49 protein-coding genes, 1 tRNA gene and 3 pseudogenes (2 of these 53 running past the window's edge) are annotated in these 56,607 nt (G+C 69.6%); 33 read left to right on the top strand and 20 right to left on the bottom strand.

The annotated features are described in order from the left end of the window. The 6 genes from P2Q00_RS35450 to P2Q00_RS35425 all read left to right on the top strand — a co-directional run. Positions 1-1,324 carry the 3' portion of an ATP-binding protein gene (locus P2Q00_RS35450; RefSeq protein WP_425579559.1) on the top strand. 848 nt of this gene lie to the left of the window's left edge, so only the last 1,324 of its 2,172 coding nucleotides appear in the window; its start codon lies off the left edge, out of view; its stop codon occupies positions 1,322-1,324. A gap of 222 nt (positions 1,325-1,546) precedes the next feature. Beyond that, on the top strand, positions 1,547-1,852 hold the full coding sequence (locus tag P2Q00_RS35445; RefSeq protein WP_275777953.1) for a hypothetical protein: 306 nt from the start codon (positions 1,547-1,549) through the stop codon (positions 1,850-1,852). A 90-nt stretch (positions 1,853-1,942) separates the two neighbouring features. Next, positions 1,943-2,851, top strand: a complete 909-nt coding sequence (locus P2Q00_RS35440) for a bifunctional DNA primase/polymerase (protein WP_275777951.1) — start codon at positions 1,943-1,945, stop codon at positions 2,849-2,851. Continuing rightward, the gene (locus P2Q00_RS35435; protein ID WP_275777950.1) at positions 2,848-3,270 is read left to right on the top strand and encodes a hypothetical protein; all 423 of its coding nucleotides are present in this window, start codon (positions 2,848-2,850) and stop codon (positions 3,268-3,270) included. Before P2Q00_RS35440 ends, P2Q00_RS35435 begins: the two co-directional genes overlap by 4 nt. Beyond that, positions 3,267-4,514, top strand: coding sequence for a DUF3631 domain-containing protein (locus P2Q00_RS35430; RefSeq protein ID WP_275777948.1), 1,248 nt, complete (start codon positions 3,267-3,269; stop codon positions 4,512-4,514). Before P2Q00_RS35435 ends, P2Q00_RS35430 begins: the two co-directional genes overlap by 4 nt. A 534-nt stretch (positions 4,515-5,048) precedes the next feature. Beyond that, positions 5,049-6,560, top strand: a complete 1,512-nt coding sequence (locus P2Q00_RS35425; RefSeq protein WP_275777946.1) for a LacI family DNA-binding transcriptional regulator — start codon at positions 5,049-5,051, stop codon at positions 6,558-6,560. Between the two features lie 134 nt (positions 6,561-6,694). Here the strand turns inward: P2Q00_RS35425 and P2Q00_RS35420 are convergent, their stop codons facing one another. The 6 genes from P2Q00_RS35420 to P2Q00_RS35390 form a co-directional block, all read right to left on the bottom strand. Further along, complete coding sequence (locus tag P2Q00_RS35420) at positions 6,695-7,162, bottom strand: hypothetical protein (RefSeq protein WP_275777944.1); 468 nt, start codon at positions 7,160-7,162, stop codon at positions 6,695-6,697. 17 nt (positions 7,163-7,179) lie between these two features. Further along, positions 7,180-7,584, bottom strand: a complete 405-nt coding sequence (locus tag P2Q00_RS35415) for a hypothetical protein (RefSeq protein WP_275777942.1) — start codon at positions 7,582-7,584, stop codon at positions 7,180-7,182. Further along, positions 7,581-7,988 (bottom strand): hypothetical protein, encoded by a 408-nt coding sequence (locus P2Q00_RS35410; RefSeq protein WP_275777941.1) that lies wholly within the window; start codon positions 7,986-7,988, stop codon positions 7,581-7,583. Before P2Q00_RS35410 ends, P2Q00_RS35415 begins: the two co-directional genes overlap by 4 nt. A gap of 427 nt (positions 7,989-8,415) precedes the next feature. Further along, positions 8,416-8,489 (bottom strand) — tRNA-Pro (locus P2Q00_RS35400). Positions 8,490-8,531: 42 nt separating this feature from the next. After that, a complete protein-coding gene (locus P2Q00_RS35395; protein WP_275777940.1) occupies positions 8,532-9,347 on the bottom strand; it encodes a Pr6Pr family membrane protein in 816 nt (271 codons plus the stop codon). Positions 9,348-9,401: 54 nt separating this feature from the next. After that, on the bottom strand, positions 9,402-10,328 hold the full coding sequence (locus tag P2Q00_RS35390) for a metallophosphoesterase (protein ID WP_275777938.1): 927 nt from the start codon (positions 10,326-10,328) through the stop codon (positions 9,402-9,404). Between the two features lie 106 nt (positions 10,329-10,434). On the opposite strand from P2Q00_RS35390, the gene P2Q00_RS35385 reads away from it, so the two are divergent. After that, entirely contained in the window at positions 10,435-10,902 is a 468-nt protein-coding gene (locus P2Q00_RS35385; protein WP_275777936.1) for a GatB/YqeY domain-containing protein, read from the top strand. 81 nt (positions 10,903-10,983) lie between these two features. Here P2Q00_RS35385 and P2Q00_RS35380 read toward each other — a convergent pair whose 3' ends face one another. Further along, on the bottom strand, positions 10,984-13,254 hold the full coding sequence (locus P2Q00_RS35380; protein ID WP_275777934.1) for a transglycosylase domain-containing protein: 2,271 nt from the start codon (positions 13,252-13,254) through the stop codon (positions 10,984-10,986). Between the two features lie 408 nt (positions 13,255-13,662). On the opposite strand from P2Q00_RS35380, the gene wblA reads away from it, so the two are divergent. Beyond that, positions 13,663-14,001, top strand: a complete 339-nt coding sequence (gene wblA / locus P2Q00_RS35375; protein ID WP_185124443.1) for a transcriptional regulator WblA — start codon at positions 13,663-13,665, stop codon at positions 13,999-14,001. A 32-nt stretch (positions 14,002-14,033) separates the two neighbouring features. On the opposite strand, the gene bagB is transcribed toward wblA, so the two are convergent. Together bagB and bagA are read right to left on the bottom strand one after the other, a co-directional pair. After that, positions 14,034-15,386 carry an ATPase BagB gene (gene bagB / locus P2Q00_RS35370; protein ID WP_275777932.1) on the bottom strand — a complete coding sequence of 451 codons (1,353 nt, stop codon included), beginning with the start codon at positions 15,384-15,386 and terminating at the stop codon, positions 14,034-14,036. Between the two features lie 49 nt (positions 15,387-15,435). Then, positions 15,436-16,413, bottom strand: a complete 978-nt coding sequence (gene bagA, locus P2Q00_RS35365) for an ATPase BagA (RefSeq protein WP_275777930.1) — start codon at positions 16,411-16,413, stop codon at positions 15,436-15,438. A 95-nt stretch (positions 16,414-16,508) separates the two neighbouring features. Between bagA and sp36 the strand changes: the two genes are divergently transcribed. The 4 genes from sp36 to P2Q00_RS35345 all read left to right on the top strand — a co-directional run bounded on the left by sp36 (position 16,509) and on the right by P2Q00_RS35345 (position 19,068). After that, on the top strand, positions 16,509-16,667 hold the full coding sequence (gene sp36, locus P2Q00_RS35360) for a Sp36 family protein (protein WP_003967454.1): 159 nt from the start codon (positions 16,509-16,511) through the stop codon (positions 16,665-16,667). Beyond that, positions 16,664-17,128: a RidA family protein gene (locus P2Q00_RS35355; protein ID WP_275777927.1), complete on the top strand. Its 465-nt coding sequence runs from the start codon at positions 16,664-16,666 to the stop codon at positions 17,126-17,128. Before sp36 ends, P2Q00_RS35355 begins: the two co-directional genes overlap by 4 nt. A 70-nt stretch (positions 17,129-17,198) precedes the next feature. Beyond that, the gene (locus P2Q00_RS35350; RefSeq protein WP_275777924.1) at positions 17,199-18,116 is read left to right on the top strand and encodes an NUDIX hydrolase; all 918 of its coding nucleotides are present in this window, start codon (positions 17,199-17,201) and stop codon (positions 18,114-18,116) included. Positions 18,117-18,237: 121 nt separating this feature from the next. Continuing rightward, positions 18,238-19,068: an MBL fold metallo-hydrolase gene (locus tag P2Q00_RS35345; protein WP_275777922.1), complete on the top strand. Its 831-nt coding sequence runs from the start codon at positions 18,238-18,240 to the stop codon at positions 19,066-19,068. Here the strand turns inward: P2Q00_RS35345 and P2Q00_RS35340 are convergent. Beyond that, positions 19,065-19,895: a nucleotidyltransferase domain-containing protein gene (locus P2Q00_RS35340; protein ID WP_275777919.1), complete on the bottom strand. Its 831-nt coding sequence runs from the start codon at positions 19,893-19,895 to the stop codon at positions 19,065-19,067. The two genes, P2Q00_RS35345 and P2Q00_RS35340, sit on opposite strands and share 4 nt — an antisense overlap. Positions 19,896-19,984: 89 nt before the next feature. Then, on the bottom strand, positions 19,985-20,659 hold the full coding sequence (locus P2Q00_RS35335; RefSeq protein WP_115906767.1) for a Crp/Fnr family transcriptional regulator: 675 nt from the start codon (positions 20,657-20,659) through the stop codon (positions 19,985-19,987). A 276-nt stretch (positions 20,660-20,935) separates the two neighbouring features. Here P2Q00_RS35335 and nth point away from each other — a divergent pair, with 276 nt between their 5' ends. The 3 genes from nth to P2Q00_RS35320 all read left to right on the top strand — a co-directional run bounded on the left by nth (position 20,936) and on the right by P2Q00_RS35320 (position 24,069). After that, positions 20,936-21,940, top strand: a complete 1,005-nt coding sequence (nth, locus tag P2Q00_RS35330; RefSeq protein ID WP_425579560.1) for an endonuclease III — start codon at positions 20,936-20,938, stop codon at positions 21,938-21,940. Positions 21,941-22,045: 105 nt separating this feature from the next. Beyond that, positions 22,046-22,750 carry an NUDIX hydrolase gene (locus P2Q00_RS35325; RefSeq protein ID WP_275777912.1) on the top strand — a complete coding sequence of 235 codons (705 nt, stop codon included), beginning with the start codon at positions 22,046-22,048 and terminating at the stop codon, positions 22,748-22,750. A gap of 119 nt (positions 22,751-22,869) precedes the next feature. Beyond that, the gene (locus P2Q00_RS35320; protein WP_275777910.1) at positions 22,870-24,069 is read left to right on the top strand and encodes a MarP family serine protease; all 1,200 of its coding nucleotides are present in this window, start codon (positions 22,870-22,872) and stop codon (positions 24,067-24,069) included. A gap of 26 nt (positions 24,070-24,095) precedes the next feature. Here the strand turns inward: P2Q00_RS35320 and P2Q00_RS35315 are convergent, their stop codons facing one another. The 6 genes from P2Q00_RS35315 to P2Q00_RS35290 all read right to left on the bottom strand — a co-directional run bounded on the left by P2Q00_RS35315 (position 24,096) and on the right by P2Q00_RS35290 (position 32,321). Beyond that, on the bottom strand, positions 24,096-24,278 hold the full coding sequence (locus P2Q00_RS35315; RefSeq protein ID WP_232649421.1) for a hypothetical protein: 183 nt from the start codon (positions 24,276-24,278) through the stop codon (positions 24,096-24,098). A 198-nt stretch (positions 24,279-24,476) separates the two neighbouring features. Beyond that, positions 24,477-25,445: an alpha/beta fold hydrolase gene (locus P2Q00_RS35310; RefSeq protein WP_275777906.1), complete on the bottom strand. Its 969-nt coding sequence runs from the start codon at positions 25,443-25,445 to the stop codon at positions 24,477-24,479. After that, entirely contained in the window at positions 25,442-25,945 is a 504-nt protein-coding gene (locus P2Q00_RS35305; RefSeq protein ID WP_275777904.1) for a phage holin family protein, read from the bottom strand. Before P2Q00_RS35305 ends, P2Q00_RS35310 begins: the two co-directional genes overlap by 4 nt. A 57-nt stretch (positions 25,946-26,002) precedes the next feature. Continuing rightward, positions 26,003-27,439, bottom strand: a complete 1,437-nt coding sequence (gene nhaA / locus P2Q00_RS35300; RefSeq protein ID WP_275777902.1) for a Na+/H+ antiporter NhaA — start codon at positions 27,437-27,439, stop codon at positions 26,003-26,005. Positions 27,440-27,594: 155 nt separating this feature from the next. After that, on the bottom strand, positions 27,595-29,595 hold the full coding sequence (acs, locus tag P2Q00_RS35295) for an acetate--CoA ligase (protein WP_275777899.1): 2,001 nt from the start codon (positions 29,593-29,595) through the stop codon (positions 27,595-27,597). 278 nt (positions 29,596-29,873) lie between these two features. Further along, a complete protein-coding gene (locus P2Q00_RS35290) occupies positions 29,874-32,321 on the bottom strand; it encodes a SulP family inorganic anion transporter (protein ID WP_275777897.1) in 2,448 nt (815 codons plus the stop codon). Positions 32,322-32,607: 286 nt separating this feature from the next. On the opposite strand from P2Q00_RS35290, the gene P2Q00_RS35285 reads away from it, so the two are divergent. Beyond that, complete coding sequence (locus tag P2Q00_RS35285; RefSeq protein WP_275777894.1) at positions 32,608-33,888, top strand: polysaccharide deacetylase family protein; 1,281 nt, start codon at positions 32,608-32,610, stop codon at positions 33,886-33,888. 9 nt (positions 33,889-33,897) lie between these two features. Here the strand turns inward: P2Q00_RS35285 and P2Q00_RS35280 are convergent, their stop codons facing one another. Further along, positions 33,898-34,878 carry an ATP-binding protein gene (locus tag P2Q00_RS35280; protein ID WP_275777893.1) on the bottom strand — a complete coding sequence of 327 codons (981 nt, stop codon included), beginning with the start codon at positions 34,876-34,878 and terminating at the stop codon, positions 33,898-33,900. A gap of 100 nt (positions 34,879-34,978) precedes the next feature. On the opposite strand from P2Q00_RS35280, the gene P2Q00_RS35275 reads away from it, so the two are divergent. Next, on the top strand, positions 34,979-35,803 hold the full coding sequence (locus P2Q00_RS35275; protein ID WP_275777892.1) for a Fic family protein: 825 nt from the start codon (positions 34,979-34,981) through the stop codon (positions 35,801-35,803). 380 nt (positions 35,804-36,183) lie between these two features. Here the strand turns inward: P2Q00_RS35275 and P2Q00_RS35270 are convergent, their stop codons facing one another. Next, positions 36,184-37,029: an HAD family hydrolase gene (locus P2Q00_RS35270; protein ID WP_275777891.1), complete on the bottom strand. Its 846-nt coding sequence runs from the start codon at positions 37,027-37,029 to the stop codon at positions 36,184-36,186. A 582-nt stretch (positions 37,030-37,611) separates the two neighbouring features. Between P2Q00_RS35270 and ssd the strand changes: the two genes are divergently transcribed. From ssd to P2Q00_RS35215, 11 genes and pseudogenes are all read left to right on the top strand, one after another. Then, entirely contained in the window at positions 37,612-38,715 is a 1,104-nt protein-coding gene (gene ssd / locus P2Q00_RS35265) for a septum site-determining protein Ssd (RefSeq protein WP_275777889.1), read from the top strand. 47 nt (positions 38,716-38,762) lie between these two features. Next, a pseudogene (locus P2Q00_RS35260) lies at positions 38,763-39,695 on the top strand (TadA family conjugal transfer-associated ATPase); the annotation flags it as partial. A gap of 87 nt (positions 39,696-39,782) precedes the next feature. Beyond that, complete coding sequence (locus P2Q00_RS35255; RefSeq protein ID WP_275777887.1) at positions 39,783-41,039, top strand: tyrosine-type recombinase/integrase; 1,257 nt, start codon at positions 39,783-39,785, stop codon at positions 41,037-41,039. Continuing rightward, positions 41,039-43,507, top strand: a complete 2,469-nt coding sequence (locus P2Q00_RS35250; protein WP_067116580.1) for a tyrosine-type recombinase/integrase — start codon at positions 41,039-41,041, stop codon at positions 43,505-43,507. Before P2Q00_RS35255 ends, P2Q00_RS35250 begins: the two co-directional genes overlap by 1 nt. Before the next feature lie 533 nt (positions 43,508-44,040). Further along, positions 44,041-45,003, top strand: a complete 963-nt coding sequence (locus P2Q00_RS35245) for a terpene synthase family protein (protein WP_275777885.1) — start codon at positions 44,041-44,043, stop codon at positions 45,001-45,003. 125 nt (positions 45,004-45,128) lie between these two features. Continuing rightward, positions 45,129-45,449 (top strand): annotated as a pseudogene (locus P2Q00_RS35240) (TadA family conjugal transfer-associated ATPase); the annotation flags it as partial. Continuing rightward, positions 45,442-46,302, top strand: coding sequence for a type II secretion system F family protein (locus P2Q00_RS35235; protein ID WP_275777884.1), 861 nt, complete (start codon positions 45,442-45,444; stop codon positions 46,300-46,302). The pseudogene P2Q00_RS35240 and the gene P2Q00_RS35235, both read left to right, overlap by 8 nt. Continuing rightward, the gene (locus P2Q00_RS35230; protein WP_275777882.1) at positions 46,299-47,087 is read left to right on the top strand and encodes a type II secretion system F family protein; all 789 of its coding nucleotides are present in this window, start codon (positions 46,299-46,301) and stop codon (positions 47,085-47,087) included. The genes P2Q00_RS35235 and P2Q00_RS35230 overlap by 4 nt, the downstream gene beginning before the upstream one ends. Positions 47,088-47,183: 96 nt before the next feature. Continuing rightward, positions 47,184-47,393 (top strand): DUF4244 domain-containing protein, encoded by a 210-nt coding sequence (locus P2Q00_RS35225; RefSeq protein WP_275777881.1) that lies wholly within the window; start codon positions 47,184-47,186, stop codon positions 47,391-47,393. After that, positions 47,380-47,745 carry a TadE family type IV pilus minor pilin gene (locus P2Q00_RS35220; protein ID WP_275777879.1) on the top strand — a complete coding sequence of 122 codons (366 nt, stop codon included), beginning with the start codon at positions 47,380-47,382 and terminating at the stop codon, positions 47,743-47,745. The genes P2Q00_RS35225 and P2Q00_RS35220 overlap by 14 nt, the downstream gene beginning before the upstream one ends. After that, positions 47,742-48,128 (top strand): annotated as a pseudogene (locus P2Q00_RS35215) (Rv3654c family TadE-like protein); the annotation flags it as partial. The gene P2Q00_RS35220 and the pseudogene P2Q00_RS35215, both read left to right, overlap by 4 nt. Here the strand turns inward: P2Q00_RS35215 and P2Q00_RS35210 are convergent. Next, on the bottom strand, positions 48,082-50,559 hold the full coding sequence (locus P2Q00_RS35210; RefSeq protein WP_275777854.1) for a DEAD/DEAH box helicase: 2,478 nt from the start codon (positions 50,557-50,559) through the stop codon (positions 48,082-48,084). The pseudogene P2Q00_RS35215 and the gene P2Q00_RS35210 sit on opposite strands and share 47 nt — an antisense overlap. 161 nt (positions 50,560-50,720) lie before the next feature. Here P2Q00_RS35210 and bldG point away from each other — a divergent pair, with 161 nt between their 5' ends. From bldG to P2Q00_RS35185, 5 genes are all read left to right on the top strand, one after another. Beyond that, positions 50,721-51,062: an anti-sigma factor antagonist BldG gene (gene bldG, locus P2Q00_RS35205; protein ID WP_003975386.1), complete on the top strand. Its 342-nt coding sequence runs from the start codon at positions 50,721-50,723 to the stop codon at positions 51,060-51,062. A gap of 118 nt (positions 51,063-51,180) precedes the next feature. Beyond that, complete coding sequence (locus tag P2Q00_RS35200) at positions 51,181-51,612, top strand: ATP-binding protein (RefSeq protein WP_275777842.1); 432 nt, start codon at positions 51,181-51,183, stop codon at positions 51,610-51,612. 297 nt (positions 51,613-51,909) lie between these two features. After that, a complete protein-coding gene (locus P2Q00_RS35195) occupies positions 51,910-54,315 on the top strand; it encodes a sodium-translocating pyrophosphatase (protein ID WP_275777840.1) in 2,406 nt (801 codons plus the stop codon). Between the two features lie 192 nt (positions 54,316-54,507). Further along, the gene (locus P2Q00_RS35190) at positions 54,508-55,101 is read left to right on the top strand and encodes a small secreted protein (RefSeq protein ID WP_275777839.1); all 594 of its coding nucleotides are present in this window, start codon (positions 54,508-54,510) and stop codon (positions 55,099-55,101) included. A 45-nt stretch (positions 55,102-55,146) separates the two neighbouring features. Further along, positions 55,147-56,607: the 5' portion of a DUF7059 domain-containing protein gene (locus P2Q00_RS35185; RefSeq protein ID WP_275777838.1), read on the top strand. The gene runs 75 nt beyond the window's last position; 1,461 of the gene's 1,536 nt are visible here — the first part of the coding sequence; its start codon is at positions 55,147-55,149; its stop codon lies beyond the right edge, outside the window.

Genomic DNA, 56,607 nt, shown 5'->3' with positions numbered 1-56,607 from the left:
GCGCGAGCAGTGCGCGCTGGTCGTCGGCCCCACCGGGTCGGGCAAGACGAACATGGTTCACGTCATCCTCGCCGGGTTCGCCCGCGCCACCGACGTGCTCACCTTCGTCATCGACCTCAACGCCGGCTCCGCCGGCCTGTCCTGGGTCCTGCCCGCCCTGCAGCACCAGCCCGCCCCCGGCGAGCGCCCCCTCAGGCCCGGTATCGACTGGCTCGCCGGCACCGTCGAGGAGGCGCACACGATGCTGGATGCGGTGCTGCGGATCGGGCACCAGCGCAAGATCTCGTATCAGGCGTTGATGGCGCGGGAGGACACCGACCTGTTGCCGATCGGCCCGTCGATCCCGCAGATCATGCTGGTCATCGACGAGGGCGCGGAGATCCTCACCAGCATGGACAAGGCCATGAAGAAGCTCGCCGCGAAGATCCTGGAAGTCATCCGGATGCTCCGCGCCATGGGCGTCCGCACCGTGCTGACCGCGCTGGGGTCGACCGGCAGCGTGCTGGGGAACCTGATGATCCGGCGGGAGGCGAAGGTTCGCGTCGCGCTCACCGGCGGCGAGAAGGAAGGCATGGACCTGAGCAAGCTGTTCCCCGGCACTCGCGGCCTGAAGGTCGACCAAGCCCCGTACAAGGGGGCGGGGTTCATGGGAACACCGGAATCCGCGGCCGCGCTGTTCAAGTGCTGGCGGATCCTTCCCAGCCAGATCCGCGAGATCGTCGCCGCCACCTCCGAGCGCCATCCGGTCCTGGATGCCGTGTCCGCCACGGCCGCCGGCGACGCGTACGCGCGCCGGTGGGATGCCGACCGCATCGCGTGGATGCACCAGCCCCAACCCGCCGCGCCCGTAAGCGAGTTGGACGAGGGTGGGGAGGGGCGGCGCGGGCTGAACCTGTCCGCGCTCCGTGACGAGCGCGAGGACGGGCCCGAGCCGGAGCAGGGTCCCGTATCCGAGGTCGACCGGCTGGCCGATGCGTTCATGCGCGAGATCGACGAACACTTCGGCACCGCGCCCGAACCCACCCGCCGCCCCGAGCGTGAACGGCCGGAGCGTCCGGGGCTGAACCTGTCCGCGCTCCGCGACAACGACGGCGACGACTCGCCGGCGCCGCAGGGCGGGGCGGGGCCTGAGTGGCTGGCGGACGCAATCGCCGCGATCGCCGATGCCGGCAGCGCGGGCATGAAGCCGTCCGCCGTCGCCGACCACGTCGGGCGCAGCCGGCAGGCGGTGCGCGAGGCGCTCAAGGCGGCGGCCGAGCGGGGCGAGCTGGTCTACCGGGACAACGGACCGCACTCGGTCTACGTCCACCCCGACCACGCCTGAACGCTCACACACGGCTACCGACTACTGGCTACCGGAAACTTGCCACTAGCCACTAGAACACCCCGCTACCGCCCACCAGTGGCCACCAGCAGGCCTTTTCGGCTTGCCACTAGCCACTAGCCGGTAGCCACTACAACCACACACCGTCACCATCAGGCGCCCGCCGGAATCCCTCCGCGCGGGCGCCCACACGTTCCTCAACCTGCCGGAAGGGAGCACCACATGGACCACCGCGAACCGCCCGGACACCTCGCCCCGCACATCCCCGCCGACCTCTACCGCCGCGCCGAAGCCACCGGGCAGCCGGTCGTCTTCGTCATCCAGGACAACACCGCCGCCGCCTTCCCGTGGCGGCGCCTCCTGCTCCCCTTCGCCATCGCCGGAGCCGCCGCCCTCGGCACCTGGGGAGTCGTCGCCGCCCTGTGCTGGCTCATGGACGTCGCCTCGCACACCGCAACCGTCATAGCCGGCGCTGCTGGGCCGGTCGGCGCCGGCGGCATCACGATCAAGCTCTTCTCAAAGAAGTAACTACGCCAAGGGCGGCCCCCCACTCTCGCCAAAGAAGCGGGGCCGCCCTTGTCCAACCAGTCACCCATCAAGGAACTGGAGACATCCAGCATGACCCATAACGCCCGCTCCGCGCTGCTCTCCGCGGCGCTGGAAGCTGCACAACGCGGCTGGCCCGTCATCCTGCTGCACCCCCGCGACAAGCGGCCCGTCGGCCACGCGGAGAAGTACTGCCCCCACAACGGACGCTGCATCGAGGGACACAAGACCCCCGAACAGCGCGCCACCACCGACGCCGCGCTCCTCACCGCTGCATGGGCCCAACGGCCCTACAACGTCGGCGTCGCCACCGGCCCCTCCGGGCTGCTGGTGGTCGACCTGGACACGCTCAAGCCTGAAGAGCTGAAGGGAGCGCCTGACGGCGCAACTTCCTTTGCGGCGCTCTGCGAGCGCGCCGAACAGACCGTGCCCGCCACTTACCGGGTGCGGACCGCGCGCGGTGGAGAGCACCTGTACTTCACCCAGCCCCCCGGCGCCCGACTGCACAACACCGCTGGACGCCTCGCCAAGAAGATCGACACCCGTGGATGGGGTGGGTACGTGGTCGCCGCGGGCAGCATCACCCCGGACGGCGTCTACGAGATCCTCGACGACCGGCCCCCGGCCGTGCTGCCCGAGTGGCTCCACGAGTTGCTCAAGCCTCGCCCGCGGCCCGCGCACGGCAGCACGGTAGCCGTGACGACGCGCGCGAGCGGGTACGCCGCGGCGGCGCTGCGGGGCGAGGTGGACAACGTGGCCACGGCCGCGGACGGCACCCGTAACGCCACCCTGCTGCGGGCCGCACGGGCTCTGGGTCGGCTGATCGTGTCCGGCGACCTCGACCAGTCGGAGGTTGAGGAGGCTCTTAGTAGGGCGGCATCGGGCAACGCGACACAGTCCCAGCGCTACTACGACGACGTCATCACGCGTGGTCTGGACTGGTCGATCGCCCACAACACCCCTGGTGGGAGGGCGGCATGACCAGCCCCCCGCCTACTAAGAGCCTCCCCGGCCACGGCGGAGCGGTGGCCGCTCCGCAGCTTGTGGACACGGCGGCCGTAGGCGGGCCGAAGGTCGCCGCCCGAAAGGGCGTCCCTTCTGCTCTTCGCCCTGACCAGTTCCGCAGCGACCAGGCCCGCCACAGCACCCTCGACCCAACGTCGGAGCAGCCCGGTATCCGCATCTACGCCCCACCGGTCTACCGGCACCACTACGACGGCGCTCGCTGGTCGACTCGCCCCGGCGACACTCCCAACGCCGCTTACGCCTGCTCCTGCGGGCACAGGGGCACCGCCACCGGAGCGCCGAAGGTGGCCGCTCTGGCAGCCGAGTACGCCGCCCACCAATCCGCCTGCACGGGAGCTCCCGCAGCACTGCCCGAAAGGAGGGCCGCCGCATGACCGACACCATCGACGGGGCCGCTCTGCTGGACGAGGTGGAAGCCTTCCACCGCCGCTTCAACGTCTTCCCCACCGAACACGCCTACACCGCCGTCGCCCTGTGGGACGCGCACGCGCACCTGATGGACGCCCTCGACGGCACCGCCCGCATCGCCTTCCTCAGCCCCGAACCAGGATCGGGGAAGTCCCGAGCCCTGGAGATCATCGAGACCCTCACGCCGCGCGCGGCGACCACCGTCAACGCCTCCGCCAACGCCCTGTTCCGGCTCGTCTCCGCAGACGAGGGCACCCCCACGCTCCTCTTCGACGAGATCGACACCGTGTTCGGGCCCAAGGCCGGCGGGAACGAGGAAGTCCGCGGGTTCCTCAACTCCGGCTACCGGCGCGGCGCCAAGTCACTGCGCTGCGTCGGGGAAGGATCGGACCAGAAGGCAGGGTTCTTCCCGTCGTTCTGCGCGGTCGCCATGGCCGGACTCGGCTCCCTGCCGACCACCATCCTGACCCGCTCGGTCATCATCCGCATGCGCAAGAAGGCACCCAACGAGAAGTGCGAGCCCTACCGCCGGCGCATCCACGAAAGGCAGGGACACGCCCTGCGGGACCGGCTCGCAGAATGGACGGCCACCCTGCACGACCAGGTCGCCGAAGCCTGGCCGGAGATGCCCGAAGGCGTCACCGACCGGCCGGCCGACGTATGGGAGCCCCTGCTCGCGGTCGCAGACGCGGCCGGCGGGCACTGGCCTGAACGGGCCCGCGCGGCTTGCCTGGCGCTCATCAAGGCCGCATCCGAGGGCGATCAGGCATCCCTCGGGGTCCGCCTGCTGACCGACCTGCGCGACAAGGTGTTCTGCGGAGTAGACCGGATGCCCACCGCGGCCATCCTGGAAGTCCTCCTCAACCTGGACGACGCCCCGTGGGCCGACATGAGCGAGGACGGACAAGGCATCAAGCCCCTCACCGCACGCGCCCTGTCCAAGCTCCTCAGCCAGTACGTGCGCCCCGACAACAGCCCCATCAAGCCCCGCGGCATCCGGGTGGGCGCGGCGACCCCCAAGGGCTACTACGCGGAAGACCTCCAAGACGCCTGGAACCGCTACTGCCCCCCGGACCCCCAGAAGTCCGCAACATCCGCCACATCCGCAACATCGCAGGTCAGCGGGGATGAATCTGTGGCGGAAGACCCTTCCGCGAGCCGCCACATGTTCGCGGAAACCGACACACGCCCACTCCGCATCGCCGGCTGACGAGCCGCAACCCCCAGGTACCGCCGCGCGCCCTGTGTGGCGGCACCTATCCGCAACAGAAACGGCATCCGCCACAGATTCAGGCCGCTGACCAGCAATGTTGCGGTGTGGCGGATGTTGCGGATTCCCCAGAAGGCAGAGAGGAGTCACGAAGGTGCCGAAGGAGAGTGGACTTCCCCTGAGCTATTCGGCGGCGGAGGTAGCGGCGTCACTGGGGTGCTCGGAGTGGTGGGTGAAGGAGCAAGTTCGCCGACGGCGCATCCCTTTCCTGAGGAGCGGTGGCGGGTACCGCTTTACGAGCGATCACGTTCAAGAGATCTTCCACATTCTTGAAGAGCGGCCCAACCCGGCAAACGCCATCGAGAGCGAAGCCATACCCCGGCGCCGCACTACAGCGCAGCCGGTACGGCCGGTAGCGAGTCTCCGTGCGCGCCGTCCGCGTCGCGCACGGAATGCCGCCTGACAGAACAGCCGATCACGAGGGGTGGAGGCCTGCCATGGCCTCCACCCCTCGCTTTGTCGCGAGAGGTAACTATGGGCTACGGCGAGAAGCGCGCCGATTACTACCGAGGCCGGTACTGGATTGCACCAGGCGTGCTCCGCACCGTGGTGGACGCCAACGGAGCCACGATCCGATTTGCTACCAAGCGCGAGGCCGCGAAGGCAGCGAACGACGCGGAGGCCAAGGTCAGAGAGGTCGGCTATCGCGATCCGAACGCCGGTAAGGAAACCTTCGGCGAGTATGTGAACCGCTGGTACGCGGCACAGGAGTTGGCCGCATCCACCATGCAGAACTACAAGCGGCACATAGAGGAGCACCTCCTCCCCGCTTTCGAGGACAAGGCCATCGCCGACATCCAGCCCACTGACGTCGGCGCCTGGGAGAAGAAGGAGCGGAAGCCCTACGCCGCGTCCAGCGTGAAGACCTGGCACGGCACACTGCACCTCATCCTCGCCGACGCTGTGGATGAAGGACTTCGCGATTCCAACCCGGCAACCAAGCGGCGCGGTCGAGGAAAGCGTGCCGGACGCTCTCGGAACCGCGGCCCCGAGAAGGTGGTGACCGACGCTCTTGGGATCCTGCTGACAGCCGAGCGTAGTTCGCTGTTGTCTGGCCGTGACGACGAATTCGTAGCTGTGGTCCTGAAGGGCTACACCGGCATGCGATGGGGCGAAATCGTCGGCCTGGAGCGCAAGTTCGTCCGCCCCGCATCGGTGCGAGTGGAGTGGCAGCTTTACGAACTCGACTCGGGGGAGTTCGAGCGCTGCCCGCCCAAGGACGACTCCTACCGGACCATCGACACTCCGAAGTGGCTGTCTGGCCTGATCGCAAGTCATATCGCCCGGACCGAGTCGGCGCCCTGCCCGTGCCACGAGCACGCCTACGTGTTCCGTGGCCACGGTCCCGCCAACGGCGCTGCCCGGCACGTCGGCGCAAAGCTGGCCGACGTCGCCCGCCGCGCCGAGGTCTCTGCGGCAACGGTCTCGAACGTGTTGAACCGTCCGGACATGGTTGCGGAGCGAACGCGGATCAAGGTGGAGACAGCCATTGCGGAACTTGGCTACGTCCGTGCGGGCCAGACGGGCGAGACGGCCGCGCACTGGCGCCGTACCGGTTTCGCGACCTGGCTGTTCCATCCGGCCACGACGGGGTGGTACCCGAAGAAGGCCCCACAGGAGGCACGCCCTGTACCCGTGATGGCGCACCCCTGGCCAGGAGTGCCGGCGCGGGGCCGGAATGCCTCCGGTCGTGCCGACGCATGCTGGCTGCCGATCGCACGGGGTCTCACTCCGCACGGGCTCAGGCACTCCCATAAGACAGTCATGGAGGAGCTCGGGACCCCGCCCAAACTCATGGATGAACGGATGGGGCACGAGGACGGCTCGGTGCAAGCTCGCTATTCGCACATCACAGCGCGGATGAGGAACCGGCTCATGGACGAACTGACCGAGCAGTGGGAGGAGGCGTTGGCGGCACGGTCTGCCATGCACCCGCGGTCACCGGTGCACGCCCTCGATGCGCTGCTGAGAGCGAATCGGGAGTGACGTCGGGTAGTCGATTCCCTTGATCCACTCCCCAGGGACTCTGTGGAACGAGTTAGGGCCGGTTGCCCGTGAGGGGAAACCGGCCTTGACCTGGTGTTTCGGCTGTCAGGGCGGCGGGATTTGAACCCACGACCTTAGCCGACCTGGCCTTCCCTATTCTGCTGAGCTGCTGCCCTTCGCGCGTCAAGCAGCGCTTGGTCTACGACCCGAAGAGATGCCTGCGCTGTGAGTTCTGGGGAGTCGTCCCCGACAACCGTGACTGTGGCGTGGTACGTGTAGCGTCCGGCCTTGGAAGCAGTGACGGGGACCTGCGCTACGAGGGCGAGACGTCCGGGCAGCATCCCAGAGTTCTTGACTTCGTTTACAGGCGTCGCCTGCTCGACGAAGAAGACCACCTCCCCCGAATCGTTCTTCACCATGATGCGAACGTTCGCAGTTCGGCCAGCCTTGAGAGTCGCGCCTTCATCATCGTCATCGATGATCATGATGAGAGGCGCGTTGACCTGGCCAGGGAACTGCTCAACCGTGAACGCCTGAGGGCTGAACCCAATTAGAGCAAGCTGGCCGCGAGCATCGAACGTTGCTGCTTCGGCGAAGCCCATGAACGTGACTTGGAGACTCACAGCGCTGATACCACCAGTTCTTCGCTTGACTGGCCTGCTTCGCGTAGCTCTCCGTAGAGGTTCTGCAAGCCAGTGTGGATGTGAGGACGCAAGACGGAGGTGGGCGCGCGCAGCGTCGGCGACACAGGCAGGCAGCGAATCTTCGCGAGCATCTCCAATGTCTCGGTGGGTTCTCCAGCATTGGGACGCTCTTCGAGCTTGCTCCACTCGACAGACAGGAACACCAGCCGACGTGCCGGGTCGATCTCAGTGACCCGGCCAGGGCCAACTAGCCCACTCTCCGGCTCGAACACCTCAACCGGCATGTTCACCGCGATCGGACCTCGGACGTCCTCGAAGCCCGCACGCGTACCGTTGCCGCGAACGCGCACATTTGGGTCGATCTCGATCCGAGTAATCACCTGGGCCTCTTCTCGGGCTCGTCGTCGAATGCTTCGATGAACCTGTTCACGTCTTCGAGAGTAGGCTCTGCGGAGCCGAAGTCGACAGAGTAGTGTTCGGGCACTTCGTCGCCCCCATCCTTCCGGAACGCAAACTTCCGCTCCAGGAGCTTCTCTGCCTGGGTGCACTGCCAGTACGTCTTGTTGCTTTTCGGGTTCATGCCTTGAAGTTCGGACGCGGCCAGGAGTCTGGCCTTGAGTTCCTCCTGCGTCTCGTCGGGGCGCGGTGCGTCAGCGAACACCGACAGGCAGTAGTGGCCTGTGTCGCGATGGTCGATGGCGATGCGCTTGAGGCACCGCTCCGGGTCCATCGGCTTGAAGCGGAGGACCAGGGCGTCTGGTGGGACCTCCGCCTCTGAAGACATGTGCGCAGTGTATTGCTAACCATGCGCTTAGTTGCCGTTCGATCCAATCTTGGTCAGATGCGTTCAAGATCGGCAAATCTAGGAAGCCAGACGGTCGACCCTCCTTCTCTCGGGGGCGTCGCTGGTGGCTGAAACTCCGAGGACGGCTCGGTACAAGCCTGCTACTCGCACATCGCGGCGCGGATGAGGAACCGGCTCATGGACGAACTGACCGAGCAGTGGAAGGAGGCGTTGGCGGCACGGTCTGACATGCACCCGCGGTCACCGGTGCACGCCCTCGATGCGCTGCTGAGAGCGAATCGAGAGTGTGACGTTGGGGAGTGGATTTCCTTGATCCACTCCCCAATCACTCCCCAGGGACCCCGTGGAACGAGTCAGGGCCGGTTTCCCGTGAAGGGGAACCGGCCCTGACCTGGTGTTTCGGCTGTCGGGGTGGCGGGATTTGAACCCACGACCTCTTCGTCCCGAACGAAGCGCGCTGCCAAGCTGCGCTACACCCCGATGTCGTCGCATGTCCTGCTTGTCGCGGCGACGTCGTTTACTTTAGCCCACCGGTGGCTGTAGACGAAATCCGGTTTTCGCGCGGTGATGGGGGCGGTGGCGGACGGGGTTGGGGCGGGCGTGGTCGACGGCGATCATGACGACGGCGAGGGCGTAGAAGGCGAGGCCGAGGAGGAGGGCGTTGCCGAGGACGTTCTTGTAGCTGTGCAGGTCGGCGTCCAGGAACGGGTAGAGATAGCGGCCCGGCGTGCCGGGGAGGATCAGCTCGCCCCGGACGAGGGAGAACACCAGGTAGGCCAGGGGGTAGAGCAGCCACGTCGGCGCCTGGCGGAGGTGGAGGCGGCAGGGGGTCGTCAGGATCAGCCAGTCCAGCAGTGCGGCGACGGGGACAGCCGTATGGAGGAGCTGGTTGCTGATCCACTGCCAGCCTGTCGGGGGTGTTGTGCCGCCCGTCATGGAGAACGGGGTCGAGGCGCCCGCCAGGAGCAGGTGGTACACCAGCCCGGTGATCGTGATGTAGAGCAGCGTCGCGCCCGTCAGGGCGGAGGGGAGCGGGTGGCGGGCCGTCCAGGCGCGGCGGGCCCCGAGGGCGAAGACCAGGGCCAGCAGGATGCTGCTCTGGATGGTGAAGTAGCTCAGGACGCGGACCGGGCTGCCGAGCAGCAGGTCGATCGTCACGCCTGCCACTGCCGCCAGGGCGACCAGGAGGCGGTAGGCGGCGGTGAGGGGGCGGTGTATGGGAGCCAGTACCGCGGAGGCGGGGACGGGGGAGGGCAGCAGTCCGGGCATGCCCGGCACTGTGGGCACTGTGGGGACTGCGGGGAGGTCCGGGATGTCCCTGGGTATCGGGGCAGTCATACCCCCAAGCTAGGCAAAGGGGGTATATGGGGCGAGGTGAGTGAGGCGACCGGGTTACGTCCTGGGCACCAGCGTCAGCAGCGTCGCCTCCGGCGGGCACGCGAACCGTACCGGCGTGTAGCGGTTCGTTCCGCAACCGGCCGACACGTGGAGGTATGACGTGCGGCCTTCCGCCGTATGCCTCGACAGGCCCTTCACCCGCTCCGGGTCCAGGTCGCAGTTGGTGATCAGGGCGCCGTAGAAGGGGATGCAGAGCTGGCCGCCGTGGGTGTGGCCGGCCAGGATCAGGGGGTAGTCGTCCGCCGTGAAGGAGTCCAGCACTCGCAGGTACGGGGCGTGTACGACGCCCATCGAGAAGTCCGCGGTGACGGACGGGCCGCCGGACACCTGGGGGTAGCGGTCGCGCTTGATGTGCGGGTCGTCCAGGCCCGTCAGCTCCAGGGTGACGCCCTCGATCTTCAGGCTGCCGCGCGTGTTCGTCAGATTCAGCCAGCCCGCCGCGTCGAAACCGTCCCGCAGGTCCTCCCACGGGTTGTGGATCGCGCCCACCACCGGAGGGTTGCCGTTCAGGCCGTGGCGGCCCTGGGCCTTCTCCAGCAGGTAGCGGGCGGGGTTGCGGAGCCTCGGGCCGTAGTAGTCGTTCGAACCGAAGACGTACGCGCCCGGGAACTCCATCAGGGGGCCGAGGGCGTCCAGCACCTCCGGGACGCCCTCCGGGTCGGACAGGTTGTCGCCCGTGTTGATCACGAAGTCGGGACGCAGTCCGGCCAGCGAGCGCAGCCAGCGCTGCTTCTTGCGCTGCCCGCCGACCATGTGGATGTCGGAGACCTGGAGGACCCGCAGGGGACGCATTCCGGCAGGCAGGACGGGGACCGTCACCCGTCGCAGGCGGAAGGAGCGGACCTCGAAACCCGCCGCGTACACCACACCGGCGGCACCGGCCGCCGCGATCCCCAGAGGTACTCCGTATCGAGCGCGCATACGTCCATCGTGTCAGACCCGGAGGACCGCCCGGGCCGCCCCCCGGCCCCCACCGCCCTTGAAATGAACGGGCATCCGGCCTTCCACACCTGCGACAATCAAATCCATGACCACCACGCTCAAGTCGAAGCTGCAGGAAGACCTCAACACCGCGATCAAGGAGCGCAACGAGCTCCGCTCCTCGACGCTCCGGCTGACGCTCGCCGCGATCACCAAGGAGGAGGTCGCGGGCAAGGAGAAGCGCGAGCTCTCCGACGACGAGGTGCTGAAGGTGATCACCAAGGAGGCGAAGAAGCGCCGGGAGGCGGCCGATGCCTTCGCGCAGGGTGGTCGGGCCGAGAGCGCCGAGCGGGAGAAGGCGGAGGGCGAGGTGCTCGCCGAGTACCTGCCCAAGCAGCTCAGCGACGAGGAGCTGAGCGACATCGTCGCCCAGGCCGTCGAGGAGGCCAAGGCGGCCGGCGCCGAGGGGCCGCGTGCCATGGGCGCCGTCATGAAGATCGTGAACCCGAAGGTCGCGGGCCTGGCCGAGGGCGGCCGGGTCGCCGCAGCGGTGAAGAAGCTGCTCGCGGGCTGAGCGGCTCGGGGCGTACCGAAGGGAACGGCCCCTGATCTTCGTATGAAGATCAGGGGCCGTCGGCGTTCTCAGGTCACGGCGTCAGCCGCGCCGCCCCCCGTTCCCGTTCCCGTTGCTGGTGCCCTGGAACAGGTTGTCCGGGATGGAGAAGGTGGGCGTCGGGAAGGTGGTGCCGCCGTCCGTGGCGCCGCCCGTCAGGCCGCCGATGAGGCCGCCGTCGGTGGTGCCGCCGTTGTCTCCGTTGTTCCCGTCGTCGTTGCCCTTCCCCTTGCCCTTGTTGCCGTCGGGGATGTTGACGAGGTTGAACTCCTCCACCGGCTTGCCGTCCAGGGCGCCGGTCATCATGTCGCGCCAGATCGGGCCGGGGACCTTGCCGCCGTAGACCTTGTCGTTCCAGACGCCGCCGATGCTGATGTCCTTCATCTGGCGCTTGTGGGCCGGGTCGCCGACCCAGACCGCGCCCGCCATGTTCGGGGTGAAGCCGACGAACCAGGCGGCGTAGCGGTTGTCCGTGGTACCGGTCTTGCCGGCGCTCGGGCGGTCGGTGAGGCCCGCCTCCGTACCCGTACCGTCCTCGACCACGCCCTTCAGCAGGGTCGTCACGGTGTCGGCGGTCTTCTGCGACATCGCGCGCGTGCAGGTCGACTTCGGCACCGCGAGGGACTTCTTCTGGCTGCCGACGGTCTGGGTGATGGACTCGATGGCGACCGGCGTGCAGTACATGCCGCGCGAGGCGAAGGTGGCGTACGCGTTCGCCATGGTCAGCGGGGACATCTCCTGGGTACCGAGCGCGATGGAGGGCGCCTGCTGCATCTTGCCGCCGTCCGCGCGCTCCACGCCCATCTTCTTGGCCATCTCGGTGACCGGGCAGATGCCGATGTCGCTGATCAGCTGCACGTAGTAGGTGTTGACCGACTTCGCGGTCGCCTCCTTCATGCTGTACGGCCCGTGCTCCTCCACGTTCTCGTTGGTGAGTTTGGTGGGGTTGTACGGGTCGTCCTTCCACTGCTTGCCGTCACAGATGGAGACCGGGCTCGGGTACGCCATCTCGTACGGCGACGGGTACGTCTTGTTCGCCGGCGTGCCGCCCTCTATGGCGGCCGCGGCCACGATCGGCTTGAACGTCGAACCGGGCTGGTAGCCCGCGCCGCCGCCCATGGACTGGTTCACGGACAGGTCGATCTGCGTCTCGTGCTTGCCGAAGCCGTACGGACGGGACTGGCCCATGGCGAGGATCTTGCCGGTGCCGGGCTCGACGATGGTGGCGGCCGTGGCCACGTCGTCGGTCTTGTAGACGTGCTCCTTGATGGAGGCCTGGACCGACGACTGGGACTGCGGGTCGAGCGTCGTACGGATCGTCAGACCGCCCTGGTTCCACACCTTTGCCCGGGCTTCCTTGGTCTTGCCGAACATCGGGTCGGTGAGGAACACCTCGCGCACGTAGTCGCAGAAGAAGCCGGCGCCCTTGACCGCGGTGATGCAGCCGTTCTTCGGCTGGCTGGGGTTGAGGCCCAGCGGCGTCTTCTTGGCCTTGTCGGCCTCCGCCTGCGAGATGTCGCCCATGTCGGCCATGCGCTGCAGGACGACGTTACGGCGCTTGGTGGCCTCCGCCTCGTCGTTGACCGGGTCGTACCGGCTGGGCGACTGCACGATGCCCGCAAGGAGCGCCGACTCCTGGACGTTGAGGTCCTTGGCGTGCTTGGAGAAGTAGCGCTGGGCGGCGGCCTCGACGCCGTACGCCTGCTCGCCGAAGAAGGTGATGTTCAGGTAGTTCTCGAGGATCTTCTTCTTGCCGAGCTCCTCCTCCACCTGGATCGCGTACTTCAGCTCCTTTATCTTGCGGCCGAGGGTCTGCTGGGTGGCCTGGGCGACCTTCGTCGGGTCGTCGCCGGCCTCCTCCACGAAGACGTTCTTCACGTACTGCTGGGTGAGCGTGGAGGCGCCCTGGGCCACGCCGCTGCTCTGCACGTTCTTGTTCAGCGCGCGCAGGATGCCCTTGAGGTCGACCGCGCCGTGCTGGTAGTAGCGCGAGTCCTCGATCGCGACGATCGCCTTCTGCATATACGGCGAGATGTCCTTGAGGCCCACCACCGTGCGGTCGCGCGAGTAGACCGTGGCGATCTGGCCGCCCTCGGCGTCGAGGATCGTGGTGCGCTGGCTCAGGGGTGGTGTCTTGAGGGTGGCGGGGAGTTCGTCGAAACTCTCCACCGAGCCCTTGGCCGCAAGTCCCAGCGCGCCGACGGCAGGCAGCGCGATGCCGGCCAGGACGGCTCCCGCGAGCACACTGACACCGAGGAACTTGGCGGCCTGCTGCGTTGGGGACAGGCCACCGCCCGAGCGCTTCTTTGGCATGAGGGCAGCCTACGTTCTCATTCGCCGGACACGCGTATATGCCTTGGCCTAAGCTGCTCTCAACTGTCACAGCAGTAGGGCCACGTATCAATACGTCCGGCGACCCCGAATCGTTCCGGAGGTTCCCCAACTTTTTTGACGGGGGCGTGTCCGAATCCGCCTTGTGTGTCACCTGGCGCCCGTTGTGACTCAACTGAACTGTCCTGGTTTGCCGGGAAGATCACACATGTCACCAGCTCACTCCCCCGGGTGATCTGCCGCTTACGCATAGTCCGTTCGGGCCATTCAAGATTGGGCCCGAAGGGGGTGTTGCGCTGTGCCCACCTTCCGTAACGTCCTCAACTGGCGGCGGTGAATATGCCGCTGCCGCCGTGGGGGAGCCTCGATTCGGGAGAGGACGGCGCCGGTATGGGCTGGGTAACCGACTGGAGTGCGCAGGCCGCCTGCCGCACTACCGATCCGGATGAACTGTTCGTTCAGGGAGCAGCGCAGAACAGGGCCAAGGCGGTGTGCACCGGATGTCCGGTACGCACTGAATGCCTGGCTGATGCGCTCGACAACCGCGTCGAGTTCGGCGTGTGGGGAGGCATGACGGAGCGGGAGCGCCGCGCACTGCTGCGCAGGCGACCCACCGTCACCTCCTGGCGCCGGCTTCTTGAGACGGCTCGTCTGGAATACGAACGCGGCGTGGGGATCCTGCCGCTCGACGACGACGAGGTGTACGAGAACTACGCGGCGGTGAGCTGAGGGCACCCCTCGGCTCAGTCGACGACAGACGCTCAGTCGACGACGGACTCGGGCAGCTCCGGCCGGTTGGCCGCGAGCCGGTCCCCGATGTCCCGCAGCCCTACCAGGTCGTGCACATCGCCGGGCAGCGCGGCCACTTCGGCCACGGCCACCTCGGGGTGGAGCGCGGTGAAGCGGTCACGCGTGCGCTGCTCGCGGGAGAGCAGTTGCATACGTTCGGCGTGCAGCCGGAGCAGGCCTGCGGTGAGCCGCTCGACGCTCTGGGCGCCCTCGTCCTCCTGATCCGGACCGGGGGAGTCGGTCTCGGACGCGGGAGGCTCGGCGAACTCGGAAGCGGGGGATTCTGAACTGCCGTAAGTGTCGGGAGAGTTACGAACTCCAGCTTTCCCGCCGTCCTGATCCACAATGCGGGGTTCCACAAGATTTTCCGCGGCGGCGAGCGCACGCTCGGCCGACAGCCGGGCGGCGCCGCTGCCGTGGACCCGGTTGAGCACCAGCCCGGCGAGCGGCATGTCCTCGGCGGCCAGCCGCTCCACGAAGTACGCGGCCTCCCGCAGCGCGTCCCGCTCCGGGGCCGCCACCACGAGGAACGCCGTCCCGGGCGCCTGCAGCAGCCTGTAGGTCGCATCCGCGCGCGTGCGGAACCCGCCGAAGGTGGTGTCCATCGCGGCCACGAACGTCTGGACGTCCTTGAGGAGTTGACCGCCCAGCAGCTTGCCGAGGGTGCCGGTCATCATCGACATCCCGACGTTCAGGAACTTCATGCCCGCCCGGCCGCCGAGTTTGGCCGGGGCGGTGAGCAGCCGGATCAGCCGGCCGTCCAGGAACGAGCCGAGCCGCTTGGGCGCGTCCAGGAAGTCGAGCGCCGAGCGGGACGGCGGGGTGTCGACGACGATCAGGTCCCACTGGTCCCGCGCGCGCAGCTGCCCGAGCTTCTCCATCGCCATGTACTCCTGCGTGCCCGCGAAGCCCGCAGAGAGCGACTGGTAGAAGGGGTTGTTCAGGATCGCGGCGGCCCGCTCACCGTCCGCGTGCGCCTCGACGATCTCGTCGAAGGTGCGCTTCATGTCGAGCATCATGGCGTGCAGTTCGCCGTCGCCGTCCACGCCCTTCACCCGGCGCGGGGTGTTGTCGAGCGAGTCGATGCCCATGGACTGGGCGAGCCGGCGCGCCGGGTCGATGGTGAGGACGACCACCTTGCGCCCCCGCTCGGCGGCCCTGAGGCCGAGGGCGGCCGCGGTCGTGGTCTTGCCCACCCCGCCCGAGCCGCAGCACACCACGATCCGCGTCTTCGGGTCGTCGAGCAGCGGGTCGACGTCGAGCACGCGCACGGGGGAGAGGTGATGGCGGGCGGTGTCCTGGGTGTGGGCCGGCTCCGGACTCATGACATCCCCTGCTTCCGCTGCTGACGACTCGTGCTCCGCGTGCCCCCGCTCATGACAGGCCCTGCTGCCGCAGCTCGGTGGCCAGCTCGTACAGCCCCGCCAGGTCCATGCCCTCGGTGAGCAGGGGCAGTTCGTGCAGCGGCAGGGCCTGCTCGGCGAGGACCGCACGCTGTTCGTGCTCCAGCGAGTACCGCTCGGCGTATTCCTCGGCCTGCTGGAGCAGCGGGTCCACCAGCTTCTCCGCGTTCCCACCGCGGCGCGCCCCGCCGAGCCCCGCCGCCGACAGCGACCTGGCGACAGAGGAACGCGGCACACGGCGTACGAGTTCCAGATCCTCCGCGTCCAACACCTCGGGCCGCACCATGTTCACGATGATCCGCCCCACCGGCAGCTTGGCGGCGCGGAGTTCGGCGATCCCGTCCGCGGTCTCCTGGACGGGCATCTCCTCCAGCAGCGTCACCATGTGGACGGCCGTCTCCGGCGACTTCAGCACCCGCATCACGGCCTGCGCCTGATTGTGTATCGGGCCGATCTTGGCGAGGCCCGCCACCTCGTCGTTCACATTCAGAAAGCGGGTGATGCGGCCGGTGGGCGGTGCGTCCATGACGACGTAGTCGTATGCGAACCGCCCGGCCTTGTCCTTCCTGCGGACCGCCTCGCACGCCTTGCCGGTCAGGAGCACGTCCCTGAGGCCCGGCGCGATGGTGGTGGCGAAGTCGATCGCGCCGAGCTTCTTCAGGGCTCTGCCCGCGCCCCCCAGCTTGTAGAACATCTGGAGGTAGTCCAGAAGGGCCAGTTCGGGGTCGATGGCGAGGGCGTACACCTCCCCGCCCCCCGGAGCGACGGCGATCTTCCGCTCCTCATAGGGCAGCGCTTCCGTCTCGAAGAGCTGCGCGATGCCCTGGCGCCCCTCGACCTCGACGAGAAGCGTCCGCTTCCCCTCGGTCGCGAGGGCCAGCGCGAGGGCGGCGGCGACCGTCGTCTTTCCGGTCCCGCCCTTGCCGCTGACGACCTGGAGCCTGCTCACGCCTTCGAGCCTAACCAGTCTGTGTGCCAACCACGCGACAGCCTGTGGATAACGCGGGAACGGGCGGCGGGCGGGCAGCGGCTAAAGTCGGCCACATGACCAAGTGGGAATACGCAACCGTGCCGCTGCTCGTCCATGCCACGAAGCAGATTCTGGACACCTGGGGCGAGGACGGCTGGGAGCTCGTCCAGGTCGTGCCCGGGCCGAACAACCCCGAGCAGCTGGTGGCCTACCTGAAGCGGGAGAAGGCATGAGCGCCGTAGAGGCGAAGCTGGCCGAGCTGGGCCTGACCCTGCCCGAGGTCGTACCGCCGCTGGCCGCGTACCAGCCGGCCGTGCAGTCCGGTGTCTACGTCTACACGGCCGGCCAGCTCCCGATGGTGGAGGGCAAGCTGCCCGTCACCGGCAAGGTCGGCGCGGAGGTCACGGCGGAGGAGGCCAAGGAGCTGGCCCGCACCTGCGCCTTGAACGCCCTGGCCGCCGTGAAGTCCGTCGCCGGTGACCTGGACCGCATCGCGCGCGTGGTGAAGGTCGTGGGCTTTGTCGCTTCGGCCTCCGACTTCACCGGCCAGCCCGGTGTGGTGAACGGCGCCAGCGAACTGCTCGGTGCGGTCCTCGGCGACAAGGGTGTGCACGCGCGCAGTGCGGTCGGCGTGGCGGTACTGCCGCTGGACGCACCGGTCGAGGTCGAGATCCAGGTCGAGCTCGTTCCGTAGTCGGCGGTAGCCGGCGCTCTGACCTCGGCGACCTCTCGAACATTCGCGCACCACGGGATAGCCTCCGCCCATGGCGAATGGGCAGTGGTTCCCGCAGGACTGGCCGGAACGCATCCGCGGACTCGCGGACGGCACGCTCACTCCGGTCGTCCCCAAGCGCGCGGCCACCGTCATGCTCCTTAAGGACACCGACAGCGGCCCCGCCGTGCACATGCTGCGCAGACGCGCCTCCATGGCCTTCGCCGGAGGCGCGTACGCATATCCGGGCGGCGGCGTCGACCCCCGCGACGACGAGCACCACGTCCGCTGGGCGGGCCCCACGCGCGCGTGGTGGGCGCAGCGGCTCGGCGTCGACGAGCGGGCGGCCCAGGCGATCGTCTGCGCGGCCGTACGCGAGACGTACGAGGAGGCGGGCGTCCTGCTCGCCGGGCCGTCCCCCGACTCCGTGGTGGGCGATACCACGGGCGAGGACTGGGAGGCGGACCTTGCGGCCGTGGCCGCCCGGGAGTTCTCGTTCGCCGAGTTCCTGGACCGCCGTGGCCTGGTCCTGCGCTCGGACCTCCTCGGTGCCTGGACCCGCTGGATCACCCCGGAGTTCGAGTCCCGGCGCTACGACACCTGGTTCTTCGTGGCCGCCCTCCCGCACGGCCAGCGCACCCGCAACGCCTCCACCGAGGCCGACCGCACGGTGTGGATCCGCCCCGGGGACGCGGCGGCCTCGTACGACAAGGGCGAGCTGACGATGATGCCGCCCACCATTGCGACCCTGCGCCAGCTGGCCCGCTGCGCCACGGCCGCCGACGCGCTCGCCGCGGCCCCGGACCGCGACCTCACCCCCGTCCTCGCGCGGGCCCGGCTGAAGGACGGCGAGATCGTGCTGTCCTGGCCGGGCCACGACGAGTTCACGAAGCACATCCCGACCGACAGTCCGACCGACAGCCCGACTGACCGTCCGACCGACCTTCCGACCGGTGGAGCCTCCGCATGACGGACTCAGCAGCCCTTCGCGGCCACGCCGCGGTAGCGGCATATCGGCCGCTGCGGAGCGCTGCGCCGGCCTTTGACCGGCGGCTGGACGGACCGACGACGCCGAGGGAAGAGAACACCGCATGACCGACGCAGCAGCCCTTCCCGGCCAGCCGCGGGGCGGGGTTCTCACCGGCCCCGCCACCGCCCGGGCCGTCAACGTCCTGGCGCCCAACGCCTCGGCGATGACCCTCGACGGCACGAACACCTGGATCCTCGCCGAGCCCGACTCCGACCTGGCCGTCGTCGTCGATCCGGGCCCCCTCGACGAAGGCCATCTGCGCAGTGTCGTGGACACGGCCGAGAAGGCGGGCCGGCGGGTGGCGCTCACCCTCCTCACCCACGGCCACCCGGACCACGCGGAAGGCGCCGCACGCTTCGCCGAGCTGACCGGCACGAAGGTGCGGGCCCTGGACCCGGCGCTGCGGCTGGGCGACGAGGGGCTGGCCGCGGGTGACGTGGTCACCGTCGGCGGCCTGGAGCTGAGGGTCGTACCGACCCCGGGGCACACCTCGGACTCACTGTGCTTCCACATCCCGGCCGATCGGGCGGTCCTGACCGGCGACACGATCCTGGGCCGCGGCACGACGGTCGTGGCGCACCCCGACGGCCGCCTGGGCGACTATCTGGACTCGCTACGGCGGCTGCGGTCGCTGGCGGTCGACGACGGCGTCCACACGGTGCTGCCCGGCCACGGCCCCGTCCTGGAGGACGCCCAGGGAGCCGTCGAGTTCTACCTCGCCCACCGCGCCCACCGCCTCGCCCAGGTCGAGACGGCCGTCGAGGACGGCTACGGCACCCCGTCCGAGGTCGTCGCGCACGTGTACGCGGACGTGGACCGGTCCCTGTGGCCGGCGGCGGAACTGTCGGTGCGGGCGCAGCTGGACTACCTGGAGGAGCACGGGCTGATCTAGGGCAGGCCCTGAGCCCTCGGGGCTTTGACGCCGTGCACGCGCGCGTACTCGTCGGTGAGCCACGGCCCGAGGTCGTCGATGTATGAACTCAGCACCGCGGGATCGCCGTTCGGCTCGTACCCGAGGACGGCCGCGGCACGCATCTGCTCGGCGCGCTCCGGGTAGTACGCGCCGAAGGCCCCGGCCATCTCCTGCAGATCGCTGGTCCAGCCGTTCCAGCGGGGCATGACGAGCGTGAACCCGGTGCGGACGAGATGCCGGGACATGAACCGCACGAGCGGGCGCCGCGCTTCGTCGGTGCTCTCGGCGTCCACGATCCGCTGCCGCCAGCGGGGCAGCAGCAGGGCGAGATCCCCGTTGGTCTCGCGGGCGAGCAGGGAGTCGGGCCGATAGCGCGGCAGGTACTCGGCGAGATCCTCACCGAGCAACGGCGTGCACAGACAGGCGACGAACCACCCCAGGTCGTACGTCTCCAGCTCACTCAGCAGCCGCGCCCGGCTGTACAGCAGCGTCCCCACCCCGTCGATCTGCGCGAACTCCTTGTCGACGGTCTCACCGAGCGCCCGGGCGGCCTCCCGGTCCGCCTCGGACGGTTCCTGCCGGAGCGCGACCAGCAGATCCAGATCACTGCGCCCCACGCGCGCGTTGCCGCGCGGAACGGACCCGTAGAGGTACGCGCTGTCCAGCCGCGCCCCGAACACTTCGAGCAGCCGGTCGCGCGCGGCGGCCACGACAGGGCGGAAGGCGTGCGACACGCACGCGAGGGAGCCTTCGCGCTCGATGTAGCCCTGGGGGTCGAGGCCTCTGGAGGTCGCGTTTTCGGACATGGGGTCACTACACCAGCCCGTCCGGCGTTTGAGGACGAGGCCCTTCAGGCCGAAGCGGGGGTCTGGGGGCGGCAGCCCCCAGCACGACGTCAGCGCGAACGCTTCGCGAGCCTTTCGACGTCCAGAAGGATCACTGCCCGCGCCTCCAGGCGGAGCCACCCGCGCTGCGCGAAGTCGGCCAGCGCCTTGTTGACCGTCTCGCGCGAGGCGCCGACCAGCTGGGCCAGCTCCTCCTGCGTCAGGTCGTGCACGACGTGGATGCCCTCCTCGGACTGCACGCCGAAGCGGCGCGAGAGGTCCAGCAGGGCGCGGGCGACGCGACCGGGGACATCGGAGAAGACCAGGTCGGACATGGCGTCGTTGGTCTTGCGCAGCCGGCGGGCGACGGCGCGCAGCAGGGCGCCGGCCACCTCGGGGCGGGCGCTCAGCCAGGGCTGCAGGTCGCCGTGGCCGAGACCGAGGAGCTTGACCTCGGTCAGTGCGGTGGCCGTGGCGGTGCGCGGGCCCGGGTCGAAGAGCGACAGCTCGCCGATCAGCTCGCTGGGGCCGACGACGGCGAGCATGTTCTCGCGGCCGTCGGGGGAGGTTCGGTGGAGCTTCACCTTGCCCTCGGTGACGACATAGAGCCGGTCACCGGGGTCGCCCTCGTGGAAGAGCGAGTCACCGCGCGCGAGGGTCACCTCACTCATGGAGGCGCGGAGCTCCGCAGCTTGCTCGTCGTCGAGCGCCGCGAAGAGCGGGTTGCGCCGCAGAACGTCGTCCACGAGTTCTCTCCTTGTCGACCTGCTCAGGGGATCTTGCTCCCCCTTGGTACCAGGGGACCGTGTTCCCCATCTTGCCGGACGGTCCAAACAGTGTGATCTGTCACAAGGATGCCGCACACATGTCCCGAGGTAAGCGGCAGGGGTCCAATTGGGGGCCGATCTCCCGGGTCCGGGGCGGATGTCAGTGCCGGGCTTTAGGCTGGCCGGGTGTCCAAATCGCCGGTGAGAGCACAGGCCAAGGGGGCTGGGCGGGTGGTTGTACGTCGTGATTCCGCTGTGGGCGAACAGAACCCCGGTGGCGGAAAGAAACCGGCAAAAGCGACGAAAAGCGCTCCGGTGAAGAAGGCTGCCGCGAAGAAGGCCGCGGTGAAAAAGGTGGCCGCGAAAAAAGCCGCAACTGTGAAGAAAGCGGCCGTCACCCCCAAGGGGCAGTCTGCCGCGCTCAAGAAGGCGTCTGTCGCGGTCAAGGGCACGCCTCCCGCGAAGTCCGTCGCCAAGCCGCCGAAGGACGAGTCGCGCACCGCTCTGGTCCGCCGTGCCCGCCGTATCGACCGCGAGCTCGCCGAGGTGTATCCGTACGCCCACCCGGAGTTGGACTTCGAGAACTCCTTCCAACTCGTGGTCGCCACGGTCCTGTCGGCCCAGACCACCGACCTCAGGGTCAACCAGACGACGCCGGGGCTCTTCGCCAAGTACCCCACCCCGGAGGACCTGGCCGCCGCCAACCCCGAGGAGGTCGAGGAGATCCTCCGCCCGACCGGCTTCTTCCGGGCCAAGACCAAGTCCGTCATAGGGCTTTCGAAGGCGCTGGTGGAGCAGTTCGGCGGGGAGGTCCCCGGCCGCCTCGAAGACCTGGTCAAGTTGCCGGGCGTGGGACGCAAGACCGCCTTCGTCGTGCTCGGGAACGCCTTCGGGCGGCCCGGCATCACCGTGGACACGCACTTCCAGCGGCTGGTGCGGCGCTGGCAGTGGACGGACGAGACCGAGCCGGACAAGATCGAGGCCGCCGTCGGTGCGCTCTTCCCCAAGAGCGACTGGACGATGCTCTCGCACCACGTGATCTTCCACGGCCGCCGCATCTGCCACGCCCGCAAGCCCGCCTGCGGCGCCTGCCCCATCGCCCCGCTCTGCCCGGCGTACGGCGAGGGCGAGACGGACCCCGAGAAGGCGAAGAAGCTGCTCAAGTACGAGAAGGGCGGCTTCCCCGGCCAGCGCCTCAAGCCCCCGCAGTCGTACCTGGACGCGGGCGGCAAACCGGCGCCGCCGCTGGGGGCCGGATGACGGGCGACACGGCACGGGCCCCGGGCCGTACCGGGCGGGGGCAGGGCGGGCGCAGGAACGATCTCGGGCCTTCGAGGCGTTGGACCCGGCAGGACGGGGGTGGCGATGACGCGCGCGAGTAACGAGAGCAATATGCAGGGCGGGCCGGTGGTGCTCAGCAAGGAGGGGCTGCCCGAGTGGCTGGACCCGGTGGTGCACGCCGTGGAGACGGTGCAGCCGCTGCAGCTGAGCCGCTTCCTGCCGCCGGAGAACGGTGCGGGGCGGCAGTCCGCCGTACTGATCCTGTTCGGCGAGGGCGAGCGCGGTCCCGAGCTGCTGCTGATGGAGCGTGCGAGTTCGCTCAGATCGCATGCCGGGCAGCCGTCCTTCCCCGGCGGTGCCCTCGACCCCGAGGACGGCGACCCGAAGGCCGACGGGCTGCTCCGGGCCGCCCTGCGCGAGGCCGAGGAGGAGACCGGGCTCGACTCCTCCGGCGTGCAGCTCTTCGGCGTACTGCCCAAGCTGTACATCCCGGTCAGCGGCTTCGTGGTGACGTCAGTGATGGGCTGGTGGCGCGAGCCGAGCCCGGTCGGGGTCGTCGATCCGAACGAGACGGCACGCGTCTTCACCGTCCCCGTGGCGGATCTCACGAACCCTGACAACCGGGCCACCACCGTCCATCCCAGCGGCCACCGAGGTCCGGCATTTCTGGTCGAATCGGCCCTGGTCTGGGGCTTCACGGCCGGAATCATCGACCGTCTGCTCCACTACGCGGGCTGGGAGCGGCCCTGGGACCGCGCCAAGCAGGTCCCGCTCGACTGGCGGTCATGACAGGGTGTCTGCCGTGCTGTGTCTTCCCGGGGGACACTGTGATCGGTTGCCGCTGCGCGGCGGGCCGGCCCCCGGCCGACCTGAGGTGACCGCAGAGTGATGAGGCGAGGCTCGAACCGGTGAACGTGCTGGACATCCTGTTGCTGGTCGCCGCCGTGTGGTTTGCGATCGTGGGCTATCGCCAGGGGTTCGTCGTCGGCATCCTGTCGGTGATCGGCTTCCTGGGCGGCGGTCTGGTCGCCGTCTACACCCTGCCCGTCATCTGGGACGCGCTGACCGACAACGCCGAGGTGAGCACGACCGCCGCCGTCGTCGCGGTCGTGGTCGTCATCGTCTGCGCCTCCGTCGGCCAGGCCCTCACCACCCACCTCGGCAACAAGCTGCGCCGCTACATCACCTGGTCCCCGGCCCGCGCCCTGGACGCGACCGGCGGCGCCCTGGTCAACGTGGTGGCGATGCTCCTCGTGGCGTGGCTGATCGGCTCGGCCCTGGCCGGTACGACGCTGCCGACCCTCGGCAAGGAGGTTCGCGGCTCCAAGGTGCTCCTCGGTGTCGCCCGGGCCCTTCCCGACCAGGCCGACACCTGGTTCGCGGACTTCTCCTCGGTCCTCGCGCAGAACGGCTTCCCGCAGGTCTTCAGCCCGTTCTCGAACGAGCCGATCAACGATGTCCGTCCCCCCGACCCGGCCCTCGCGAACAGCCCCGTGGTCTCGCGCGCGAAGCGCTCCATCGTCAAGGTCATGGGTACCGCGCAGAGCTGCGGCAAGGTCCTGGAGGGCAGCGGCTTCGTCTTCGGCGACCGCCGCGTCATGACCAACGCGCACGTCGTCGGAGGCGTCGACGAGCCCACCGTCCAGATAGGCGGCGAGGGCAGGAAGTACGACGCGAAGGTCGTCCTCTACGACTGGCACCGCGACATCGCCGTACTCGACGTACCCGATCTCAAGGCGCCCGCCCTGAAGTTCACGACCACGGACGCCCGCAGCGGCGACAGCGCGATCATCGCCGGCTTCCCGGAGAACGGGTCGTACGACGTCCGAGCCGCACGCGTGCGTGGCCGCCTCCCGGCCAACGGCCCGGACATCTACCACCGCGGCACCGTCCGCCGGGACGTCTACTCGCTGTACACGACCGTCCGCCAGGGCAACTCCGGCGGCCCGCTGCTCACGCCCCAAGGCAATGTGTACGGCGTGGTGTTCGCGAAGTCCCTCGACGACGCCGACACGGGGTACGCGCTCACCGCGGACGAGATCCAGGAGGACATCGCCAAGGGGCGTACCGCGAACCAGCAGGTGGACAGCGACAGCTGCGCGCTGTGAGCCGTCGGGCCGTGGGAGGAGGCGCGTCAGCCTCGGGGATGGCGCAGGCGTACCGAGACCCAGCGGGCCCGGCGGCGCAGAATGCGCGGGATGCCCACCCTGAGGTCCGTGCCCGCCATCTGCGGTGCACCGCCTCGCTGGTGGGGGCTCAGGCCACTGGCCGAGCGGCGATTGCGTGCTGCGTCACTGTAGTCGTGCGTCCAGCCCATACCCCGACGTCTGCCCCTGCCCCAAGGTCGATAACCGCCCCCTGGGCCCCCAATTGGCCTATGCGCCGGGCAATTGGCTGTTCGTAGGACACACGTTCAGATCCGGATACCGGGCGCATCGGCTCGGTCACCGACCGGGCTCGGCACCTTCCAGCCAATTGCCCGGTTCTGCAGAGAAAACCACCGGATCCTCCCACGTCACCGGTCCGGCTCGGGATCCTTGAGCCAGTTGACGAGCTCGGCCGAGAAAGCCGCCGGATCCTCCTCGTGCGGGAAATGTCCCAATCCGTCGAACAGGCGCCAGCGGTACGGCGCTTCGACGTACTCGCCGGATCCGGCCGCGCTCCGCGTGCGCATCACCGGGTCGAGTGAGCCGTGGAGGTGGAGGGTCGGGACCCGGAGGGGGCGCTTCATCCGGCGGTTGAACTGGATGCCGTCCGGGCGGGCCATGGAGCGGACCATCCAGCGGTACGGCTCGATCGCGCAGTGCGCCGTCGACGGGATGCACATCGCGCGGCGGTACGTCTGCACCACCTCGTCGTCCGGCAGGTTCGGCCCGGACCACTCCCGGATCAGCTCGGCGACGAGCGCGCCGTCGTCCGCGGTCAGCTGCCGCTCGGGGAGCCAGGGGCGCTGGAAGCCCCAGATGTAGGAGCCCGCCCGCGTCTGCTTGACGTCCGAGAGCATCGCCGAGCGCCAGCGCCGGGGATGCGGCATCGAGGAGACCGCGAGCCGCCGTACGAGCTTCGGGCGCATCACGGCCGCCGTCCACGCCAGATAGCCACCCAGGTCGTGGCCGACCAGTGCGGCGTCCGGCTCGCCCAGGGAACGGATCACGCCGGTGATGTCGAGCGCCAGGTTCGCGGGGTCGTAGCCGCGCGGGGTGCGGTCGCTGCCGCCGACGCCGCGCAGGTCCATGGCGACGGCCCTGAAGCCCGCGTCGGCCAGCGCGGTCAGCTGGTGCCGCCAGGTCCACCAGAACTGCGGGAAGCCGTGCAGCAGCAGCACCAGCGGCCCGTCGCCGGCCTCGGCGATATGGAAGCGGGCGCCGTTGGCGGCCACATCCCGGTGGGTCACCTTTGTCCCGTCGGGCAGGGCGTCCGGTCGTACAACCGAGGTGGGTTGCGCCCAAGGTGATTGCCCCGCAGAGGGGGAGAAGCCCGTCATGAGGTCGAGCGTGCCACAGCCTCGATGGCCGCGGGGGCCCGGTCCTCCAGCGCCGGGGCTTCCGGCTGCTCCGGCCGCGGGTGCGGCTTGGCCTTCTGCAGGACGCCCGCCGTCTCCTTCATCGACGCCGCGACCTTCTGTGGGCCCTTGCCCTTCCTCGCCTTCTTCGCGAAGACCACGCCGATCAGCGCGAGGACGACGGCGACCAGCACATTCGCCGCGAAGGACAGCAGGAAGCAGATCGCGAGGTTCCAGTCGCTCCAGGTCCGGATGCCGTACGCCAGCGCGAAGTTGAGCATCGGCAGGGAGAACACCAGGACCAGGGCGGCCACCGTGAACGCGCCGCCGCTCGTCGCGCCGCGCTTGACGTCCTGCTTGAGCTGCGCCTTGGCCAGTGCGATCTCGTCATGCACCAGCGCCGACATCTCGGTCGTCGCGGAGGCGAACAGCTGGCCGATGCTGCGTTCGGCGCCGACCGGGCTGCCGTCGGGTGCGCTCATCGCGGTCTCCCTCTTCTTTACTGCAGTTGTACGGTCCTTTTGTACCGTCCCGTCAGATCATGCCGGACGGTCGTCGTCCTCGCCTGCCCCGCCCGGCACTTCGGCAAGCGCGCGTCGTTCGGCGGCCTTCAGTTCGGCGGTCCGGCGGTGCTCGGCGGCCTTGTTCTCGTAGATCGCGGCCATCCGCAGGTGGTACGCCGGGTCGTCCTGTTCGTAGATGTCCGGGATGCCGTCGAGATCCTCGTCGCGCTCCTCGTCCTCGCACAGCCTGCGGTACTTGGCGTTCCGTATCTTCAGCAGCACCGTCGCCAGCGTCGCCGCGATGAGGGAACCCAGCAGTACGGCGGCCTTGACCTCGTCCGTCAGTACGGCGTCCCCGTCGAAGGCGAGCTCACCGATCAGCAGCGACACGGTGAAGCCGATGCCGGCCAGCGTCGCCACCGCGAACACGTCCGCCCACGCGAGGTCGTCGCTGAGCGAGGCCCGGGTGAAACGGGCCGTCAGCCACGTACCGCCGAAGATCCCGAGCGCTTTTCCGGCGACGAGCCCGAGGACGACGCCCAGCGTCTCCGGCTTGGTGAACACGTCGCCCAGCGCGCCGCCCGAGATGGCGACACCGGCACTGAACAGGGCGAACAGGGGGACGGCCAGGCCCGCCGACAGGGGACGTACGAGATGCTCGATGTGCTCGCCGGGAGAGTGCTGCTCGCCCTCGCGGGGCGTGCAGCGCAGCATCAGGCCCATGGCGACGCCCGCGATGGTGGCGTGGACGCCGCTGTTGTACATCAGCGCCCAGATGACGAGCGCGAGCGGGACGTACACGTACCACCCGCGTACGCCCTTCCTCAGCAGCAGCCAGAAGACGGCGAGGCCCACGACGGCGCCGCCCAGCGCGGCGAAATTGAGGGTGTCCGTGAAGAAGACCGCGATGATCAGGATCGCGAAGAGGTCGTCGACCACGGCGAGGGTGAGCAGAAAGGCGCGCAGGGCGCTCGGCAGCGACGTACCGATGACGGCGAGCACGGCCAGCGCGAACGCGATGTCGGTCGCGGTGGGGACCGCCCAGCCCTGGAGCGAGCCGCCGCCGGTGATGTTGGTGAGGGTGTAGACGAGCGCCGGTACGGCCATGCCGCACAGGGCCGCGACGACCGGCAGCGCGGCCGCCTTGGGGTCCCGGAGATCACCGGCGACCAGCTCACGCTTGAGCTCGATGCCGGCGACGAAGAAGAAGACCGCGAGGAGCCCGTCGGCGGCCCAGTGCGCGACCGACAGGTGCAGGCCGAGGGCCTCGGGGCCGAAGTGGAAGTGGCTGACGCTCTCGTAGCTGTTGTGCAGTGCGGGGGTGTTCGCCCAGATCAGCGCCGTGATCGCGGCTATGAGCAGCAGCACACCGCCGACGGTCTCGGTGCGCAGCGCGTCCGCGACGAAGGTCCGCTCGGGCAGTGAGAGGCGTCCGAACAGCTTGCGGGCGGGGGCGGTGCGGGGCGCGGCCACGGGGGAGACCTCCGGTGGGTGGGCAGGGCAGGGCTACTCGCCGACCAGACTTCCCGGCACACCTTGAGGATCAGTTGTTTTGCTTAGTTTACCTAAAAGGGGCGCCCGGCGCGTTCTCGCGCCGGGCGCCCCTTCGGACGGAGGTACTTCGGGGCTCAGTCCTCGCTGGGAGCGGCAGGCAGCTTCTGCTGGATGAGGTCCATGACCGTCGAGTCCGTCAGCGTGGTCACGTCGCCGAGCTGGCGGTTCTCGGCGACATCCCGCAGCAGACGCCGCATGATCTTGCCGGAGCGGGTCTTCGGCAGCTCCGCGACCGGCAGGATCCGCTTCGGCTTGGCGATCGGGCCGAGGGTGGCGCCGACATGGTTGCGCAGGTCGTTGACCAGGCCCTCGTCCTCGGCGTTCGCCGTGCCGCGCAGGATCACGAAGGCGACGATCGCCTGACCCGTCGTCTCGTCCGTCGCACCGACGACGGCCGCCTCGGCGACCGAGGGGTGCGACACGAGCGCGGACTCGACCTCCGTGGTCGAGATGTTGTGCCCGGACACGAGCATCACGTCGTCGACCCGCCCGAGGAGCCAGATGTCGCCGTCGTCGTCCTTCTTCGCCCCGTCACCGGCGAAGTACTTGCCCTCGAAACGCGACCAGTAGGTGTCGAGGAACCGCTGGTCGTCGCCCCAGATGGTGCGCAGCATGGACGGCCACGGCTCGGTGAGGACCAGATAGCCGCCTCCGCCGTTCGGCACCTCGTTCGCCTCGTCGTCGACGACGGTCGCGGAGATACCGGGCAACGGCGTCTGCGCGGAACCGGGCTTGGTCTCGGTGACACCCGGCAGCGGCGAGATCATCATCGCGCCGGTCTCGGTCTGCCACCAGGTGTCGACGATCGGCTTCGAGTCGGCGCCGATGTGCTTGCGGTACCAGATCCAGGCCTCGGGGTTGATGGGCTCGCCCACCGAGCCGAGCACCCGCAGGCTGCTGAGGTCGAACTTCGCGGGGATGTCGTCGCCCCACTTCATGAACGTACGGATCGCGGTGGGCGCCGTGTACAGGATCGTCACCCCGTACTTCTGCACGATCTCCCACCAGCGGCCCTGGTGCGGGGTGTCCGGCGTGCCCTCGTACATGACCTGGGTCGCGCCGTTCGCCAGCGGCCCGTAGACGATGTACGAGTGCCCGGTGACCCAGCCGACGTCGGCCGTGCACCAGTACACGTCGGTCTCCGGCTTGAGGTCGAAGACCGCGTGGTGGGTGTACGCGGCCTGGGTGAGGTAACCGCCGGAGGTGTGCAGGATGCCCTTGGGCTTACCCGTCGTACCGGACGTGTACAGGATGAACAGCGGGTGCTCCGCCTCGAACGCCTCCGGCGTGTGCTCGGCGGACTGCCGCTCCACGATCTCGTGCCACCACACGTCGCGGCCCTCGGTCCAGGCGACCTCCTGGCCGGTACGGCGGACCACGAGCACGTGCTGCACCCGGTCCACGCGCGCGATGGCGTCGTCAACGGCCGGCTTGAGCGCGGACGGCTTGCCGCGCCGGTAGCCGCCGTCGGTGGTGATGACGACCTTGGCGTCGGCGTCCTCGATACGGGTCGCCAGCGCGTCCGCCGAGAAGCCGCCGAAGACCACCGAGTGCGCGGCGCCGATCCGCGCGCAGGCCAGCATGGCGACCGCCGTCTCCGGGATCATGGGCATGTAGACGGCGACCCGGTCGCCCGCCTGAACACCCAGTTCCAGCAGCGCGTTGGCGGCCCTGCTCACCTCGTCCTTGAGCTCGGCATAGGTGATCGTGCGGCTGTCGCCGGGCTCCCCCTCGAAGTGGATGGCGACCCGGTCGCCGTTCCCCGCCTCGACATGCCGGTCCACGCAGTTGTACGCGACGTTGAGCGCGCCGTCCTTGAACCACTTGGCGAACGGCGGGTTCGACCAGTCCAGCGTCTCGGTCGGCTCCTTGGCCCAGGTCAGCCGACGGGCCTGCTCGGCCCAGAAGCCGAGCCTGTCAGCCTTGGCCTGTTCGTACGCCTCGGCCGTGACGTTGGCGCCCGCGGCCAGGTCGGCCGGCGGCGCGAAGCGTCGCTCCTCCTTCAAGAGGTTGGCCAGGCTTTCGTTGCTCACGACATCTCCCTTTCCCAGGGTGTCCGTTGTGTCCCAGGCCACAGCTCATCAGACCCGGGGGGCCGATGACAAGGGTCGACCGAAAATTGGTTTAGACCTGTGGGCGGGTGCTCCGGCGCGCGGAGTCATCCGTACCCACGGACGCCGACAGGGCGGAGTTCAGCACCTGTAACGCCCCTCACATCCCAGTGCACCGGTGCCGCGCGGCACCGGTCACGTCTTTCGTGGCCCGGGCGTGTCGGGACGACCCGGTGCCGGACCCGCCACGGGTGCCCGACCCGCCCCGATCGGGCCGGGCACCCGTGGCAGACCACTGCCGGTCAGGCGGACAGGTCTGCCGCCTCCACGTGGTCGAACACCTCGTCCCCGTCCACCGCCCCCGTGAGCAGATACGCCTGTGCCTCGCCCACGTGGAAGTACATCCCGTGCAGCTCCAATGCGCCGTCCCGCAGGGCCCGGGACACCGACTCATGGGCGCGCAGGTGCTCCAACTGCTGGACCACGTTGGTCAGACAGAGCTGCTCGACCGCGTCGGCCGGTGCCCGGCCGGCCAGCCGGGCGTCCGGCCTGGTGTCGTCGGCCATGCGCTCCAGGCTCGGCAGCCCGTGCCGCAGCCACCGTCTCAGCGGCGTCCGGGCGCCGCCGGGCTCGGTGTCGAGCAGCGCCTGCATGGCCCCGCACCCGGAGTGCCCGCACACCGTGATGGACCGCACCTTCAGCACGTCCACCGCGTACTCGATCGCCGCCGCCACCGAGTCGTCGCCGCTCTCCTCGCCGGGCCGGTGGCACCTCCCGGCGTTGGCCGGGGGAGGAACGAGATTGCCCACGTTGCGCACCACGAACAGGTCCCCGGGACCACTGGAGGTGATCATCGAGGTGACCAGCCGCGAGTCGGCGCAGGTGAGGAAGAGCTGGGACGGCCGCTGTCCCTCCCGGGCCAGCCGGGCCAGCTCACCCCGCACGAGCGGTGCGGTGTTGCGCTGGAACGCGCTGATACCGCGCGCCAGTTGGTGCCCGCTCCGACCACCGGAGTCGCCGGAGCCGTCGGGGCGGCCCGGCGCTCCCGGTCCAGGCGGCCCGCCCAGCGCACCGGGCTGATCGGCGTCCGACGCGGGCTGCGGCGGCTCGCACTGGTGGTTGCGCCAGGGCGTCCAGGGACGGCAGCGGCAGCCGACGGAGGACTCGCCCTGCTCCTCGGCGAGCGGTGTGGGTTCGGCGATGGCTCGGGTACCGGTCCGGCGGCCGGTCAGCTCGGCGGAACCGCCCTGCGCGGTGTGCGTGTTCTGCCAGTCCTGCAGTGACTCGTACGCCGCGTGGTCCATGAACGACCCGTCCAACTCCACGACGGCGTGGGCGCCTTGGGGTACGAGATGCAGGGCCCGGCTGAGCCTCGGCACCGCGAGGAACGTCAACTGCCCTCGGACATGTACGTGATGGACTCCTTCCTTCTCTTCGTGCGTGATGCGGGTGTGGGCCAGGCGGTGCATGGCGACGGCGACGGCCACGGCGATCCCCAGGGTCACGCCCTCCAGGACGCCGAGGAACACCACGCCGAGTGTGGTGACGGCGTACACCAGCACTTCTCGGTGGCGGGTCACCGTGCGGATGTGGTGCAGGGACACCATCTGGATGCCGACGGCCATCACCAGGGCGGCGAGTGAGGCGAGCGGGATGAGCTCCAGGAGCGGGACCATCAGCAGCGCGGCGACCACTACGAGAACGCCGTGCAGCATCGTGGAGTTCCGGCTCACGGCTCCCGCGTTCACATTTGCCGAACTTCTCACGGCGACGCCTGCGACCGGCAGCCCGCCGAGTGTGCCGGAGACGATGTTGGCGGCGCCCTGCCCGAGCAGTTCACGGTTCAGATCGGCGCGTCCGACGCGGGCGGTCAAGCCGGGTCTAGCGGCCACCAGCTTGTCCACGGCGACCGCGCCGAGCAGCGACTGCACGCTGCACACAAGTGTGGTGGTGAGCACGGCCGCGGTCAGGCCGAGCGCCGGGCCCTCGGGAAGTCCCGCCAGGGCGTGGCTGCTCCAGGACGGCAGATCGACCCTGGGCAGGCTCAGCCCGGCGAGCGAGGCGGCCGAGGTGGCGCCGGCCACGGCGACCAGCGCGGCCGGGATCCTGCGCAGCAGGCGCCCCGCCCGGCCGGGGATCCGCGGCCAGAGCAGCAGCAGGGCCAGGGTGAGCACGCTGACGGTCACGGAGGCGGGGTGCAGATTCGCCAACTGGGCGGGCAGGGCACGGAGGTTGGCGAGGACGGAGCTCTGCGGGGTGCCGCCCAGGACGATGTGCAGCTGGGCGACGGCGATGGTGACGCCGATGCCGGCGAGCATGCCGTGCACGATGGCGGGGCTGACGGCGAGCGCGGTCCGCGCCACGCGCAGGCAGCCGAGGCCCAGTTGGACGAGGCCGGCGAGGACCGTGACGGCACAGGTCGTACGCCAGCCGTAGCGGTGGATGAGGTCGGCGGTGACGACGGTGAGTCCCGCGGCGGGGCCGCTGACCTGCAGCGGACAGCCGCCGATCCGGCCGGCGACGAGCCCGCCGACCCCGGCGGCGACCAGGCCGGCCTGGAGCGGGGCCCCGGTGGCGAGGGCGATGCCCAGGGACAGGGGAAGGGCGATCAGGAAGACCGCGACCGAGGCCGACAGGTCGGCGCCCTCGATGCGGAAGCGGCGGTGCGGGGCCGGCGGCGGACTGTGGGGCTGGTGGTCGCACTGGGGCCGACTCGGGTCGGTGGCGTGGGTGGGGGCACAGGCTGACATGTTTCCCGTCTCCTCCGGGCGGCGCGGTCGCGGATCAGGTCGTCCCCGTCGATGGGCGGGGGTCGGGTCGCGGCCGTGGATCACGGCGTGCAGCGGCGGGATGAATCAACGCTCGGTAAACGGATCGTAATTCAGAGTAAAGGCCAGGCATAGACTTTCCTGGCAAATGGGGTAATGGCTCACTCCAATGAGTGAAGCGGTCATTTCATCGGCTTGTCGTACTAATTCCTTCTCGGTCCCATGCGACCTTGGCGGCGTTGTCGAGAAGGAAGAAGGTGAGCGGAACATGACCGCCACCCAGAGGATCGCCGTGGGCGTCGTGATCGCCACGTCCTGTGCCGCGTGGGTCGCCGGCTGTGCGCTCGGCTCCAACGGTTCCAAGGCGGGTGCTCTCGGTCCGCAGAAGGCACAGAAGGCCCGTCCGGTCCAGGCGCCGGGGAGCGCGGTCCGCCTGATCGGCGACGGCTCCACCGCGTACACCGGAGCCCAGCCCCATCTGCCCAGACCCGAGCGTCTGCGGCCCGGTCAGAAGCCTCCGCAGTTCGTCGTCTTCTCCTGGGACGGCGCGGGCGAGGACAGCCAGAAGCTGTTCTCCCACTTCCGCAAGGTCTCCAAGGCCAACCACGCGACCATGACGTACTTCCTCAGCGGCGTGTACATGCTGCCGGAGGACAAACGCGACCTCTACAAGCCGCCGGAACACTCGCCGGGCAGCTCGGACATCGGCTTCAACGACGAGAAGGGCATCGCCGACACCGTCAAGCAGCTGCGTCTGGCGTGGTTGGAGGGCAACGAGATCGGCACCCACTTCAACGGCCACTTCTGCGGCCGGAACGGCGGGGTCGGTGAGTGGTCGGTCGCGCAGTGGATGAGCGAGATCGCGCAGGCCAAGAAGTTCGTGAAGAGCTGGAAGACCAACTCCGGCATGGACAAGTCGGCCCCGCTGCCCTTCGACTACGACAAGGAGCTCATCGGCGCGCGCACGCCCTGTCTGGAGGGTCAGAAGAACTTCGTGAAGGCCGCGAGCCGGCTGGGCTTCCGCTACGACACCAGCGGGGTCAACGACCAGGTCTGGCCGAAGAAGAGGGAAGGGCTGTGGGACCTGTCCATGCAACTCGTGCCCTTCCCCGGACACCCCTATGAGCAACTCACCATGGACTACAACTTCATGGTCAACCAGTCCGGTACGCAGACCCAAGGTGACCCCGACAAGTTCGACTACTGGGGCGACCAGATGCGCGACGGCCTGCTCAAGGGCTTCCGCCGCGCCTACGAAGGCAACCGTGCGCCCCTGATCATCGGCAACCATTTCGAGTCCTGGAACGGCGGCACCTATATGCGGGCCCTCGACGAGGTGATCGAGAAGGTCTGCAACAAGCCCGATGTGCGCTGCGTGTCCTTCCACCAGCTGGCCGACTGGCTGGACGCCCAGGACCCGGGGACCCTGCAGAAGCTGCGCACCCTGAAGGTCGGCGAGGCCCCCGAGGAGGGCTGGGCGTCCTTCCTGTCGGGCCACCCCGCCCCGGCCCCGAAGGGGGTACCGGGCGCACCGGCCGCCAAGCAGTAGCAGCAGCCGTCACGCAGAGGCGGCGACACCCTCACCGAGCACGAACCCGGGGTCGACCTGCGCCGCCAGGTCGGCCCCGGTGCGCGCGTCGCCCCACGAGGCCGCGTTCTTCAGGTGGAAGTGCACCATCTGGCGCGTGTAGCGCTCCCGGTCGCGCAGCTCGTACGTCGCGTCCGCGGCGACCTGAAGGGCGCGCAGGGCACGGAGGTTGGCGTCCTCCAGGAGCTCGAACCGGGGCGGGCGGCCCTTCTCCATGGCGCGCACCCAGTCCGAGTGCCCGACGGTCATCAACAGGTCGTCCCCGACCTCGGCGCGCAGGAAGTCGAGATCGTCGGCTCCCTGCACCTTGTTGCCGACGACCTTCAGTACGACGCCGAAGTCGCGGGCGTACTCCTTGTACTGGCGATAGACGGAGACCCCCTTCAGGGTCGGCTCGGCGACGAGGAACGTGATGTCGAAGCGGGTGAACATGCCGGAGGCGAAGGAGTCCGAGCCCGCCGTCATGTCCACCACGACGTACTCGCCCTGCCCGTCCACCAGGTGGTTCAGGCACAGCTCCACCGCTCCGGTCTTGGAGTGGTAGCAGGCGACCCCCAGGTCGGCGTCGGTGAAGGGGCCGGTGACCATCAAACGGACGGCGCCGCCGTCGAGTTCCACCGGCCGGGCGCAGGCGTCGTAGACCGGGTTGTCCTCGCACACCCGCAGCAGCCGCGAGCCCTCGCCGGGCGGGGTGGTCTTGATCATCGTCTCGGTGGAGGTGATGCGCGGATTGGAGCCGCGCAGGTAGTCCTTGATCAGCGGCAGCCGGTCGCCCATCGCCGGCAGTGCGGCGGCCTCCGCCTCATCGAGGCCGAGCGCGGCGCCCAGGTGCTGATTGATGTCCGCGTCCACCGCGACGACCGGCGCTCCGGTGGTCGCGAGATGGCGGATGAACAGGGAGGACAGGGTCGTCTTGCCGCTGCCGCCCTTCCCGACGAAAGCAATTTTCATGTTCACGAAGGGTAGTGCGGTGATAGCTGTATGTGGCAGACGGGCGTGAAGAAGACCACTCATTCGTGGGGCGCGCCCCGGGGTGGCTAGTGTCGTACTCATGAGTACGACAGGCGCGAACGCCGACCCGCTCGCGGCCCTGGGCTCGCTGCCCGGCGTGGCCGAGTCCGTGGAATCCGTGCGCAAGGCCGTGGACCGGGTCTACGGGCACCGGGTCATGCGGCGCCGCAGCAACGAGATCACCTCCGAGGCGGCGCTGCGCGGCGCCCGCGGTTCCGCGGCGCTGTCCGGCGCCGACTGGGCCCTCGAGGAGGTGCGCCGACGCACCGACTTCAGCGGTGACGGCGACGCGCGCGTGATGGGCGCGGCTCTGCGGCTGACCGCGGAGGCGGGGCAGCTGCTGTCCGTCTGGCGGCAGTCCCCCCTGAGGGTGCTGGCCCGGCTGCATCTGGTGGCCGCGGCGACCAGCGGGGACGAGGTCGGGCGGCCGCGGCTGGCGGGCGAGCCGGTCGACGAGCCGCTGGTCGAGCTGCCGCTGCCGGGCGCGGACGAGATGCACGGCCGGCTGGAGGGCCTGTCGGAGCTGATCATCACCGGCAGCTCCGCGCCTGCCCTGGTGACGGCCGCCGTCGTGCACGGCGAACTCCTGGCGCTGCGCCCCTTCGCGTCCCACAACGGCCTTGTCGCGCGCACGGCCGAGCGCATCGTCCTGGTGGGCAGCGGCCTCGACCCGAAGTCCGTCTGCCCGGCCGAGGCCGGCCATGCAGAGCTGGGGCGCGCGGCCTATCTGGCGGCGCTCGAGGGGTATGTCTCCGGCACGCCGGACGGCATGGCCGCCTGGATCGCCCACTGCGGCAGGGCGGTCGAGCTGGGCGTGCGCGAGTCGACGGCCGTGTGCGAGGCGCTGCAGCGCGGGGCGGCGTAGAAAACCCGGAGGGCTTTGGAAAAGGGTTGCGGCGGTACGAGGATTCGTACCGCCGCTGGCATGCTCACCCAGTTACCAAGCGTCCTCGATATGTTGCCCATCAGGTCGGGAACTCTGCCCGTCACCTGGTGTGGCTGGCCCGTAATCGACGGGTCGACGTCGCGTGGGTGCCCGGTGTTCATGCGTCGGTCCGTGGGGCCAAATGCGTTATTAAGGTGATCCTTTCGGATGTCCTTGGTCTCGCGGGCCGTTAACCCCTTTGTACTCCAGGTCCGAAGCAAGCGGAACCCCCGGCTGTACTTCTTTACTTTTAGTCTCAAATAGGGCTTAAACGGGCGCCAATATGTCGAACGAGATCTTGGCTTCGCTGAATCGGCAGGTCAGGCGACTGCCGTCCGGCGGCGGCTGGCGTACCAGACGAGGCCCGCGGTGGCCGCCGCGGCGCCTATGGCCGCGACCGCGACGAGGGCCGGACGGGGCGGTACGGAGAATGCCGGGATCCGCTGTTTGAGCCGTACCGGCCGGTGGAAATCGAGAATCGGCCACCCGCGCGCGAGTGCCTCGCGGCGCAGTGTGCGGTCCGGGTTCACGGCGTGCGGATGGCCGACTTCCTGCAGCATCGGCAGATCGGTCGCCGAGTCGCTGTAGGCGTAACAGCGTTCGAGGTCGTATCCCTCGGACTGGGCCAGTTCCTTGATCGCCTCGGCCTTCGTCGGGCCGTATGCGTAGTACTCCACCTCGCCGGTGAAGCAGCCGTCGTCGCCCACGACCATGCGGGTCGCCACGACCCGGTCGGCGCCGAGGAGTTCGCCGATCGGCTCGACCACCTCCGCGCCCGACGTCGACACGATGACGACGTCACGGCCGGCGGTGTGGTGCTCCTCGATGAGGGAGGCGGCCTCGTCGTAGATGATCGGGTCGATCAGGTCGTGCAGTGTCTCGGCGACGATCTCCTTGACCTGCTGGACGTTCCAGCCGCGGACGAGCCCGGACAGGTACTCGCGGGTCCGCTCCATCTGGTCGTGGTCCATGCCGCCGACGAGGAAGACGAACTGGGCATATGCGGTACGCAAGGCGGCCCTGCGGTTGATCAGCCCGCCTTGGTAGAAGGACTTGCCGAACGTGAGCGTGCTCGACTTCGCAATGACCGTCTTGTCCAGGTCAAAGAAGGCCGCTGTGCGGGGCGAGGAGTGGTTTTCCACGCCCCGAGCATAGGCGCAGCCCATTCGGCGTAAGGTGTGGCGCGTGGGTTTGCCTGGGAAGGCTCTCGGGTACACCATGGAAGTCACGGATCGTTCGCGACCGTGCTAACCCGGTCCGGCTCCTCCCCCCCCCGAGTCGGCCGTGGAGACGACCCCCACTCTCCCCCCCGGTGGGGGTCGTCGCATGTCCGGGCGGGTTTTTCCTCCTCTCCCTCTTTCTCGCGCGGCCGCAGGGCCGTCACTGGACGGCCGTGGCCGTCTCTTCCGCATGCCCATGATCCGTCACTGTGTGTAGCCGTCGGGCTGCTCTGTGGAAGTCGTGCACGGGTTGGTACAGGGGTCACCGGTATGGGTGACGGCGTTATTCACAACCGCCGACTTGTCCACAGTTATCGACCAAGATCCACACGATTTCCGGGATCGCTGCACCGTGATTCAAACGCGTCCCGCTCGCGCCGAGTTCAGAGCCGGTTCCGGTTTGTCGGGCGGGTTTGGCCGGTTCGTATCGGCCGTTCATATGGGGGCCGGTTGCCGGTTCTTCACACGTTTGGGAATCGCGGGGCCGCAGGGGCTGCGCGAGAGATGCAGCGAAGGGGGACGGAGACCGTGGCCGGAGCCGTCACACACGAACCGCCGCCCGCCGCCTCGGGGCGGCAGGCCGGACCACTGATCGTCACGGAGGACGTCGAACTCCTCGACGACCTGCTGCGCCTGTGCGCCGCGGCAGGAGCGACACCAGAGGTCCACCACTCGGTGCCGGAGCGCGCGGGCGGCTGGGAGGCCGCACCGCTCGTCCTGGTCGGCGACGACGCCGTGCGGCGGGTGCGCGGGGCCGCACGCAGACGAGGAGTGGTGCTGGTCGGCCGCGACCAGGACGACTCCGGGGTCTGGCGCCGGGCCGTCGAGATCGGCGCCGACCACGTCCTGATGCTCCCGGACGGCGAACAGTGGCTGGTCGACCGCATCGCCGATGTGGCCGAGGGCGTGGGCAGGCCCGCTCTCACGGTGGGCGTCATCGGGGGACGCGGCGGGGCCGGAGCGTCCACGCTCGCGTGCGCCCTCGCCGTCACCTCCGCGCGCGAGGGGCTGCGCACCCTGCTCGTGGACGCCGATCCACTGGGCGGCGGACTGGATGTACTGCTCGGCGGCGAGAGCGCCGAGGGACTGCGCTGGCCCGCCTTCGCCGCCTCCCGCGGGCGGGTCGGCGGCGGCGCCCTGGAGGAGTCGCTGCCGCAGCTCCACTCCCTGCGGGTGCTCAGCTGGGACCGCGGCGACCGCATCGCCGTCCCGGCCCAGGCCGTTCGGGCGGTACTCGCGGCGGCCAGGCGGCGGGGCGGCACCGTGGTCGTCGACCTGCCGCGCCGCATCGACGACGGAGTCGCCGAGGCCCTCGCCCAGCTCGATCTCGGCCTTCTGGTGGCCCCCGGCGAGCTGCGCGCCGTCGCTGCGGCCGGCCGGGTGGCGTCCGCCGTCGGCATGGTCCTGCGCGACCTGCGGGTCGCGGTACGAGGGCCGTATGCGCCCGGACTCGACGACCGCGAGGTGGCGCGGCTGCTCGGACTGCCCCTGGCCGGCGAGCTGCCCGTGGAGTCGGGGCTGTTGCGCCCGGGGGAGGGCAGGATGCCGCCCGCCGCCGACGGCCGCGGGCCCCTGGCGCGCTTCTGCAAGGAGTTCTGGGAGCGGGCGCTGACGGAGGCGGGGAGCGCATGAGTACGTATGCGGGAGGCGAAGGGCTGGGCGGCTCGGTGATCGCCTCGATGCGGGGGCCTTCCAGGGCGGGGTGGCGGTCCGGTGGCGGTCCGGCATCCTCGGCCGTTGCTCCCCAACTGCTCTCCGGGCTCCTGGACGGCGTACGGCAGTGGCTGGTCGAGAGCGGGGCCGAGCCGACACCCGCGCGCGTGGCGCAGGCCCTGCGGGAGCAGGGGCGGGTCCTGGGGGACGCCGAAGTCCTCGGTGCGGCCGAGCAGTTGCGGTCCGAACTGGTCGGCAGCGGGCCGCTGGAACCGCTGCTCGCCGATCCGTCGGTGACCGATGTGCTGGTGTCCGCTCCGGACCGGGTCTGGGTCGACCGGGGCGGCGGGCTGGAGCTGACGTCGGTCTCCTTCCCGGACGCGGCCGCCGTACGACGTCTCGCGCAGCGCCTGGCCGCGGTGGCCGGACGCCGGCTCGACGACGCGCGGCCGTGGGCCGACGCCCGGCTGCCCGACGGGACGCGGCTGCATGCGGTGCTGCCTCCGGTGGCCGTGGGGTGTACATGCCTGTCGCTGCGCGTCGTACGGCCTCGGGCCTTCACGCTCGACGAACTGGTCGCGGCGGGCACGGTGCCGCCGGGCGGGGACCGCGTGCTGCGGGCGCTGATCGAGGCGCGGCTGTCGTTCGTCGTCAGTGGCGGGACCGGCAGTGGCAAGACGACGCTGCTGAGCGCGTTGCTGGGGCTGGTCGGGCGCGGTGAGCGGATTGTGCTGGCCGAGGACTCGGCGGAGCTGCGGCCGGACCATCCGCACGTAGTACGGCTGGAGACCAGACCCGCCAACCAGGAGGGCGCGGGACTCGTCACGCTCCAGGACCTGGTGCGGCAGGCGCTGCGGATGCGGCCGGACCGGCTGGTCGTGGGCGAGGTGCGCGGGCCCGAAGTGGTGCATCTGCTGGCCGCGTTGAACACCGGCCACGAAGGCGGCTGCGGCGTGTTGACCGAACTAACTTAGGTGTTTTCGCAGGTCAGTTGGGGTTTCTGCTAGCTTCCCGGCATGCCTGGTGAACAACGTCCCGGAAGGGACATGAAGAGCTTTGTGCTGCCCGAGACAGGCCAGTTACTCGAGACGGATGACCCCTGGGAGCCCGTACAGCTCCTTGATTCGTTCGGGAGGCCGGTCGAGCCGGCCGCGGTGTACTTCAAGGACCTGATGGCCGCGGACAGTTCGGTGCTGACGCCGCGGTCGTACGGGATGGATCTGCTCCGCTGGTGGCGCTTCCTGTGGGCCTTGGGGATCGAGTGGGACCGCGCGACACGTGAGGATGCCCGGGACTTCATGTTGTGGATGAAGCTTGGGGACAAGCCGGTACGCGTCCACTGGCGTCACCGCGACAAGGACCCCGCCGACATCCCCCGGCCTTCCCGAGTCGGCAGGCCCGCACCAGGGTCACCAAACCCAGTGACCGGAAAGCCCTCCATCGGCCGGAAGTACGCTCCGCGAACCCGGGCGCACTGCGAGACCGTGCTCCGGTCGTTCTACGACTTCCACCTGGACCGCAACAGCGGGTCGCTGCTGGTCAACCCCTTCCCTCTCGTCCGCAACCGGCGTTCGGCACGCGCCAATGCCCACCGCAATCCCGAGGACGACCACAAGAAGGAGCGCACTGGTCTCTACCGGCCCACGGTGCCGCAGGAGATCCCACGCCGTATCCCCGAGGAGAAGTACACCGAGGTCTTCGCGGGCCTCCGCTCGCACCGGGACCGCGCTCTGCTGGCCTTCTGGGTCGCTACGGGCGCCCGCGCCGAAGAACTCCTCACCGCCACACAGGGCGGCGCGATCGTTGGCCAGCAGACCATCGGCGTGACCCGCAAAGGCACGCGCGATTACCAAGAACTGCCCGCGACTCCCGATGCGTTCGTATGGCTTCGGCTCTACCAGGAAGAAGCCTGGAAGAAGGGAGTTCCGCGAGGCCGTCGGCATCCGCTGTGGTGGACGCTACGGCGTCCCTGGCGGCCGTTGGAGTACGACGCGGCCCGCATGATGTTCAACCGCGCGAACGACCTCCTGGGCGCCAACTGGACCCTTCACGATCTGCGGCACACCGCTTCGTTCATGATGCTCGACGACCCTGACATGCCGCCCGTCTATGTCCAGCACATCCTCGGCCACAAGCACTTGGCGACCTTGGATATCTACAACCGGCCTGGCAGGGATGACGTCATCGCGGCCGGGCTCGCCCACCACGCCCGGATGGAACAGCGGCGCAAGACCCAGCCGGTCCGTCGGGACCCCGAGTACAACCCCGCGTCGCTGAACGTCCTGTTCGGGGGCGGGTTCTGATGACGACTGACCTGCTGTTCTCCTCGCCGGTCGCCGCGGGCCCCACGAGTGCGAGACCGCTTCGCGGACGGGACGCCGCGAACGTCATCCGGTCCTTCCCGCCCCGGCCACGGATCACCGACTGGCCGGCCACCAGCGCCTCCCTCAGGGAGGTTATGGCGCGCATCGAGCATCCCCCGCTGAACGCTGCCCGGGAACTCACCCAGTACGCGCGCAGGACTGGCTGCCAGCACATGCTGGACTGGCTTGAGACCTTCCCGGGAGACACCTGGCAGGAGCGGTGGAACGCGAGCCCGGCCACCACCTATGCCGACTGGGCCTCGGCTCCCCAGGACTGGCTCAACGCCACCGGGCAAGTCAGCGCCAAGAAGACCAGCCTGGGTTACCTCGCCGCCGGAGTGCTCACACTGACCTGCGCAGACGTCATCCGGCCCAGCCCTCGCTGGCTCGCGGGCAACTCCTCTCGATACCTGCCGGCCGAGATCATCCGCACGCGTGACCCCGAAGGGTTCGAGGAGCTGAGGGCGTCCATGCCCGAGAGCGAGTGGACCTCGAACGTGGGCGATCGAGCCGTCCACACGCTGGCACGGATCATCGCCGCCTACGGCGGACGCCTCAAGGACATCACCGTCGGGGACTTGCTGTCCTTCTATCCCGTGACGGGACGTTCGGTCCACAGCGGCATCCGCCTGGCATACGTCTGGCTCAGGGACCGCGGCAACTTCCCCGCTCACGCTCCCGGGACCTTCCACCACTTGGGCGCCCGAACAGGGCAGGTCAGCCCGGAAGACCTCGTTGACCGATACGACCTGCAGTGCAAGCCGGTTCGCGACCTGATCGTCGACTACCTCAAGGAACGACAGCCGAGCCTCGACTACAACTCCCTGAAGAACATGTCGTCCGCTCTCGCGAGACTGTTCTGGGCGGACCTCGAACGGCACCACCCGGGCATCGACAGCCTCCGGCTGGCGCCCGAGGTCGCAGAGGGCTGGAAAGCCCGCATCGCGGTGAAGACCGTTCACCGGCGCCAGATCGACGGATCGCTCACGAAGGAGCTGGCACCCCGCACGAGCGCGGCGTCCACGAAGATGCTGGTGCGGGCGTTCTACCTGGACATCGCCGCCTGGGCGCTGGAGGAGCCGGAACGCTGGGGGCCGTGGGCGGCTCCCAACCCGATCAGCGAGGCCGACTGCACGGTCAAGAAGGTCGAGCGCGAGCAGAAGGCCAGGACCGACCAGCGCACGAGAGAGCGGCTGCCGGTTCTGCCGGCCCTGATCCGCGCGGCGAACCGGCGCCTGAAGGAGGCCAGGGTCCGCCTCGAAGCAGTCGAGAGTGCCCCGCTCGGTTCCCAAGTCACCGTCCTGGGCGAGACGTTCACGCTGCCCAAGACAACGACGCGAGTCGACGGCAAGCCGGGGAAGGTCTTCAACGCCGACGGCAAGGTGCGCAGCCTCCGCACCGAGGAGAAGCACGCGTTCTTCGCCTGGGCCACCATCGAGATCCTGAGGCACACCGGCATCCGCATCGAGGAACTCCTTGAGCTCGGGCACCACAGCATCATCAGCTACAAATTGCCCACGACAGGCGATGTCGTCCCGCTGCTGCAGATCGCCCCGTCCAAAACGGACCAGGAGCGACTCCTGCTGATCAACCCGGAACTGGCAGACGTCCTCAGCGCGGTGATCCAACGTGTCCGCGGAGCCGACGGCACGGTGCCGTCCGTTGGAACCTACGACTCCAACGAGCGGATCTGGAACCCTCCCATGCCGGTTCTCTACCAGTGGCAGGTGTCTGGCGAGAACCGGCACATCTCGATCAGCAGCATCCGGCGGGCGCTGAACGACACGCTCGCCGCGTCAGGCCTCGTCGACAGCAGCGGGCGGCCGCTGCAGTTCCAGCCCCACGACTTCCGCCGCATCTTCATCACCGACGCCATCATGAACGGCCTCCCGCCCCACATCGCGCAAGTCATTGCAGGTCACCGCAACATCAACACCACGATGGGTTACGCGGCTATCTATCCGGCGGAGGCAATCGAGGCGCATCGGGCGTTCATCGCCCGCCGCCGCACGCTCAGGCCCTCGGAAGAGTACCGGTCGGTGAGTCCCGAGGAATGGGAAGAGTTCCTCGGTCACTTCGAGCGTCGGAAGCTCGCCCTCGGGCAGTGTGGCCGCGCTTACGGGACAGATTGCGCCCACGAGCACGCATGCGTTCGATGCCCCGTCCTCATCGTCGGGTCGGAAGACCGCGGCCGGCTGGAAGAGATCCGGCAGAACCTCGAGGACAGAATCACTGAAGCGCAAACCGAGGGATGGCTCGGTGAGGTCGAAGGCCTCTCGGTCAGCCTCGCCGCCGCAGAGGAGAAGATCGCCCTGTTGGATGCCCGCCTGGCCCGACAGAACTCGTCGGTGTTCCTCGGGATTCCGACACTCAGCCAACTGACAGTCCGGACCGCCGAGGGCACATGACGAGGCCGCTTCGCGAAGGCTGAGAACCAGCGAGCGCGCCGACGGGGTGGCCCGCATCACTGCAGGCCACCTCGAGTCTTAGCCCCTGCAGAGCTCCCCGAACACCTGCCGCAACGTCTCTCGGATGGCTCCCTCGGCAGTTCCTCGCGCGACGGCCTTCTCACCAGGTCAAGTCGAGGTCGCATTAGTGACTGTGTAGAGACCTCTGATCATCGAGCTCAGCCGAAGGTGTTGGCCGCTTCGTTCAGCGCTGGATGACGCATACGCCCTTCTCTGCGCGGGTCGTGCACCTGGTGCGTGCCGACCTGCGCTTTCGGTCGTTTGTGAGGACCCCGGGCCCGCGTGCGCCAGGCGCAAATTCCGGTGCCGATCTCACATCACGCGCCGGCCCTACACCCCTGTGACAAACGGCTGGTGCGCGTCATGATGAGGCCCATGCGCGGGAGCGGTTGGCCTCATTGTGGCTGCCGTTTCCTGGACGTGTCCGGCGAGAAAAACAGCCGACTCCATGGCCCGCGCGAGAGGAAAGAACAATGAGCGTCGGACGCGTTGCCATCCCGTTCACCGGCAGGACCCATCCACAGGCGCGCAGCATCTGCGCCCAGACAAGGGTCTGGACAGAGGCGATGAGGATGATGTCGCCGCAGGTGGCCGAGAATTTCGACCAGCTCGCCTACCCGGACCTGGCGACGCTGTACTCCTTCGACGCCACACGCGAAGGCGCACAGATCATGGCGGACCTGTGCTCCTGGTATTTCATCTGGGACGACCAGGTCAACAAGTTCGCCGTGGAGGGACGGGAAGCCGAGTGGCAGCAGCAGGCTGCCCAGTTGCGCGCGTGTCTTCGCGATCCAGCCGGAGCGCTGGCCACGGCTCATCCCACCCCGCGTGCGTTCGCCGACCTTCTGGTGCGCACGCGCCGCCACTTCTCGGACGCCTGGTGGCAGCGCTACACACAGCACTGGACCGACGTGATCGACGTCAACGACCGGGAGTTCACCAACCGGAGAATCGGACACATCGAGACCATCGAGGACTTCCTCGACATGCGGCGCCGCTCGGTTGGCATGTTCGTGTGGGCGGACCTGATTGAGCTCGCCTCCCGGACCGAACTCCCGCAGCATCTCTACTGCTCTGCCCCGTACCAGGCGTGCATCATCGCTGTCGCCGACTACTGCGCGTGCTGCAACGACCTGCACTCCCTCGCCAAGGAGCGGGCCGTCAACGATCCCCACAACATCATCACGGTGATCAGCCGGGCGAGAGGGTGCAGCCAGGAGGATGCCGTCCATGCGGCCCTTCAGCGCATGACCGGTGCCGTTGAGGACTACCTCCAGGCCGAGCAAGCCCTAGCCTCCCGAGCCGTGGACGACTCCGGCCTGGATGAGCAGACACGTCATGGACTTCGGCGCTGCCTGCTGAGCATGCGCGACTGGATCGCCAACATGGATGGCTGGCACCGCAATTCCGCTCGCTATCACGTTGAACCTGCCTGAACTGCGAAGGTCCTTCGCCGCCTCCCGTCCACTGACCGGCATGACGACGATGACCAGTGCCCGGAGCGCCGCAGCCAGGCACGACGCAGGTCCGTGCTCGGGGGTTTCTTAAAGGCACTTAGTTCGGAGAAGGCACCGTGCACGCCAATGCCGCCGCCGGCGTACCGGCCCGGCTGGAGGCGCTCGGTACGGCGGCCGGGCTCGACCGGGCCGCGCTGCACAGCCAGTTGGCGGCGGCGCTCTCGGTGGTCCTGCATCTCGTGCGGGACCGGGCCGGGCGGCGGCGGATCGCCGAGGTGCACGTACTGGAGCGGGATCCGTCGGGGCTGGTGCGGACCGTGCCGGCGCTGCGATGGGGCGCGGAGGCGTTCGTGCACGAGCGGGGGTGGGAGCGGCTGCGGGGGCTGCTCGACAGCGAGTTCTTCGAAGGGGGACGTCATGGGTGAGACGGCGATGGGGGCGGCCGTGGTGTGCGCCGGTGCGGCGGCCCTGCTGATGGGCGGATGGCACTCCGGGGCGCGGCGTGCGCAGCTGTTGCTCGCGGGCGGCGGGGTGGTGGGCACCGGGCCGCCGTCCTGGCGGGAGGTCGCCGGGGGAGTGCGGCGGATCCGCGGGCGGCTGCGGCCCGAGTGGTGGGCGCTGGCCGCCGGGGCGGTGCTGGCGGTGCTGGGCGCGTCGGTGCTGCCGGTCGTCGCGGGGGCGGCCGGGATGCCCTTGCTGCGGCGGGTACGGCTGGCCGCAGAAGCCCGGCGAGCACGGGAGCGCCGCGGGGACGCGGTGATCGCCCTGTGCGGGGCGCTCGCCGGGGAGGTGCGGGCCGGACGGCAGCCGGGAGATGCGCTGCCGCGTGCCGCGCGGGACTCCGGCGGCCTCGGGGGCGCACAGGCGGCGGTGCTGGCGGCGGCGCGCTTCGGCGGCGATGTACCGGGCGCCCTTGCGATGGCGGCACGGCAGCCGGGCGCCGAGGGACTGCTGGGCCTCGCGGCGTGCTGGCGGGTGGCTGTGGACCAGGGCGCGGGCCTCGCCGCCGGACTCGACCGACTCGAAGGGGCATTGCGTGCCGAGCGGGACCAACGCGCCGATCTGCGCGCCCAGTTGGCCGGGGCGCGGTCCACGGCGGTGATGCTCGCGGGGCTGCCGGCTCTGGGGCTCGCCCTGGGTACCGCCCTCGGGGCCGACCCCCTGCATGTGCTGCTGCACACCGGAGCCGGGCTGGGCTGCCTGCTGGTCGGCGGTCTGCTGGAGGGCCTCGGGATGTGGTGGGCGATGCGGATCGTGCGGGGAGCGGAGGCGGCATGAGCACGGAAGTTGTCCACAGGCTGGGGGCGGCCGTGGGGATGCTGCTCGTCCTCGGCTGGCTGCTGCGCCGGCTGGCGGCCGTACGGCGTGAGCGGAGAGTGCGCAGGCGGTTGGCCGAGCTGGTGGCCGACGTCGAGGCGATGAAGGCCCGGCCGCGCTTCGAGGTACGGGATCTCGCGCGGCGGTGGCTGCCCGCGGTGGGGGTGGTGTGCGCCGCGTGGGTACTGGTCGGTGGCCTCGCCGGGGTGGCGGTGGGGCTGGCTGTCGCGGGCGGGCTGTGGCGGTGGCGTGGGCGGCAGGCGGCCGGACGCGGCGCGCAGGCCTACGACCCGGCTGAGGCGGCCCGTCAACTCCCGCTCTCGGCCGATCTGGTGGCCGCCTGCATCGCTGCCGGTGCCGGGCCCGTGGTCGCGGCACAGGCCGTGGGCGAGGCACTGGGCGGCCCCGTCGGGGACGCGCTGGCGCGAGGTGCGGCCGAGGTGCGGCTCGGCGGCGAACCGGCCGAGGCCTGGCGGCGGCTGGCCGCGCTGCCCGGTGCCGGAGCCCTGGCCCGGCTGCTGGAACGGGCCGGCGTGTCCGGACTCCCCGCCGCCACACCGGTCGCACGGCTCGCGGCGGACGTCCGCGCCGACTGGGCACGCACCGCGACGGCACGGGCCCGCCGGGCGGCCGTCATGGTCACCGCGCCGGTTGGGCTGTGTTTCCTGCCCGCGTTCATCACGGTCGGCGTACTGCCCGTGGTGATCGGGCTTGCGGGTGGGGTGCTGGGAGGGGGTGGTGGATGACGGCAGCGGGGCGGACGGCGCTCGGGCGCCGGCATCGAGCAGTGAAGTGAATCGAGCAGTGAATGGTCAACGGGACTGAACCTCACGGGGGTTGAGATGTACAAGGCGGTACGGGCGCGGCTGCGTGCCCTGGTGTGCAGGGCGCGTGCGGCGCGGCGGGACGCAGGGATGGTCACCTCGGAGTACGCGATGGGGATCGTGGCGGCGGTGGCGTTCGCAGTGGTCCTCTACAAGGTCGTGACGAGCGGTGAGGTCGGCGCGGAGCTGCAGGGCATCGTGAAGCGGGCGCTCGATGCGCAGATGTGAGAAGGGCGGCGACAGGGGATTTGTGACCGCGGAGTCGGCCATGGTGCTGCCCGTGCTGGTGATGTTCACGATGGCGCTGGTGTGGGGGCTGCTGGTCGTGGCCGCGCAGATCCAGTGCGTGGACGCGGCGCGGACCGGGGCGCGTGCGGCAGCCCGGCAGGATCCGGCCGACAAGGTCGTCCAGGTGGCCCGTGAGGCGGCCCCGCGCGGTGCGAAGGTCACGGTCGGCCGGGAAGGGGAGCAGGTCCGCGTGGTCGTGGTGGCCAGACCGCCGATGCTGCGCGGTCTGCCGTTCGACGTACGGGAGGAGGCCGTGGCCGCGGCGGAGGACACCGTGGGGGTGGGGCCGTGACCGGCGGCTTCCCGGGGCGCCGGTGGGCCGCCGCCCGGGGCGGGGACCGTGGTTCCGCCACCGTCTGGAGCGTCGGTGCGATCGCCGTGCTGTGCGTGGTGTTCGGTGTCGTGCTCGCCCTCGGGCAGGCCGTCGTGGTCCGGCACCGTGCGGCCGGCGGTGCGGACCTCGCTGCGCTCGCGGCGGCCGATCGCTGGGCGGACGGCACCGCGGTGGCCTGTGCCCGGGCCGACCGGGTGGCCCGGGCACAGGGCACGCGGCTGGTGCGGTGCGCGATCGTCGGCGAGATCTCGGATGTGACGGCGGCGTCGGGGCGGGGGCCGTTCGCGGCGGAGGTCAGGGCGCGGGCGGGGCCTGCGGGGCCGGTGCAGTCGGAGCCGCCGGCCCAGGCTGCGTCTCGGCCTTCCGCTCCGGCGTCCCCGCCACCGGCTCTTCCCCGGCCTTCCCCTCCGGCGCCCCCCGCAACAGCACCGTGAGCAACCGCACCGCCCCCCTCTTGTGCAGCGGATCGTTGCCGTTGCCGCACTTGGGGGACTGGATGCAGGACGGGCAGCCGGCCTCGCACTCGCAGGAGGCGATGGCCTGGCGGGTGGCGGTGAGCCAGGCACGGGCGGTGTGGAAGGCGCGCTCGGCGAAGCCCGCGCCGCCCGGGTGGCCGTCGTAGACGAAGACCGTCGGGAGGAGGGTGTCGGGGTGCAGCGGGACGGAGACCCCGCCGATGTCCCAGCGGTCGCAGGTCGCGAAGAGGGGCAGCATGCCGATCGACGCGTGCTCGGCGGCGTGCAGGGCGCCGCCGAGGATCTCCGGGTTGATCCGGGCCTCGTCCAACTGGTCCTCGGTGACCGTCCACCACACCGCGCGGGTGCGCAGCGTACGAGGAGGGAGGTCGAGTTTCGTCTCGCCGAGCACCTCACCGGTGATGAGCCGACGACGCAGGAAGGAGACCACTTGGTTGGTGACCTCGACAGAGCCGTAGCAGAGGCGGCCGTCGCCCCAGGGGATCTCGGTGTCCGTCTCCAGGACGGTGATGGACGTCGTGTCGCGGGCGACTGTCGAGTACGAGGGGTTCGCCTCCTCGACCAGGGCGACGGAGTCCTCCAGGTCGAAGGAGCGGACCAGGTACGTACGGCCCTGGTGGAGGTGGACCGCGCCCTCGTGGACGGTCGTGTGGGCGGCGCCCGCGTCGACCGTGCCGAGCAGGCGGCCCGTGCCGGACTCGACGATCTGGACCGGCCGGCCGCCCTCGCCGCGGATGTCGGTGAGGTCCGCGGCCCGTTCCCGGCGCGTCCAGTGCCAGGCCTTGGTGCGGCGGCGCAGCAGCTTCGCGGCCTCCAGCTGGGGCAGCAGGTCCTCGCAGGCGGGGCCGAAGAGCTCGAAGTCCTCGTCCGTGAGCGGCAGTTCCGCGGCGGCCGCGCACAGGTGCGGGGCCAGGACGTACGGGTTGTCGGGGTCGAGGACCGTGGACTCCACGGGCTGGTCGAACAGGGCCTCGGGGTGGTGGACGAGGAAGGTGTCCAGGGGGTCGTCGCGGGCGACCAGGATGGCCAGCGCCCCCTGCCCGGCCCGTCCGGCGCGGCCCGCCTGCTGCCACAGGGAAGCGCGCGTGCCCGGATAGCCGGCGATCACCACGGCGTCCAGTCCCGAGACGTCGATGCCGAGTTCGAGGGCGGTCGTGGCGGCGAGGCCGAGGAGTTCGCCGGAGTGCAGCGCCTGTTCGAGGGCGCGGCGCTCCTCGGGGAGGTAGCCGCCGCGATACGCCGCGACACGCCGGGCGAGGGAGCGGTCGATCTCGGCGAGACGCTCCTGGGCGATCACCGAGATCAGCTCGGCGCCACGCCGGGAGCGCACGAAGGCGACCGACCGGACGCCCTGCACCGTGAGGTCGGTCAGGAGGTCGGCCGTCTCGGCGGTGGCGGTACGGCGGACGGGAGCGCCCTTCTCGCCCTGCATCTCCGTGAGCGGGGGCTCCCAGAGGGCGAACACCAGTTCACCGCGCGGGGAGGCGTCGTCGGCCACCTCGACCACCGGGAGGCCGGTCAGACGGCGGGCGGCGACCGAGGGCTCGGCGGCGGTCGCGGAGGCCAGCAGGAAGACGGGCGAGGCGCCGTAGCGGGCGCACAGGCGCCGCAGACGGCGCAGCACCTGGGCGACGTGGGAGCCGAAGACGCCCCGGTAGGTGTGGCATTCGTCGATGACGACGTACTTCAGCGACTTCAGGAAGGAGGACCAGCGGGGGTGGGACGGGAGTATGCCGCGGTGCAGCATGTCCGGGTTGGTCAGGACGTAGTTGGCGTACTGGCGGACCCACTCGCGTTCCTCGAAGGGGGTGTCGCCGTCGTACACCGCTGGTCGTACGGCATTTCCCAGAGATTGTGAAAGTTCCTTCACAGAACGGCACTGGTCGGCCGCAAGAGCCTTCGTGGGGGCCAGGTAGAGGGCGGTGGCGCCGCGGCCGTTCGGGGCCTCGGAGCCGTCCAGGAGGGTCGAGAACACCGGGACGAGGTACGCCAGGGACTTGCCGGACGCCGTGCCCGTGGCGACGACCACCGAGTCGCCGTCCAGGGCGTGCTCGGCGGCCCTTGCCTGATGGGCCCAGGGGTGTTCGATGCCGGCTGCCTGCACGGCGGCGATGACTTCCGGGCGAATCCGGTCAGGCCAGACGGCATGGCGGCCCTCGCGCGGGGGCAAGTGCTCCGTATGAGTGATGCGCGAAGCCCGGCTCGGCCCGGAGGCGAGCCGGCCCAGGACCGTGGCCGGTGCGAGCCGGGACACGGGGTCCGTCGGGGATCGATCGGATCGGTGATTCTTGGCCATCGGCACCGAGTGTGTCACTGGCGTGACGGACAATGGGACCAAGGCGTCGTGCACGTCTGCCGTAAGTGATTGAATGCCATCGCGGCTGGCGAACCGTTCCGGGGGCTCTGCCGAGGTGTCCCGAGGGGCGACCGCTCGAGTAGCAAGGTGCTGGAGGATCCGTGGACCTGTCCCTGTCGACCCGTACCGTCGGCGATCGTACGGTCGTCGAGGTCGGTGGCGAAATCGACGTATATACCGCGCCCAAGCTGCGCGAGCAGCTGGTCGAGCTGGTGAACGACGGGAGTTTCCACCTCGTCGTAGACATGGAGGGCGTGGACTTCCTCGACTCCACCGGGCTCGGCGTGCTGGTCGGCGGCCTGAAGCGGGTACGAGCCCATGAGGGCTCGCTGCGCCTGGTCTGCAACCAGGAGCGCATTCTGAAGATCTTCCGCATCACCGGCCTCACCAAGGTGTTCCCGATCCACACCTCGGTCGAGGAAGCGGTGGCGGCCACCGACTGACCATCGCCCCACGGAGCGGGAATGGACCGCTCCCAAGGCGGAAGAAGTTCAATGAGGGGGTCCGGGCTTTCGGCAGCCCGGCCCCCCGACAGCACGCCCGAAGTTCCGAGGGGGATGCATGGCCACCGTTGAACTCCGCTTCAGCGCGCTGCCCGAGCACGTCAGGACCGCCCGACTGGTGGCGGCAGCGGTGGCGCGCAGGGCCGGAGTGGACGAGGCCGTCCTCGACGAGGTCAGGCTCGCCGTCGGCGAGGCCTGCAGCCGTGCCGTCGGACTGCATCAGAGCGCCGGGATCACGGCGCCCGTGAAGGTGCAGCTCGTCGAGGAGGAGAAACAGTTCTTCATCGAGGTCGGCGACGAGGCACCGCGTTCGACCCCCGGAGACCGGGCGCCGGGCTCGGCGGGCGAGGACGTGGAGACCGAGGAGGACGAGATGGGCCTCGCGGTCATCAGCGGCCTCGTCGACGACGTGGAGGTGACCGCCGGCGCGCACGGCGGCCTGATCCGCATGACCTGGCCGACCACACCGCCCACCGCGGTGCTCCCCTGACCCCACCCTCGTACGACGTCCAAGGGCCCTGCTGAGCAGGGCCCTTGGTGTTTTTCCGGCCGTTCCCGGGAATTCGTGAAGGAATTCACGATCAATCACCCGATAATTTGATCAAGCGTCAATGCAGGCGTCAATGCCTTTGAGGCGTTACCTCTTTCGGGTTCTGTGGCGTGACGTCGATCATTTGCTGAAGAGCATGTGAAGGCCAATTCCGTTTACCGCGGACTGTTTTGATCAGGTCGCGGTACCTACAATCCGTCCACATCTTGAGCTCAGCCCAAGCGTCAAGGAGGACGAATGGCGGGGCTTTCTACCCCTCATCAGTTTGACCACCCCACAACCCTCGCAGCCGCAGTACTGACGGACGACAACCGGATCATCGTGATGGTCATCGGGGTCGTCGCACTGGCCGCGCTCGTGGTCGCAGGCATCCTGGTCCGCCAGGTGCTCGCGGCGGGCGAGGGCACCGACAGCATGAAGGAGATCGCAGGAGCGGTCCAGGAAGGTGCGAACGCCTATCTGGCCCGGCAGCTGCGCACGCTCGGCGTATTCGCCGTGGTCGTGTTCTTCCTGCTCATGCTGCTGCCCGCGGACGACTGGGATCAGCGCGCCGGACGATCGATCTTCTTTCTGATCGGCGCGGGGTTCTCGGCAGCCACCGGTTATATCGGCATGTGGCTCGCCGTCCGCAGCAATGTCCGTGTCGCCGCGGCGGCCCGGGAAGCGACCCCGGCAGAAGGCGAGCCCGAAAAGGATCTCACCGCCGTCTCGCACAAAGCCATGAAGATCGCTTTCCGTACGGGCGGCGTCGTCGGCATGTTCACAGTGGGGCTCGGTCTGCTGGGCGCCTCCTGCGTGGTGCTGGTGTACGCGGCCGACGCGCCGAAAGTGCTCGAAGGCTTCGGCCTCGGGGCCGCCCTGATCGCGATGTTCATGCGTGTCGGCGGCGGAATCTTCACCAAGGCCGCCGACGTCGGCGCCGACCTGGTCGGCAAGGTCGAGCAGGGCATTCCGGAGGACGACCCGCGCAATGCCGCGACCATCGCCGACAACGTGGGCGACAACGTCGGCGACTGTGCGGGCATGGCGGCCGACCTCTTCGAGTCGTACGCCGTGACCCTGGTCGCCGCGCTGATCCTCGGCAAGGTGGCCTTCGGCGACTCCGGACTCGCCTTCCCGCTGATCGTGCCCGCGATCGGTGTCGTCACCGCCATGATCGGCATCTTCGCGGTCGCCCCGCGCCGGGCCGACCGCAGTGGCATGACCGCGATCAACCGGGGCTTCTTCATCTCCGCGGCGATCTCGCTCGTGCTGGTGGCGGCGGCCGTCTTCATCTATCTCCCGTCCAAGTACTCGGACCTCGACGGCGTCACTGATGCCGCCATCAAGGCCAAGGACGGCGACCCGCGGATCCTCGCGGTCGTCGCGGTGGCGATCGGCATCGTGCTGGCCGCTGTGATCCAGCAGCTGACCGGCTACTTCACCGAGACCAACCGCCGCCCTGTCATGGACATCGGCAAGACCTCGCTCACCGGCCCGGCCACCGTCGTTCTCGCCGGTATCTCGGTGGGTCTGGAATCGGCCGTCTACACCGCCCTGCTGATCGGCCTCGGCGTCTACGGGGCGTTCCTGCTCGGCGGTACGTCGATCATGCTCGCGCTGTTCGCGGTGGCGCTGGCCGGCACCGGCCTGCTCACCACGGTCGGCGTGATCGTCGCCATGGACACCTTCGGTCCGGTCTCCGACAACGCGCAGGGCATCGCCGAGATGTCCGGCGACGTCACAGGCGCGGGCGCTCAGGTGCTCACCAACCTGGACGCGGTCGGCAACACCACCAAGGCCATCACCAAGGGCATCGCCATCGCCACCGCCGTCCTGGCGGCGTCGGCGCTCTTCGGGTCGTACCGAGACGCGATCACGACCGGCGCGCAGGACGTCGGCGAGAAGCTCTCCGGAGCGGGCGCGCCGATGAGCCTGATGATGGACATCTCACAGCCCAACAACCTCGTCGGTCTCATCGCGGGCGCGGCGGTCGTCTTCCTCTTCTCGGGGCTGGCGATCAACGCGGTGTCGCGGTCGGCGGGTTCCGTGGTCTACGAGGTGCGGCGGCAGTTCCGCGAGCACCCCGGGATCATGGACTACACCGAGAAGCCCGAGTACGGGCGCGTCGTCGACATCTGCACCAAGGACGCGCTCAGGGAGCTCACCACGCCGGGTCTGCTGGCCGTGCTGGCGCCCATCTTCATCGGGTTCACGCTCGGGGTCGGCGCCCTCGGCGCGTTCCTCGCCGGTGCGATCGGCGCGGGCACGCTGATGGCGGTGTTCCTCGCCAACTCCGGTGGCGCATGGGACAACGCCAAGAAGCTCGTCGAGGACGGCCACCACGGCGGCAAGGGCAGCGAGGCCCATGCCGCCACGGTGATCGGCGACACGGTCGGCGACCCCTTCAAGGACACGGCGGGTCCCGCGATCAACCCGCTGCTGAAGGTGATGAACCTGGTGTCGCTGCTCATCGCGCCCGCGGTGATCAAGTTCAGCTACGGCGACGACAAGAACCTCGGGGTACGGATCGCGATCGCGGTCCTGGCCCTTCTCGTCATCGTCGGGGCGGTCTACGTCTCCAAGCGCCGCGGGATCGCCGTGGGCGACGAGGGAGGTGCCGAGCGGGTGGCCAAGTCGGCCGATCCTGCGGTGGTTTCGTAGGCGGCCCCACGAGGCCCGGCTCAAGGGGCGGGCGGGAGGCGCGTGTTGACGCGTCGCCCGCCCGTCTCGTGTGTCCACGCCCTCACCGTGAGCCTTCTCTCGCCTGGTGCGAATATGCACAAAAGGTGTCATAGTCGTCGCTCGGCATACGGCTGTGGTCCGCCCGGCGTGTATGTTCCGGGGCCGAGAGCCATGGAAGGGACCAATCCGGTGAACAAGAAGCTCGCGGCCGCACTGTCCGGCGGTGCGGTACTGGTACTGGCGCTGTCGGCATGCACCAGCGACAACAAGGGCAACGACAAGCTGGACGCCTGGGCCAAGCAGGTCTGCGACGCGGTGCAGCCGCAGGCCAAGAAGATCGAGGCCGCCAACGCCGCGATCCAGAAGGAGACCTCGGACAACAGCACGCCGGACCAGGTCCGCAAGACCGACGCACAGGCCTTCCAGGACATGTCCGACGCCTACAAGGCGATCGGTGACGCGGTCCAGAAGGCCGGGGCGCCCGATGTCGACAGCGGCGCGAAGAAGCAGACGGACGCCGTCAAGGAGCTCGACGGCATCGCCGCGTCGTACGCCTCCCTGAAGAAGCAGGTCGACGGGCTCAACGTCAAGGACCAGGCCAAGTTCGCCGACGGCCTCAAGGGCATCGCTACCTCGCTGGACAAGCTGAGCACGAGCGGCAACGACGCCCTGAAGAACCTCGAAGAGGGCGACGTGGGCAAGGCGATGGCCAAGCAGGCCAGCTGCAAGAGCGCCTCCGCGGCCCCTTCGGCGACGGCGAGCTGAGAACCGGGGCTGCAGCCGACCCCTCGTCCCCGCCACAATGGGGGCGTGAGTACCTCCGGTCTGCCTGCCCTGCCTGCTGCCCCTGCCTCCGGCCGTTCCGACGTCGCCGCCCGGCTGCGGGACGCCCTGCTCGGGGCGTCCTTCACCGCCGACGGGCTGCTCGAGCTGCTCGGCGCCCCGGCATACGCGGCGCTGGCGCGCAGCGAGACCGTGCCCGCGCTCCGGGCGACCCGTGGGGACACGCCGCTGGAGGTGCTCGTACGGCTGTTCCTGCTGCAGCAGCCCGTGCCGCACGCGCGCGTGGCGGGCGTTCTGCCTGTCGACGCGTGCCTGGAGAGCGGGTGGCTGGTGCGGGTCGGCGGAGACTCCAAGGACGACGTGGCGGCGACCGTGGATGTACGGCCGTACGGCGGGCCCGGCGGCGAGGACTGGTTCATCGTGTCCGACCTGGGGTGTGCGGTCGGCGGTGCCGGTGGCATCGGCAGCCGTGACGAGGGTGTCGTCCTGGGCGTCGGCGGTGCGTCCACGACGCTCGCCGGCATCACCGTCCGTACGCCCGTCTCCGCAGCCCTCGACCTCGGCACCGGCTCCGGAATCCAGGCGCTGCACGCCGCGCAGCACGCCACGCGCGTGACGGCGACCGACCTCAACCCGCGCGCGCTGCACATCACCGCGCTCACGCTGGCGCTGTCCGGCGCCCCGGCGGCCGATCTGCGCGAAGGCTCACTGTTCGAGCCGGTGCGCGACGACGAGAAGTACGACCTGATCGTGTCGAACCCGCCCTTCGTGATCTCGCCGGGCGCGCGGCTGACGTACCGCGACGGCGGGATGGGCGGGGACGATCTGTGCCGCACGCTCGTTCAGCAGGCGGGGGAGCGGCTGAACGAGGGCGGGTTCGCGCAGTTCCTCGCCAACTGGCAGCACGTGGAGGGGGAGGACTGGCAGGACAGGATCAGGTCGTGGGTGCCGCGCGGGTGCGACGCCTGGATCGTGCAGCGCGAGGTCCAGGACGTCACGCAGTACGCCGAACTGTGGCTCAGGGACGCCGGTGACCACCGCGAGGACCCGGCCGAGTACCAGGCGCGGTACGACGCGTGGCTGGACGAGTTCGAGGCGCGCAAGGTGAAGGCCGTCGGGTTCGGCTGGATCACCCTGCGCAGGACGGGAGCCGCCGTGCCCTCGGTCACCGCGGAGGAGTGGCCGCATCCGGTCGAACAGCCGCTGGGCGACGCGGTGCGGGCGCACTTCGACCGCCTCGACTATCTGCGGGCGCACGACGACGCGGCCCTGCTGGCAGGGCACTTCAAGCTCGCCGCCGAGGTGGTCCAGGAGCAGGTCGGGCTGCCCGGCGCCGAGGATCCGGAGCACGTCGTGCTGCGCCAGCACCGCGGGATGCGCCGGGCCACGAAGGTGGACACGGTCGGCGCGGGCTTCGCGGGCGTCTGCGACGGTTCGCTGAGCGCGGGCCGCATTCTGGACGCGATCGCCCAACTGGTCGGCGAGGAC

Origin of the sequence: Streptomyces coacervatus, from assembly GCF_029223485.1 — a bacterium.
GTDB classification, from domain to species: domain Bacteria; phylum Actinomycetota; class Actinomycetes; order Streptomycetales; family Streptomycetaceae; genus Streptomyces; species Streptomyces coacervatus.
The sequence above is the reverse complement of the archived record's forward strand: the minus strand, read 5'-3'. Positions and strand labels throughout refer to the sequence as shown.

Bases quoted from the DNA above. Each gene is read 5' to 3' on its own strand.
- P2Q00_RS35445 (WP_275777953.1), top strand. From the start codon at position 1,547: ATGGACCACCGCGAACCGCCCGGACACCTCGCCCCGCACATCCCCGCC.
- P2Q00_RS35440 (WP_275777951.1), top strand. From the start codon at position 1,943: ATGACCCATAACGCCCGCTCCGCGCTGCTCTCCGCGGCGCTGGAAGCT.
- P2Q00_RS35435 (WP_275777950.1), top strand. From the start codon at position 2,848: ATGACCAGCCCCCCGCCTACTAAGAGCCTCCCCGGCCACGGCGGAGCG.
- P2Q00_RS35430 (WP_275777948.1), top strand. From the start codon at position 3,267: ATGACCGACACCATCGACGGGGCCGCTCTGCTGGACGAGGTGGAAGCC.
- P2Q00_RS35425 (WP_275777946.1), top strand. From the start codon at position 5,049: ATGGGCTACGGCGAGAAGCGCGCCGATTACTACCGAGGCCGGTACTGG.
- P2Q00_RS35420 (WP_275777944.1), bottom strand. From the start codon at position 7,162: ATGGGCTTCGCCGAAGCAGCAACGTTCGATGCTCGCGGCCAGCTTGCT.
- P2Q00_RS35410 (WP_275777941.1), bottom strand. From the start codon at position 7,988: ATGTCTTCAGAGGCGGAGGTCCCACCAGACGCCCTGGTCCTCCGCTTC.
- P2Q00_RS35395 (WP_275777940.1), bottom strand. From the start codon at position 9,347: ATGACTGCCCCGATACCCAGGGACATCCCGGACCTCCCCGCAGTCCCC.
- P2Q00_RS35390 (WP_275777938.1), bottom strand. From the start codon at position 10,328: ATGCGCGCTCGATACGGAGTACCTCTGGGGATCGCGGCGGCCGGTGCC.
- P2Q00_RS35385 (WP_275777936.1), top strand. From the start codon at position 10,435: ATGACCACCACGCTCAAGTCGAAGCTGCAGGAAGACCTCAACACCGCG.
- P2Q00_RS35380 (WP_275777934.1), bottom strand. From the start codon at position 13,254: ATGCCAAAGAAGCGCTCGGGCGGTGGCCTGTCCCCAACGCAGCAGGCC.
- wblA (WP_185124443.1), top strand. From the start codon at position 13,663: ATGGGCTGGGTAACCGACTGGAGTGCGCAGGCCGCCTGCCGCACTACC.
- bagB (WP_275777932.1), bottom strand. From the start codon at position 15,386: ATGAGTCCGGAGCCGGCCCACACCCAGGACACCGCCCGCCATCACCTC.
- sp36 (WP_003967454.1), top strand. From the start codon at position 16,509: ATGACCAAGTGGGAATACGCAACCGTGCCGCTGCTCGTCCATGCCACG.
- P2Q00_RS35355 (WP_275777927.1), top strand. From the start codon at position 16,664: ATGAGCGCCGTAGAGGCGAAGCTGGCCGAGCTGGGCCTGACCCTGCCC.
- P2Q00_RS35350 (WP_275777924.1), top strand. From the start codon at position 17,199: ATGGCGAATGGGCAGTGGTTCCCGCAGGACTGGCCGGAACGCATCCGC.
- P2Q00_RS35345 (WP_275777922.1), top strand. From the start codon at position 18,238: ATGACCGACGCAGCAGCCCTTCCCGGCCAGCCGCGGGGCGGGGTTCTC.
- P2Q00_RS35340 (WP_275777919.1), bottom strand. From the start codon at position 19,895: ATGTCCGAAAACGCGACCTCCAGAGGCCTCGACCCCCAGGGCTACATC.
- P2Q00_RS35325 (WP_275777912.1), top strand. From the start codon at position 22,046: ATGACGCGCGCGAGTAACGAGAGCAATATGCAGGGCGGGCCGGTGGTG.
- P2Q00_RS35315 (WP_232649421.1), bottom strand. From the start codon at position 24,278: ATGGGCTGGACGCACGACTACAGTGACGCAGCACGCAATCGCCGCTCG.
- P2Q00_RS35310 (WP_275777906.1), bottom strand. From the start codon at position 25,445: ATGACGGGCTTCTCCCCCTCTGCGGGGCAATCACCTTGGGCGCAACCC.
- P2Q00_RS35305 (WP_275777904.1), bottom strand. From the start codon at position 25,945: ATGAGCGCACCCGACGGCAGCCCGGTCGGCGCCGAACGCAGCATCGGC.
- P2Q00_RS35290 (WP_275777897.1), bottom strand. From the start codon at position 32,321: ATGTCAGCCTGTGCCCCCACCCACGCCACCGACCCGAGTCGGCCCCAG.
- P2Q00_RS35285 (WP_275777894.1), top strand. From the start codon at position 32,608: ATGACCGCCACCCAGAGGATCGCCGTGGGCGTCGTGATCGCCACGTCC.
- P2Q00_RS35280 (WP_275777893.1), bottom strand. From the start codon at position 34,878: ATGAAAATTGCTTTCGTCGGGAAGGGCGGCAGCGGCAAGACGACCCTG.
- P2Q00_RS35275 (WP_275777892.1), top strand. From the start codon at position 34,979: ATGAGTACGACAGGCGCGAACGCCGACCCGCTCGCGGCCCTGGGCTCG.
- P2Q00_RS35270 (WP_275777891.1), bottom strand. From the start codon at position 37,029: ATGGGCTGCGCCTATGCTCGGGGCGTGGAAAACCACTCCTCGCCCCGC.
- P2Q00_RS35255 (WP_275777887.1), top strand. From the start codon at position 39,783: ATGAAGAGCTTTGTGCTGCCCGAGACAGGCCAGTTACTCGAGACGGAT.
- P2Q00_RS35250 (WP_067116580.1), top strand. From the start codon at position 41,039: ATGACGACTGACCTGCTGTTCTCCTCGCCGGTCGCCGCGGGCCCCACG.
- P2Q00_RS35245 (WP_275777885.1), top strand. From the start codon at position 44,041: ATGAGCGTCGGACGCGTTGCCATCCCGTTCACCGGCAGGACCCATCCA.
- P2Q00_RS35235 (WP_275777884.1), top strand. From the start codon at position 45,442: ATGGGTGAGACGGCGATGGGGGCGGCCGTGGTGTGCGCCGGTGCGGCG.
- P2Q00_RS35230 (WP_275777882.1), top strand. From the start codon at position 46,299: ATGAGCACGGAAGTTGTCCACAGGCTGGGGGCGGCCGTGGGGATGCTG.
- P2Q00_RS35225 (WP_275777881.1), top strand. From the start codon at position 47,184: ATGTACAAGGCGGTACGGGCGCGGCTGCGTGCCCTGGTGTGCAGGGCG.
- P2Q00_RS35220 (WP_275777879.1), top strand. From the start codon at position 47,380: ATGCGCAGATGTGAGAAGGGCGGCGACAGGGGATTTGTGACCGCGGAG.
- P2Q00_RS35210 (WP_275777854.1), bottom strand. From the start codon at position 50,559: ATGGCCAAGAATCACCGATCCGATCGATCCCCGACGGACCCCGTGTCC.
- P2Q00_RS35200 (WP_275777842.1), top strand. From the start codon at position 51,181: ATGGCCACCGTTGAACTCCGCTTCAGCGCGCTGCCCGAGCACGTCAGG.
- P2Q00_RS35195 (WP_275777840.1), top strand. From the start codon at position 51,910: ATGGCGGGGCTTTCTACCCCTCATCAGTTTGACCACCCCACAACCCTC.
- P2Q00_RS35190 (WP_275777839.1), top strand. From the start codon at position 54,508: ATGGAAGGGACCAATCCGGTGAACAAGAAGCTCGCGGCCGCACTGTCC.